At 61.9% G+C, this 40,841-nt stretch carries 39 protein-coding genes and 1 riboswitch; of the genes, 12 read left to right on the top strand and 27 right to left on the bottom strand.

The window, feature by feature from the left end; all coding sequences use genetic code 11:
- Positions 1-874 (bottom strand): efflux RND transporter permease subunit (locus BN1127_RS22665; protein ID WP_042648646.1); only part of this gene is annotated, 874 nt, incomplete at its 3' end.
- Entirely contained in the window at positions 874-1,926 is a 1,053-nt protein-coding gene (locus BN1127_RS04390; protein WP_042648645.1) for an efflux RND transporter periplasmic adaptor subunit, read from the bottom strand. The genes BN1127_RS04390 and BN1127_RS22665, both read right to left, overlap by 1 nt.
- 210 nt (positions 1,927-2,136) lie before the next feature.
- On the opposite strand from BN1127_RS04390, the gene BN1127_RS04385 reads away from it, so the two are divergent.
- A complete protein-coding gene (locus BN1127_RS04385) occupies positions 2,137-3,693 on the top strand; it encodes a sensor domain-containing diguanylate cyclase (RefSeq protein WP_042648644.1) in 1,557 nt (518 codons plus the stop codon).
- 33 nt (positions 3,694-3,726) lie between these two features.
- Positions 3,727-4,590, top strand: a complete 864-nt coding sequence (locus BN1127_RS04380) for a patatin-like phospholipase family protein (protein ID WP_005333067.1) — start codon at positions 3,727-3,729, stop codon at positions 4,588-4,590.
- A 69-nt stretch (positions 4,591-4,659) separates the two neighbouring features.
- On the opposite strand, the gene BN1127_RS04375 is transcribed toward BN1127_RS04380, so the two are convergent.
- The gene (locus BN1127_RS04375) at positions 4,660-6,021 is read right to left on the bottom strand and encodes a sodium-dependent transporter (protein WP_042648643.1); all 1,362 of its coding nucleotides are present in this window, start codon (positions 6,019-6,021) and stop codon (positions 4,660-4,662) included.
- A gap of 195 nt (positions 6,022-6,216) precedes the next feature.
- Positions 6,217-6,483: a helix-turn-helix domain-containing protein gene (locus BN1127_RS04370; RefSeq protein ID WP_005298604.1), complete on the bottom strand. Its 267-nt coding sequence runs from the start codon at positions 6,481-6,483 to the stop codon at positions 6,217-6,219.
- Positions 6,484-6,741: 258 nt separating this feature from the next.
- On the opposite strand from BN1127_RS04370, the gene BN1127_RS04365 reads away from it, so the two are divergent.
- From BN1127_RS04365 to BN1127_RS04350, 4 genes are all read left to right on the top strand, one after another.
- Positions 6,742-7,335, top strand: coding sequence for a hypothetical protein (locus tag BN1127_RS04365; RefSeq protein WP_042648642.1), 594 nt, complete (start codon positions 6,742-6,744; stop codon positions 7,333-7,335).
- 308 nt (positions 7,336-7,643) lie between these two features.
- On the top strand, positions 7,644-8,663 hold the full coding sequence (gene ompA / locus BN1127_RS04360) for a porin OmpA (protein WP_041206213.1): 1,020 nt from the start codon (positions 7,644-7,646) through the stop codon (positions 8,661-8,663).
- A 417-nt stretch (positions 8,664-9,080) separates the two neighbouring features.
- Positions 9,081-10,082: a porin OmpA gene (gene ompA / locus BN1127_RS04355; protein ID WP_042648641.1), complete on the top strand. Its 1,002-nt coding sequence runs from the start codon at positions 9,081-9,083 to the stop codon at positions 10,080-10,082.
- 229 nt (positions 10,083-10,311) lie between these two features.
- Complete coding sequence (locus BN1127_RS04350) at positions 10,312-11,388, top strand: OmpA family protein (protein ID WP_042648640.1); 1,077 nt, start codon at positions 10,312-10,314, stop codon at positions 11,386-11,388.
- A gap of 73 nt (positions 11,389-11,461) precedes the next feature.
- Here the strand turns inward: BN1127_RS04350 and BN1127_RS04345 are convergent, their stop codons facing one another.
- Both BN1127_RS04345 and BN1127_RS04340 read right to left on the bottom strand, forming a co-directional pair.
- Positions 11,462-13,156, bottom strand: coding sequence for an NAD-dependent malic enzyme (locus BN1127_RS04345; protein ID WP_042648639.1), 1,695 nt, complete (start codon positions 13,154-13,156; stop codon positions 11,462-11,464).
- 55 nt (positions 13,157-13,211) lie between these two features.
- Positions 13,212-14,069 (bottom strand): helix-turn-helix transcriptional regulator, encoded by an 858-nt coding sequence (locus BN1127_RS04340; protein ID WP_042648638.1) that lies wholly within the window; start codon positions 14,067-14,069, stop codon positions 13,212-13,214.
- 120 nt (positions 14,070-14,189) lie between these two features.
- On the opposite strand from BN1127_RS04340, the gene BN1127_RS04335 reads away from it, so the two are divergent.
- The gene (locus BN1127_RS04335) at positions 14,190-15,569 is read left to right on the top strand and encodes an MATE family efflux transporter (protein ID WP_042648637.1); all 1,380 of its coding nucleotides are present in this window, start codon (positions 14,190-14,192) and stop codon (positions 15,567-15,569) included.
- Between the two features lie 128 nt (positions 15,570-15,697).
- A complete protein-coding gene (locus BN1127_RS04330; protein ID WP_042648636.1) occupies positions 15,698-15,946 on the top strand; it encodes a DUF2498 family protein in 249 nt (82 codons plus the stop codon).
- Positions 15,947-15,976: 30 nt separating this feature from the next.
- On the opposite strand, the gene BN1127_RS04325 is transcribed toward BN1127_RS04330, so the two are convergent.
- Positions 15,977-17,116, bottom strand: coding sequence for a GGDEF domain-containing protein (locus tag BN1127_RS04325; protein ID WP_042648635.1), 1,140 nt, complete (start codon positions 17,114-17,116; stop codon positions 15,977-15,979).
- 244 nt (positions 17,117-17,360) lie between these two features.
- Here BN1127_RS04325 and BN1127_RS04320 point away from each other — a divergent pair, with 244 nt between their 5' ends.
- Both BN1127_RS04320 and BN1127_RS04315 read left to right on the top strand, forming a co-directional pair.
- Positions 17,361-18,758 (top strand): nucleobase:cation symporter-2 family protein, encoded by a 1,398-nt coding sequence (locus BN1127_RS04320; protein ID WP_042648634.1) that lies wholly within the window; start codon positions 17,361-17,363, stop codon positions 18,756-18,758.
- A 100-nt stretch (positions 18,759-18,858) separates the two neighbouring features.
- Positions 18,859-19,620 (top strand): lipoyl protein ligase domain-containing protein, encoded by a 762-nt coding sequence (locus BN1127_RS04315; protein WP_042648633.1) that lies wholly within the window; start codon positions 18,859-18,861, stop codon positions 19,618-19,620.
- 75 nt (positions 19,621-19,695) lie between these two features.
- Here BN1127_RS04315 and BN1127_RS04310 read toward each other — a convergent pair whose 3' ends face one another.
- The gene (locus BN1127_RS04310; RefSeq protein WP_042648632.1) at positions 19,696-21,084 is read right to left on the bottom strand and encodes an alanine/glycine:cation symporter family protein; all 1,389 of its coding nucleotides are present in this window, start codon (positions 21,082-21,084) and stop codon (positions 19,696-19,698) included.
- Between the two features lie 249 nt (positions 21,085-21,333).
- A riboswitch (glycine riboswitch) is annotated at positions 21,334-21,449 on the bottom strand.
- 507 nt (positions 21,450-21,956) lie between these two features.
- On the opposite strand from BN1127_RS04310, the gene BN1127_RS04305 reads away from it, so the two are divergent.
- On the top strand, positions 21,957-23,105 hold the full coding sequence (locus BN1127_RS04305; RefSeq protein WP_005328960.1) for a type III PLP-dependent enzyme: 1,149 nt from the start codon (positions 21,957-21,959) through the stop codon (positions 23,103-23,105).
- A gap of 75 nt (positions 23,106-23,180) precedes the next feature.
- Here the strand turns inward: BN1127_RS04305 and BN1127_RS04300 are convergent, their stop codons facing one another.
- The 3 genes from BN1127_RS04300 to yfcD all read right to left on the bottom strand — a co-directional run bounded on the left by BN1127_RS04300 (position 23,181) and on the right by yfcD (position 25,408).
- Entirely contained in the window at positions 23,181-24,146 is a 966-nt protein-coding gene (locus BN1127_RS04300) for a calcium/sodium antiporter (RefSeq protein ID WP_042648631.1), read from the bottom strand.
- A gap of 124 nt (positions 24,147-24,270) precedes the next feature.
- Positions 24,271-24,744 (bottom strand): peroxiredoxin, encoded by a 474-nt coding sequence (locus tag BN1127_RS04295; protein WP_042648630.1) that lies wholly within the window; start codon positions 24,742-24,744, stop codon positions 24,271-24,273.
- Positions 24,745-24,889: 145 nt separating this feature from the next.
- Positions 24,890-25,408: an NUDIX hydrolase YfcD gene (gene yfcD, locus BN1127_RS04290; RefSeq protein ID WP_042648649.1), complete on the bottom strand. Its 519-nt coding sequence runs from the start codon at positions 25,406-25,408 to the stop codon at positions 24,890-24,892.
- A gap of 177 nt (positions 25,409-25,585) precedes the next feature.
- On the opposite strand from yfcD, the gene BN1127_RS04285 reads away from it, so the two are divergent.
- Positions 25,586-25,801 (top strand): DUF1107 family protein, encoded by a 216-nt coding sequence (locus tag BN1127_RS04285; RefSeq protein ID WP_005328955.1) that lies wholly within the window; start codon positions 25,586-25,588, stop codon positions 25,799-25,801.
- A gap of 102 nt (positions 25,802-25,903) precedes the next feature.
- Here BN1127_RS04285 and BN1127_RS04280 read toward each other — a convergent pair whose 3' ends face one another.
- The 16 genes from BN1127_RS04280 to BN1127_RS04205 all read right to left on the bottom strand — a co-directional run bounded on the left by BN1127_RS04280 (position 25,904) and on the right by BN1127_RS04205 (position 40,777).
- Positions 25,904-26,647 (bottom strand): amino acid ABC transporter ATP-binding protein, encoded by a 744-nt coding sequence (locus tag BN1127_RS04280; RefSeq protein ID WP_005328952.1) that lies wholly within the window; start codon positions 26,645-26,647, stop codon positions 25,904-25,906.
- A 13-nt stretch (positions 26,648-26,660) separates the two neighbouring features.
- A complete protein-coding gene (locus BN1127_RS04275; protein ID WP_042648629.1) occupies positions 26,661-27,755 on the bottom strand; it encodes an amino acid ABC transporter permease in 1,095 nt (364 codons plus the stop codon).
- A gap of 9 nt (positions 27,756-27,764) precedes the next feature.
- A complete protein-coding gene (locus BN1127_RS04270; protein ID WP_231557440.1) occupies positions 27,765-28,952 on the bottom strand; it encodes an amino acid ABC transporter permease in 1,188 nt (395 codons plus the stop codon).
- Between the two features lie 67 nt (positions 28,953-29,019).
- Complete coding sequence (locus tag BN1127_RS04265; RefSeq protein WP_042648627.1) at positions 29,020-30,039, bottom strand: amino acid ABC transporter substrate-binding protein; 1,020 nt, start codon at positions 30,037-30,039, stop codon at positions 29,020-29,022.
- A gap of 482 nt (positions 30,040-30,521) precedes the next feature.
- Positions 30,522-30,821, bottom strand: a complete 300-nt coding sequence (locus tag BN1127_RS04260) for a DUF2845 domain-containing protein (RefSeq protein ID WP_082029959.1) — start codon at positions 30,819-30,821, stop codon at positions 30,522-30,524.
- Positions 30,818-31,831 carry an ABC transporter permease gene (locus BN1127_RS04255; RefSeq protein WP_042648625.1) on the bottom strand — a complete coding sequence of 338 codons (1,014 nt, stop codon included), beginning with the start codon at positions 31,829-31,831 and terminating at the stop codon, positions 30,818-30,820. Before BN1127_RS04255 ends, BN1127_RS04260 begins: the two co-directional genes overlap by 4 nt.
- Before the next feature lie 103 nt (positions 31,832-31,934).
- Entirely contained in the window at positions 31,935-32,816 is an 882-nt protein-coding gene (locus BN1127_RS04250; protein ID WP_042648624.1) for an ABC transporter ATP-binding protein, read from the bottom strand.
- A 147-nt stretch (positions 32,817-32,963) separates the two neighbouring features.
- The gene (locus BN1127_RS04245) at positions 32,964-33,575 is read right to left on the bottom strand and encodes a BamJ family beta-barrel-assembly machinery protein (protein WP_005324672.1); all 612 of its coding nucleotides are present in this window, start codon (positions 33,573-33,575) and stop codon (positions 32,964-32,966) included.
- A 179-nt stretch (positions 33,576-33,754) separates the two neighbouring features.
- Positions 33,755-34,480, bottom strand: coding sequence for a copper homeostasis protein CutC (locus BN1127_RS04240; RefSeq protein ID WP_042648623.1), 726 nt, complete (start codon positions 34,478-34,480; stop codon positions 33,755-33,757).
- 41 nt (positions 34,481-34,521) lie between these two features.
- Positions 34,522-35,424, bottom strand: a complete 903-nt coding sequence (locus BN1127_RS04235) for an ROK family protein (RefSeq protein WP_042648622.1) — start codon at positions 35,422-35,424, stop codon at positions 34,522-34,524.
- Between the two features lie 110 nt (positions 35,425-35,534).
- On the bottom strand, positions 35,535-36,041 hold the full coding sequence (locus BN1127_RS04230; RefSeq protein ID WP_042648621.1) for a GNAT family N-acetyltransferase: 507 nt from the start codon (positions 36,039-36,041) through the stop codon (positions 35,535-35,537).
- Positions 36,029-36,838 carry a M48 family metallopeptidase gene (locus BN1127_RS04225; protein WP_042648620.1) on the bottom strand — a complete coding sequence of 270 codons (810 nt, stop codon included), beginning with the start codon at positions 36,836-36,838 and terminating at the stop codon, positions 36,029-36,031. The genes BN1127_RS04230 and BN1127_RS04225 overlap by 13 nt, the downstream gene beginning before the upstream one ends.
- Before the next feature lie 164 nt (positions 36,839-37,002).
- A complete protein-coding gene (locus BN1127_RS04220; protein WP_025327848.1) occupies positions 37,003-37,977 on the bottom strand; it encodes a PstS family phosphate ABC transporter substrate-binding protein in 975 nt (324 codons plus the stop codon).
- Positions 37,978-38,267: 290 nt separating this feature from the next.
- Positions 38,268-39,563, bottom strand: a complete 1,296-nt coding sequence (gene phoR / locus BN1127_RS04215; protein ID WP_042648619.1) for a phosphate regulon sensor histidine kinase PhoR — start codon at positions 39,561-39,563, stop codon at positions 38,268-38,270.
- 8 nt (positions 39,564-39,571) lie between these two features.
- Complete coding sequence (phoB, locus tag BN1127_RS04210; protein WP_041206225.1) at positions 39,572-40,261, bottom strand: phosphate regulon transcriptional regulator PhoB; 690 nt, start codon at positions 40,259-40,261, stop codon at positions 39,572-39,574.
- Positions 40,262-40,363: 102 nt separating this feature from the next.
- On the bottom strand, positions 40,364-40,777 hold the full coding sequence (locus tag BN1127_RS04205) for a VOC family protein (RefSeq protein WP_042648618.1): 414 nt from the start codon (positions 40,775-40,777) through the stop codon (positions 40,364-40,366).
- Between the last annotated feature and the right edge of the window lie 64 nt (positions 40,778-40,841).

The raw sequence follows: 40,841 nt of genomic DNA, 5'->3' as shown, positions 1-40,841 counted from the left end.
TGGCGGTGGATTGCGCGACTATGCCTATCCCCAGGCTCTCGCGGCCGTTGCGCTGATAGGCGCTGTCTTCGTTCTTGGCCCCCACCTCCACGTCGGCGATGTCCGCCAGGTAGATGCTCTGGCCATTGGTGGCGGTCTTCACCGGCAGGGCACGAAAATCCTCGGCGCTGTGGTAGAGACGGGCGATCTGCACCGCCATGGTCATGCTGTTGTTGCGGATCTCCCCCCCGGGCAGCTCGATGTTCTCCCGCTCGAGGGCATCCTGCACGTCGGCGACCGTGATGGCGCGGGCCGCCATGTCGGCGGGGCGCAGCCTGACATACATCACCTGGGTCAGATCGCCGGAGAGGGACACCTCGCTCACCCCGTCCACCAGGCTTAAGGAGTCGACCAGCATGCGGTTGGCATAGTCGGTCATGGCGGTGCGGTCCATCTGGGTGCTGCTGAAGTTGAGCCAGATCGCCACGTCGCCGTTGCCGTTGTCCTTGGTGACCATGGGCTCGTCCGCCTCGTCCGGGAGCCTCGGCCGGGCGCGGGAGATGGCGTCGCGCACGTCCGAGGTGCCCTCCAACATGTTCCAGCCGAGCTTGAACTCCACCGTGATGGAGGAGCGCCCCTTGCGGGTCACCGAGTTGATGTTCTTGATGCCGCTGATGCCGGAGAGCTGATCCTCGATGGGCTTGGTGACCTGGCTCTCCATTACCTCGGGGGCGGCCCCCTCATAGGTGGTGGTGATGGAGACGGACGGCGTCTGCACGTCCGGCATCTCCCGCACCGTCAGCTTGGCGAAGGCCACCAGGCCGAACACGGTGAGCAGGGCACTGATGACGACCGCCACCAGGGGGCGGCGCACTGACATATCGGAGAGCCACATCAGCCTTTCACCTCGGTCAGATCGCGGACCAGGGCACCGTCACGCAGGTTGACCAGCCCCTCCACCGCGATGCGCTCGCCGACGTTCAGCCCCTTGATGACCCAGACGGCCTCGCCGTGGGTATCGCCCAGTTCCACCGGGATGCGCTTCACCCGGCCGTCCGCCTCGAGACGGTAGACGAAGCGAAGCTCCCCCGCATACTCCACCGACTGGGCGGGGATCAGGGTCATCTTCTGGGCAGGCAGGGAAAGATCCACGTTCATCAGCATGCCGGGCCGCAGCTGGCCGCTGGGATTGGGGATGATGACCCGCGCCTTGATGTTCTGGGTTTCGTTGGAGATGCGACTGTCGAGCGTCTCCAGCACGCCAGAGAAGGCTTGATCCGGCCAGGCCGAGCTGGTGGCCGTCACCGTCATGCCGGGTTTGAGAAGGGAGAGGTAGCGCTCGGGTACCGCCAGATCGAGCCGCAATCTGGCCAGTTCGTCCAGATGGAGCAGCACGTCACCGCTGTTGACCAGGGCCCCTTCGCTGAGATCGATCAGGCTGACGGTGCCGTCGAAGGGGGCCGCCAGGGTGCGCAGCGACAGCTCATAGCGCGCCGCATCGACCCGGGCCTGGGCCTGGGCCACGGTCGCCTCCTGCCCTTCCAGCTCGGAGGTGGTGATGGCACCGCGCGCCACCAGCCGGCGCATGTCCCGCAGCTTGCGGCTCTCGTCGCGCACGCTGGCGCTCTGCTCGGCGAGTTCCGCCTGCTGCTTACCCGCATCCAGGGCGATCAGGGTCTGTCCCTGCTTGACCTGCTGACCGGAGCGCACCGCAATCCTGACGATGCGGCCGGTCACCTCGGGACTGACCACCACGGAGCGATTGGCCGCCAGCTTGCTGACCAGCTTGATGGAGGGCTCTGCCAGGCTCTGCCTGACCGTTTCCGCCCGGATGTTGACCTGCCTTGGTGCAGGTTTGCTGGCCGGTTCGGCCTGCCGAAGCGTCCAGGCGCCGGCCCCCAGCAGCAGGAGAAGGGGGACAAGCCACAGCCATATGCGCATTTTCATCAGACAATCCATGCAAGGTAAGAGAGAAGGAGAAGAGGAAACTTCATCAATGATGGCACCATGTTACCCCCTGACTATGCCGTGACTATGTATAAATGTGACAAAACGTAACAGCCCGGCGGGAAGATCATCAAAATCACATCCAGCTGAGACTGTGGATATTTTCTGCCTTACACTGATGTGCCGATCCCGTCATTTCCCGGTACGCCCATGCCCACACTGCCCCCTGCCTTTGCCAAATATCGCTTGCAGTGGCTGCTGCTGGGTTTCAGCCTGCTGTTGCTGCTGCTCGCCCTGCAACACGCCTTTCGCCAGATCACCGAGCTGAACCGGCGCGACGTCATCAACACTGCTGCCCAGCTGAGCAACCAGCATCAGCGGATGGAGGCCTTCCTCGAGGCCATGCGCGGCCAGGCCGAGGAACGCCTGCGCAGCAACCCCCAGTCAGTGCTCTCGCGCCAGCTCTATCAGGCGCTTCAAGTCGATGGGGAGCACGGCATCAACCTGGATCGCATCCCCATCGATCTGCCGCCCGCCCTCATCGGCAACCTGACCGGGCTGAACCCGCTGCCCCATGGCGGCAGCCAGCGGGAGGCGAGAATGCATCTCGCCCTCAGCCTCTCTCCCCTGCTCGCCACCGCGAGCAAGCTGCTGGACAAGGACGTGGCCTGGATCTACTTCACCGGCACGGACGACTTCATCTATCTCTACCCCTGGGTGCCCTCCAGCCAGTTCCGTTTTGACCCCGCCATCTACCACAAGTCTTACTGGCAAGAGGTGCTGGGCCGGCATCCGCCCTCCGAGCACGCCACGTTGTCACGCCCATATCAGGATTTTGCCGGCCGGGGACAGATGATCACCCTGTCCCAGCCCATCACCCAGAGTGACCAGATCATCGGTCTGCTCAGCATCGACATTCAGACCAGAACCCTGGAGCAGACCCTGCGCCGTCTCGCCCCCCAGATTGGCACCCTGTTTCTGGTCAATCAGCACCGACAGATCCTGGCCAGCAGTCAGTCCGGCACGGCACCACCTCTGGCCAGGGAAGCCTCGCGGGAAGGGTATCACTGGCAGCAGAGTGCGTTGCAGCTGGTCTACCCCATTCCCGCTACGCCGCTCACCCTGATCCACCGCATCTCGCTGCTGCCCCTGCTGCAGATGCTGCTGTGGCAATCGGCAACGGCGCTCCTCACCTTGCTCTGCCTGGTGGTGGCGACGCTCTCGAGCCTGCGATCCCGCCGCCTCAACCGTCGGTTGAATTACCTGTCCAGCCACGATGCACTGACCGGCGCCTTCAACCGCCACCACTTCGACGCCGTCGAACGCCGCTACGCCCAGGCTGGCAGCCATCACATCGGGGTCATCATGTTCGATTGCGATCACTTCAAGCAGGTCAACGACCGCTTCGGGCACGGGATCGGCGATCAGGTGCTGATCCGGCTGGTTCAGCTCTGCCAGCCCCTGCTGACCCGGGAGTGCACCCTGATCCGCTGGGGTGGCGAGGAGTTTCTGCTGCTGGTCGCAGACAAGGGTCTGCCCCTGGCCCCGCTGGCCGAACAGCTACGGCTGCGCATTGCGGAACACGACTGGACCGAGATAGCCCCCGAGCTGAGGGTGACCATCAGTCTCGGCCATTGCCGTCAACGCCCGGAGATCAAGCTGCACGAGGCTATTCGCCGTGCCGATCTCGCCCTCTATCAGGCCAAGGCCAATGGTCGCAATCGCAGTGAAGGCTGGCAGGATGACGCACGGGGGAAGCAGGAGTAAGCTGAACCCCCAACTCACAGCAGGAGACGCACTGTGGCACGAAAACCCCGCCTGGGCCTGGCCCTTGGCAGCGGCGCCGCCCGAGGATGGGCGCACATCGGCATCATACGGGCGCTGGAGCGCCTCGGTGTCAAACCGGATCTGGTGGCCGGTTGCTCCATCGGCAGTTTCGTCGGTGCCGCCTATGCCGCCGGCGAGCTGGACAAACTGGAGTCCTGGGTACGCGGTTTCAGCCGCCTGCAGGTGATGGGGCTGCTCGATCCCGCCCTCTCCGGCGGTCTGTTCCGCGGCGACAAGGTGTTTGGCATCGCCGCCAACCATCTGGGAGATCCCGCCATCGAGAGCCTGCCGCTGCCCTTTGCCTGCGTCGCCACCGAACTCGATACCGGCCGCGAAATCTGGCTGCAAGAGGGGCCGCTGCGCCAGTGCGTGCGCGCCTCCTGCGGCATGCCCGGCATTTTGACCCCGACCCGGATCGACGATCGCTGGCTGGTGGATGGCGCTGTGGTCAACCCGGTCCCCATCTCCCTGGCACGCGCCATGGGGGCCGAGGTGGTGATCGCCGTCAACCTCAACACCGACCTGCATCAGCCCTGGACCGACGAGCCGGACGCGCCCGCACCGGGAGGCCTCTTCAGTCAGTGGCTGGGCCGGGGAGAACCCAGCACGCCCGGCATGTGGGGGGTGATGACCGGCTCCATCAACATCATGCAGGAGCGGATCACCCGCGCCCGCATGGCCGGGGATCCCCCCGAGATCCAGCTCTGTCCGCGCCTTGGCAGCCTCTCCATCATGGACTTCCACCGCGCGAGCGACGCCATCAACGAGGGTGAGGCTTGCGTCGAGCGCAACCTGGACCAGCTCAAGGAGGAACTCTCCCGACTCGGTCTGATATGAGGGCGCCACCGGGACACGCCAATGAAAAAGAGCGCCATCAGGCGCTCTTTTTCTGTCCGGACCGCAGGCTCAGAACAGCCCCAACCCCTTGAGCATCACGATCAGGATGAGCGGCGGCGACACGTAACGGATGATGAAGAACAGCGGCTTGAGGATGGGCAGCTCCAGCTCGCCGCCATTGGTCAGCGCCGTCTTCATCCGCTCGAAACCCCAGACCCAGCCCACGAACAGACAGAGGAAGATACCGCCCAGGGGCATCAGCACGTTGGAGGAGACGAAGTCGAACAGATCGAAGAAGGTCTTGCCAGCTATCTGCACGTCCGCCAGTGTGCTGTTGGAGAGCGCACAGGTCGACCCGACCGCCCCCAGCACCAGCAGGTTGATCAGCGTCGCCCTCCTTCGGCTCATGTGAAAACGCTCGGAGAGCACGGAGACCGGCACTTCCAGAATGGAGAGCATGGCCCCCGTGGCCGCGATGGCGGAGAGCACGAAGAACAGCACCATGAACAGATGACCGAACGGGATGCTGGCAAACACTGCCGGAATGGTGATGAACAGCAGGGAGGGACCGGCGGTCGGCTCGAAACCGAACGCAAACACCGCCGGGAAGATGGCGATCCCCGCCAGCATGGAGACGAACAGATCGGCGCACATCACCCTGACCGTGGTGAGCGGAATGTGCTGATCGTCCCGAAAGTAGCTGCCATAGGTCATCATGCAGCCCATGCCGATGGAGAGCTTGAAGAAGGCCAGCCCCATGGCGGTCAGCACCACGCCGGCGGTGACCTTGGAAAAATCAGGGGAGAACAGGAAATGCAGCCCCTCGCTCGCCCCGGGCAGGGTCAGACTGCGAATGCCGATCACCAGCAGCAGGATGAACAGCACCGGCATCAGCCGCTTGGTGACGGCCTCTATCCCCTTCGACACCCCCATCAGCAGTATGCCCCCCATCAGGGCCAGCACCAGCCACTGCCACAGCAGACTCTGCAAGGGATCCGTGATGAGCGAATTGAAGGCCGCGCCGGTGACGGCGGGATCGGTCGAGAGGATCTCGCCGCTGGCCGCCTTGAAGATGTAGGCGAATACCCAGGCCGCCACTTCGGAGTAAAACGACATGATGAGGAAGGCCGCCGTCACCCCCATGGCCGCGATCAGCCACCAGGGCTGCCCCTTGGGCGCCAGCTTGATGAGCCCGCTCACCGCATCGGATTTCGCCTGACGCCCCAGCATGATCTCCGAGATCATCACCGGCAGTCCCACCAGCAGGGTGGCGATGACATAGACCAGCAGAAAGCCGGCGCCGCCATTCTCCCCGGTCAGATAGGGAAACTTCCAGATGTTGCCAAGGCCGACCGCCGAGCCCAGGGTCGCGGCAAGCACGCCGAAGGTGCTGGTAAAGCCATCTCTGGCTTTGGGAAGGGTATTGCTCATGCTTGTCTCGCTCTGTGGATCAGGGACCTGAATTTAAAGGGTCGGAATTTTCCGGGGATTAATCCAGCTTGCCAAGATGATTTGGTTGAAATCGCCACATGAAGCACACAACACATTACTTATTTAAATAACTGTCTGTTTTGACAAATAAAAAATGCCGCCTCGCGGGCGGCATTTTTATCAAGGCTCAGGCAATCAAGCCTTGGCAATATCGTCCGGACCGATCTGGCCGATTTCGGCGACTTTCTTGTCGGCCAGCAGCCAGAGGGTGAACTTGTGCAGTTCCGGGTGATGAGCCAGGGCGACCAGGAAGGCGCCTCCAACTTCACGGTAACCCAGTTCATAGTTCTTCAGGGTAGTCGGGGGGACGCCCAGCAGATCGGCAAACTTGGGACGGCTCAGGCCAACCGCTTCGCGGATCTGACGGATCTTCTTGCCAACAGTTACGATATTTGAATTCATGTGTTCCATACTCCGTTCGGCGGATTCACTCCACCTTTATTTTTCGCGACGACTCGTAGTCAAGTGTATCAGTTTTGAACGGACTCGTTATGGTCGAGCCTCTATCTTTAATAAGCGTCTTTCGACGACAACCCTAACAAACCTCGGGGATGGTAATCGCAGAGTCGCCTCAGGTAAACAGTCTCGAAGAGAAACCTTTATTGTTGCCACGGCCATAACTCGTATAATTCGCCAGTTATCCCTTAAAGAGTATTCAGCATGGCATTCCCCGGCATCATCTCGCGTCTTCACCCGGATTCAGACCCGGATTCCCTCCCCCGCCAGCTCCATCAGGGTCAGCAAACCCGGGCCGAGGCATTCTTGCTACCCGCCGTCATGCAGAGCGAGGCCGCTCCCGTGCTGGCTTCCCTCTCGGACAAGTGCAGCCTCTATCTCGAACACCCCACCACGCTGTCCCTGCGCAGCCACGATGGGGTCTTTCTGGAAGATGGCTCCCTGCTGCTTGGCAATGGTAACCGCATGACACTGTCGACGGAGAAGGGGGATGGTGGACTGGTGCCCGAACAGGGCCTGAGCGAGATGGCCCAGTGGCTGGAAGCCGGTCATCAACATTTCATCTGTTCAGCCGCGATTCAGCCGGTCGCCAGGGCCATCCTCAATATCTGGCCCCTGGACCCCTATCTCGCCCGCCATTATTTACTCAGCTTCACACCCTTGCTGTGCGAAGCAACTGAGGCCGACTATCTCGCGGTTTTCGCGACCAGGGCCGCCATCGCCACCCCGCAGCACGCTTGGGCTGAGGCCTATATGAAGCTTGAGAGAAAGCTACATCGCGCCTACTTGGATCACTAATAAATCCAGATAAACAGCCAGTTATCCATACGACACAATCTGCCCCACAGATTATCTGTGAGCTTGATCATGTTTTGAAATGAGCATAAAGTGCGCCACGTCATCGGAATGACATCGGCTGTTCGTGGCGAAGTATGCGCTCTCGATAGCGCAACTCGCACACTTGTGCACCCAGATAACGTGCCTCCTGGATGGATCTAGGATCCCTGCTCGGCGCAACCCTTGTTGCCCGGCAGAGCCAGCAGCTTACATAAATTACAAAGTGCGAAGCACGTGAACAACGTGCCATCTCAACGAGGATTAATTTTATGATGAAAATGGCTCCTTCCCTGATCGCCATCGCCATGGCTGCCATGGGTGCAACTGCTGCACACGCCGCTGATGATATCTACTTCGGTGCCGGTGTCGGTGCGACTCACTTCAACGGTCTGAACAAGATCGAAGGCGTGAACACTGGTGAAGAAGACGCAGCTGCTGCCAATGCCTTCGTCGGTTACAACTTCAACGAATACTTCGGTTCCGAGCTGGGCTACCAGTACACCGGCCGTGGCAACACCGATGGCAACCGTTATGAGAGCCAGGGTGCCACCCTGTCCGGTATCGCTCGTCTGCCGCTGGGCAACGATTTCTCCCTGTTCGGTGAAGCTGGCGCCTACTGGGGCCACACCGACGGTATGGGTACCAGCGATACCAAGGTATCCCCGCTGGCCGGTGCCGGTGTGACCTACAAGGTGAACGACGCGCTGGATCTGCAAGCTCGTTACCGCTACATGTGGGACGTGGCTGACCTGCACGCCGACAACGTACGCTACAAGTCCAACCAGAGCGTTGCGACCCTGGAAGCCGTTTACCACCCGTTCCGTACTTCCTACGTAGCACCGGCTCCGGCTCCTGTTGTTGAAGAAGCTCCGGCTCCTGCTCCGCAGATCGTTGAAAAGAACTTCGCCCTGAACTCCGACGTGCTGTTTGCCTTTGGCAAAGACAGCCTGAAGGCCGAAGGCGTGGAAGCCCTGAACGCTCTGTACCAGCAGATCGTCGAGTTCCAGCCGAAAGACGGTAACGCCGTTGTCGTTGGTTACACCGACCGCATCGGTTCCGACGCTTACAACCAGAAGCTGTCCGAAGCCCGTGCCCGCACCGTTGCCAACTTCCTGGTCAGCAAGGGTATGGCTGCCAGCAAGGTTGCCATCGAAGGTCGTGGCGAAGCCAACCCGGTTACCGGCACCAAGTGCAACGGCGTAACCGCCAAGGCTCAGCTGATCTCCTGCCTGGCCCCGGACCGTCGCGTAGAAGTTCGCGTATCCGGCGTACAGGAAGTTCAGCAGTAATCTGACTCCGTTCAGATAACGCGAAAAGGGGATGCCACGGCATCCCCTTTTGCATGTCTGTCACCGCAAACGTCACCTCCTGTCTCACCCCCTTGTCTCCCCCTCCCTCTCTGGTCAGTCCGCATCCTCGTCGCACCAACCCCATCGCTGCACATCTGTGCAGAAACTTGATCAAGCCGATTCAAAAGAATACAGTAGCAACGCTTGTAAGACATTGGATGAACTATTAAAAGTGCTTATTGCCCGGTTAGTTGTCCATGGAGAAACAGCTTCATGAGAATCCAGGTTACCATCCATTTTTTATTCAAGCCGTCCGTGACCAGGTCACGGAATCGCATCATGAAATGTCATCTGCGATCGGTATAACAAAGAGTGCGCAGTACGCCCGTAGCACGGCAACTCAACGAGGATAAAATGATGAAAATGAAAATGGCTCCAACCCTGATTGCTCTGGCTATTGCAGCCATGGGAACGTCTACCGCCCAGGCGGCCGATGACTGGTACACAGGTATGGGTGCAGGTTGGGCTTATGGCCATGACCTGGACTCCTTCGGTCTGGATGCCGACAAGGACGCCACCGCGATCTCCCTGTTCGGCGGCTACAACTTCACCGAAAACTTTGCCGCCGAGCTGGGCTATCTCTATGCCGGCAAGGGTGGCGTCGACGGTGTCGACTTCAAGACCCAAGGGGGGACCCTGTCCGGTATCGCCCGCCTGCCCATGAACGACATCTTCTCCGTGTTCGCAGAAGGCGGTGCCTACTTCAACCACGTCAACGGCAACGGTGACAGCGACAACGGCACCTCGCCGCTGGCCGGTCTGGGCCTGAGCGCCAAGCTCACCGATCTGCTCGACCTGCAGGCTCGCTATCGCTACATCTGGGATCTGGGTGACGATCAGAAGACCTGGAAGACCGACATGAGCGTCACCACCCTGGAACTGGTGATGCACCCGAACCGCAAAGCCTATGTGGCACCTGTAGCCGCACCGGCTCCCGAGCCGGCCCCCGAGCCCGTCATGGTCGACAAGAGCTTCTCCCTGAGCTCTGACGTGTTGTTTGCCTTCGGCAAGTCCACCCTGAAGCCGGAAGGCACTGCCGCCCTCAACACCCTGTATCAGCAGATCGTCGACGTCCAGCCAAAAGATGGCAGCGCCGTGGTGGTGGGTTACACCGACCGTATCGGTTCTGACGCCTACAACCAGAAGCTGTCCGAAGCTCGTGCTCGCACCGTGGCCGACTTCCTGGTTGGCAAGGGTCTGCCGGCAGGCAAGGTCGCCATCGAGGGCCGTGGTGAAGCCAATCCGGTCACCGGCACCCAGTGTGACGGCGTCAAGGGCAAGAACCAGCTGATCGCCTGCCTGGCACCGGATCGCCGCGTCGAAGTGCGCGTCACCGGCGTACAGGAAGTGCAGCAGTAAGCGGTCAACCCGCAGCCAAACAAGGGGCCAGTCGGCCCCTTTTTTTATTCGTTGCACCACCCTCCACACCCTCTCACGGGGACCAAATAGTTGTCATCCTCCTCACAGATTTTCCATACAGGGTCGCCACTTAAGTGGTTAAACGTCTCATATGGCCTATACATAATGTTGGTTATACATAACAAAGGGCTGGGAGCCCTATAACACCCAACATCGACGAGGAAACGCGATGAACATAAGACTGAAACCGGTATGGATTGCATTGGCATTGGCGACGGGAGCGGCACAGGCGGCACCTGTCCATGACTGGTATATAGGGGCGGGGGCGGGCTGGGCATGGGCCCATGATCTCGATGACTTCAGCAAGGATGCCAGCAACGACGACACCGCGTACAACGCCTTCGCCGGCTACAACTTCACCGAAAACCTGGGGGCAGAACTGGGCTATCTGTCGGGCGGTGACTGGGACGTCAATGGTCACGAGTTCAGCAATCAGGGGGCAACCCTGTCGATCCTGGGTCGCCTGCCATTGAACGACATCTTCTCGGTGTTTGCCGAGGGGGGCGGTTACCTCTACAGCGTCAAGTCCATCAACGGCAGCGAGGACAACCTGGCGCCACTGGCCGGGCTAGGCATGACCGCCAGGTTGCACGACTGGATCGACATCCAGGCCCGTTATCGCTACATGGTGCGGGTGGGGGATGACTCGGACAACGACAAGGTGGGCAGCGGCACCCAACGTTGGGTCAGCGACATCAGCACCGCCACCATAGAGCTGGTACTGCACCCCAACCGCACCGTAGCCGCCTTGCCGGTGGCGGCCCCCATGGTGGTGGCCCCGCCGCCGGCCCCCGAGCCGGTGGATCAGACCTTCAACCTGAGCTCGGACGTGCTGTTTGCCTTTGGCAAAGCCGAGCTCAAGCCGGAAGGCATGGCCGCGCTGGACGACCTCTACCAGCAGATCGTCGACGTCAAGCCCAAGGACGGCAACGCCATGGTGATGGGCTATACCGACCGCATCGGCTCGGACGCCAACAACCAGGCGCTGTCCGAAGCCCGTGCACGCACCGTGGCCGACTTCCTCATCGGCAAGGGGCTGCCCGCCGACAAGGTGAGCATCCAGGGCAATGGCGAGAGCAACCCGGTGACCGGCACCCAGTGTGATGCCGTCAAGGCCCGGGCTGCCCTCATCGACTGCCTGGCCCCGGATCGCCGGGTCGAGATCCGGGTGACCGGCGTGCAGGAAGCCGCACCAGCGGCCACCGAGCCCACTGCCGAACCCGCTGCCGAACAACCGGCACAATAATTCCCCATCCGTCTCTGCCGTGCACAAAAAAGGGATGCTTGCGCATCCCTTCTGCTTTTTGCAGCACCTTCGATCAGAACGAAGTGCGACGATAACGGCGGTATTCCGGGCGCCAGAAGTTCGCTTCGATGGCCTGGTCTATCACATCATCCGGGGTCTGCACCGCCTTGCCCTGCAGCATGGCGGTCTTGGCCACCATCTTGGCAATGTAGCGGGACACCCGATGGATGTCCGCCAGATCCGGCAACAAGGAGCCCTCCTCTCCCTTCACCAGCGGCGAGCACTCCGCCAGCGCCCGGCTGGCGGACATCAGCATGGCATCGGTCACCCGGGTGGCGCCGGAGGCGATGACGCCAAGGCCTATCCCCGGGAAGATGAAGGAGTTGTTGCACTGGGCGATGACGTAGCGCTTGCCCTTGTGCTCCACCGGCGCGAACGGGCTGCCGGTGGCCACCAGCACCTGGCCGTCGGTCCAGCGAATGAGGTCGGCCGGCGTGGCCTCCACCCGGGAGGTGGGATTGGAGAGCGGGAAGATGATGGGACGAGCACAGTGCTTGTGCATGGTCTTGACCACCTCTTCGGTGAACAGGCCCGGCTGGCCGGAGACCCCGATCAGGATGTCAGGACGACCGTGCTCCATCACCTCCAGCAGAGAGATGTTGTCCCCCACCGGCCACTCCTTGATCCGCTCGAGCGGCTGGGACAGCTTGCGCTGGAAGTCGAGCTGGTTGGGGATCTTGTCGGTGATGAGGCCGAAACGGTCCACCATGAACACCCGGCCACGGGCCTCCGCATCATTCAGCCCTTCGGCCTTCATCTGCGCCACTATCTGCTCGGCGATGCCGCAGCCGGCGCTGCCCGCGCCGAGGAAGGCGACCCGTTTCTCGGAGAGCTTGGCCCCCGAGGCCTTGCAGGCGGCGATCAGGCTGCCGAGCGTCACGGCGGCCGTGCCCTGGATGTCGTCGTTGAAGCAGCACAGCTCGTCCTTGTAGCGGTTGAGCAGCGGGGTGGCATTGCCCTGGGCGAAGTCTTCGAACTGCAGCAGGATCTCGGGCCAGCGGCGCTTGACCGCCTGAATGAAGGCATCGACGAACTCGTCGTACTCCTCCCCGGAGATGCGCGGATGACGCCAGCCCATATAGAAGGGGTCATTGAGCAGTTGCTGGTTGTTGGTGCCCACGTCCAGCACCACCGGCAGGCAGTAAGCGGGGGAGATGCCGCCGCAGGCGGTGTAGAGCGACAGCTTGCCGATGGGGATGCCCATGCCGCCGATGCCCTGGTCACCGAGGCCCAGGATCCGCTCGCCGTCGGTGACCACGATCACCTTGACGTTCTGCTTGGTGGCGTTTTGCAGCATGTCATCGATCCTGTCCTTGTCCGGATAGGAGATGAAGAGGCCGCGGGCACGGCGGTAGATGTTGGAGAACTCCTCGCACGCCTTGCCCACGGTCGGGGTGTAGATGACCGGCAGCATCTCGGTCAGATGGTTGGTCAGCAGGCGATAGAACAGGGTCTCGTTGGTGTCCTGGATGTTGCGCAGATAGATGTGCTTGTCCATGTCGTTGCCAAACGCCATAAACTGACGATAGGCGCGTTCGGCCTGCTCTTCGATGGTCTCGATGTTCTGGGGCAGCAGGCCTTCCAGATTGAAGCTGCTGCGCTCCTCGCTGGTGAAGGCGCTGCCCTTGTTGAGCAGCGGGGTCTCCAGCAGGGCAGGACCGGCGTAGGGAATATAGAGGGGGCGTTTCTGATTATTATCTTCAAACATGGATCTGTACCTTGACTGTGTGGCCCGTCGATCCTATGAGCTTGGACCAACAATTTCAAAGGGTTTGCACATCCGTGGCAACAGGTTTGCGACCCAGGCGACGAAAGGCGCCGGGGGTCTGACCAGTGAGGCGGCGAAAGCGGTTCGCAAAGTTCGCGCCGTCGCTGTAACCGACCCGGCTGGCCAGCTCACCGAGGGGCCAATTGGTATAGAGCAGCAACTGACGCGCCTTGTTCATTCTGAGCTCGGTCACCTTCGCCATGGGTCCCATGCCAAACAGCTGCTGGCAGAGTCGATGCAGATGGGGCACAGAGCAGGCCATCTGGCTGGCGAGCAGGACCACGCTCCAGGGCTCATCGAGGCGCGCCTCCACCCGGCGAAACAGCGCCTGCAAGCGCAGCTCCGGAGTGCCGCGCACCTCCCCTTGCAGGGTCCTGTCCAGCAAGGCCAGCAGCAGGCTCAGCAACTGGGGTTGCAAGGGGGATCTCACCCCCTCCCCCTGCATCAGGCTGAGCAGATGATAGAGCTGATCCCCCTCCTCCCCCTGCCAGATGCGATGGCCAAGCCGGTGCAGGTGCTGCCAACGCGGTACGTCGTCCAGCAAAATCCAGCTGATCTGCCAGTGCTCGCCGGTGAGCCGCAAGCCACCGGGCACAGCCGCCGGCAGGAAGATGAGCGATCCCGCGGGGATGGGCTGCTCCCCCTGATCCGTCAGCAGGGCCCCTCCCTCATCGTGGCTCACCATCAGGATGTGGAACTCGGGCCGATTGCGGCGAATGAGGTAGTGATCCCGTAAGCGGGAGAGGCCGGTCAGGAAGATGCCCGCCTCCCCCAACAGCGGCAAGCCTTCGCGCCCCAGCATCCGCTCCTCGCAGCCGGGGGCTATCTCAAGACATTCGCTGACAAATGCCATAACACCTCAACAGGATAGTTTTGAACAAGAAAGCGGAGAGGTACTCACAGTGAAGCCACCCGCGACAGACCCTATCATACCCATGACAAACCTTGATTTTCACATACCCGGTCAACATAAATGAGTTATTGGCAAGCGATTTTAAAACAAACCACCGACCGTGAGTTCATGACCCGACTGTGGCGACTGGCCCTGCCGGTGTCGCTGCAGTCCATGATGTTCTCCCTGCTCGGTCTCATCGACATCATGATGGTGAGCCAGCTTGGCACCACGGCGGTGGCGGCGGTCGGCTTGGGTAACCGGGTCTTCTTCTTCAACCTGCTGGTGATAGCGGGGCTCTCGGGCGGGGTCTCGGTGTTGGCAGCACAGTATTACGGTCGCGGCGAGCTGGCCGGGGTACGCCGATCCCTGGCGCTGGCGCTGGTGGGCGCCCTGCTGGTGAGCCTGCCGTTTGCCCTGGTCTATGTGCTCTCGCCGGGCAGCGTGCTCGGCTTTGCCAGCCAGGATCCCGCGCTGCGCGCCCTCGCAGACGAGTTTTTGATGATCACCGGCGCCACCATCCTCTGCACCGCCATAGTCGTGCCACTGGAGGCGGCGCTGCGCTCGGTCGGTAATGCCGCCGCTCCCACCCGGATCGGCATCATCGCCATCATCGCCAACGTCATCCTCAACTACGCCCTCATCTTCGGTCACTTCGGCTTCGAGGCGATGGGCGTAGCCGGTTCGGCCTGGGGCACCACTCTCTCACGCTTGCTGCAGACCACGCTGCTGCTGATCTATGTGTGGCGCCAGGAGCCCCGCCTGGTGCCGCGCAAACAGGACTGGTGGGACGCCTTTCGGCGCAAGGAGGTGGTGCGCTTCACCCTGATCGCCCTGCCGCTGCTGCTGCACGACGGACTCTGGGCTTTCGGGATGCTGCTCTACGGCTTCCTCTACGCGCACCTCGGCACCGACTCCCTGGCCATCATGACCACGCTGGGGACGCTCGAGAGCATCCTTATCTCCCTCTTCTTCGGGCTGGCGGTGGCCTGCTCCACCCTGCTCGGGCACCGGCTCGGGGCCGAGGAGTATGAGGAGGCCTGGCAGCACTCCCAGCTGTTCCTGCTGCTCGCCCCCATTGGCGCCCTGCTGGTGGGGATAGCCGTCTGGCTGCTGCAGACCAACCTGCTGCTGTGGGTCGGCAACCTGCCGGGCGAGCTGATGGGGGAAGCGGGTCAGGTACTTGCCATCATGTGCCTCGGCATGTTGCTCAAGGTGTTCAACATGGTGGGCATCGTCGGGGTGCTGCGCTCGGGCGGGGATGTGAACTACAGCATCTTCATCGACATCGTCGGCATGTGGTGCATCGGCCTGCCGCTCGCCTGGGTGGCGGTCAGCCTGCTGGGCTGGCCCCTCTCCTGGGTGGTGGCCGTGGTACTGCTGGAGGAGCTCTCCAAGGTACTGCTGGTGCAACGCAGGATCCGTCAGCGTCACTGGCTCAAGAATCTGGTGATGGGGTGACGTTGCTTGCAGGGCAAAAAGCGGGGTCATATCAATGACAGAAAATCCCGGTTTGCAGTATGCTGGCCGCCTCTTCAATCAGCGGCGGGTACACCACGCCCTGCCAGTAGTCGTTTAAGGAGACGCACATGCAACCAGAAAAAGAGCTGATCACCGAGACTGCCCTGCTGGAGATGGCCAACGGCATCATCAAGGACCACGAAGACTTCATCCACGGCATGCGGGCCGATTCAGTGGAGCAGAAGGGGGAGATCCTGGTGTTCAAGGGGGAATTCTTCCTGGCCGAGGACGGCACCCCGACCGGCAAGACCATGGCGGTGTTCAACATGTTCAAACTGCTGGCCCAGCAGTTGTCAGGCAAGTACCGGCTGAGCTGAGATCGCAATCCCTCCGACAAGATGCCGCCTTCAGGCGGCATCCGTCTTGGTGGGCCCGGGCTTGCCCGGCGTCTTCGCCAGTTCGCCCACCACGCAGTTGCGACCCGCCATCTTGGCCATATAGAGGCACTCGTCCGCCCGGTTGAGCAGCTCCTCGACCCCCTCCCCGCGCAGAGCCAGGGTCAGGCCTATGCTCACCGTCACCTCCAGCAGTTCATCCGAGGTCGGGCTCTTCACCAGCCGCGCCTCCACCGCCACCCGCAGTCGCTCGGCGACCCGCTTCGCCTGGGCCAGCTCGGCGCAGTTAGGCAGCAGGATGGCAAACTCCTCCCCACCGTAGCGACCGAGCACCATGCCGGGCTCCAGCTGCTCCGCCAGGGTCGCCGCCACCTCTTTCAGCACGGCATCTCCCGCCAGATGGCCGAAGCTGTCGTTGATGCGCTTGAATCTGTCCAGATCCAGCAGCAGCACGGCAAAGGGAGCCTGCTTGCGGATCATGCTGACCCTGGCCTTCTCGAGCTGCTTCATCAGCAGGCGACGGTTCATCATGCCGGTCAGTTCGTCCGTGGTGGACTCCCGGTAGAGTTGCAACAGCATGTTGAGCTGGCCGCACTGCACCCAGGCACTCGCCACGGTGAACAACCCCAGCAGCCAGACCTGATTGAGGGTCTGCACGCTCAGGAGCGACTGACCCACCAGCAGCCAGTTGCCGGCCAGCATGGTGATCAGGATGCCGCCTGCCAGTTGCAGACTGAGAGAGAGCGGGATGGGGAAGATGGCAAACAGGCTGATGAGCAGATAGGGGAACGCCATGTAACCCGCCTGCAACTCCTGATCCGTCCCGAAACTGTGCAGACAGATGAGGGAGAAGAGCATCATCACCGCCATCAGATAGCCCAGCGCCAGCTTCATGCGCTCGCGCTTGAAGTGGATGAGATAGGAGAGGGGGATAAGCGGAGAGAGGGCCAGCAGGCAGAAGATCCGAACCTGAAACAGCTCGTCAAACTGAGTGGCGGGCAGGGTCAGCCAGTCCACCAGCGCCCAGGCGGGCAACCCCACCATCAGCAGGCAGGTGAGCAACCGAAGACGCACCGTCATAAAGCCCATGCGGGTCAGGGTAAAATCTTCGGAGTGGGCACGGGCACTCCAGAACTCCGACAGCTTCAGCATCCAGAGCCTCCATATTACAACTGAGGGCTCATTCTACACCGTCCCTCCCTGGATGCATCAGCATGTCCCCCATTTATAACGAGAACTGCCTCACACAAACCGGCGGATCATAATCGCCGCGCGCAAACGTTTCAACCCATCGAAAAATAAACCTTTATCGCTCCAATTAGCGCTGGTCAGCCCCATTTCAGTCACTACAATAGCGCCCAATTTTCTCCCCCTCCCCACACACTTCGAGGTATTTATGGAACAGGCTGCCGCCGCGCGCACGACTCCCGAGACCCATCCCCCCAGGCGAGCTCACAGCGAGCTCATCTACGGCATCGACGAGGTCCCGCCCCTGCCCCAGACCCTGTTCGCCGCCTTGCAGCACATGCTCGCCATGTTTGTCGCCATCATCACCCCGCCCCTCATCATCGCCAACGCCCTGGGCCTCCCCGCCGCCGACACCCGCTACATCGTCTCCATGTCCCTGGTCATGTCCGGCATCGCCTCCTTCATCCAGACCCGCCGCTTCGGTCCCATCGGCTCGGGCCTGCTCTCGGTGCAGGGCACCAGCTTCAACTTCCTCGGCCCCATCATCGCCTCCGGCCTCGCCCTCAAGCAGGCCGCCATGCCCACCGAGGATCTGCTGGGCACATTGTTTGGCACCATGCTGGCAGCCGCCCTCACCATAGTGGTGATGAGCCGCTTCCTGCACCTGGTCAAGCGCATCATCACCCCGCTCGTGACCGGCATAGTGGTGCTGCTCATCGGCCTGACCCTGATCAAGGTGGGCCTCATCAGCATGGGTGGTGGCTACGCCGCCCTCTCTGACGGCAGCTTCGCCAGCCACACCAACCTCTTTCTCTCCCTGCTGGTGCTCGGCCTCATCGTGCTGCTGCAGCGCAGTCGCAACCCCTGGCTGCGCCTCTCTGCCATCATGATCGCCATGCTGGCGGGCTACGCCGTGGCCCTGCTGCTGGGCAAGGTCAACCCCCCTACCTTCGAGGGTCCCCTGATCATGGTGCCACTCCCGCTCCACTACGGCATCGGCTTTGACTGGCAGCTGTTCGTGCCGCTCGCCATCATCTTCGTGGTGACGGCGCTGGAAGCCATCGGCGACATGACCGCCACCTCGGATATCTCGGGCGAGCCCCTGGACGGGCCCGTCTACATGGCGCGGATCAAGGGGGGCGTGCTGGCCGATGGCGCCAACTCCATGCTGGCGGCGGTCTTCTCCACCTTCCCCATGTCCACCTTCGCCCAGAACAACGGCGTCATCCAGCTGACTGGCGTCGCCAGCCGCCATGTCGGCCTCTTCATCGCCGCCATGCTGGCCCTGCTCGGCCTCTTTCCGGCGGTGGCCAGCCTAGTGCAGCAGATCCCCGAACCCGTGCTGGGTGGCGCCACCATAGTGATGTTCGGCACTATCGCCGCCGCCGGGGTGCGCATCATCTCCCGCGAGGAGCTGGACCGCCGCGCCCTGATGATACTGGCGGTGTCGCTCGCCATGGGCCTTGGGGTGGCTCAGGTGCCTGAAGTGCTGCAACACCTGCCGGAGCTGGCCAGGAGCGTGCTCTCCTACGGCGTCGCCACCGGCGGCCTCACCGCTATCCTAATGAACCTGCTGCTGCCCAAGCACCGCGCCGCGCAGGCCTGACGCTCTCCAGAGCGAACAGGTAAAGCCCCGCCGTGCGGGGCTTTACCTCCTCCTCCGTCACGGGTACTGTGCTGGGCAGCCTCTGCTCAGGATGCCCTTCATGACCTATACCCTGCTTTCCTCCCTGCCCACCAACTACACCCCGGATCAGATACTGGCCGAGGAGCGGCGTTGGCTACGAGAATGCGCCCATGATGGCCAGCCCCGCGCTCACCTCTGGCAGGCGCCCCAGTGCCTTATCATCACCCGCAAAGACACCCGACTCCCCTGTTACGCAGCCGCCTGTGAACAACTCGCCACCGAAGGCTGGCCCGTATTTGTGCGTGACAGCGGCGGCACCGCCGTGCCCCACGGGGCGGGCATCCTCAACCTCTCCCTGCTGCTGCCCCGCACCACCACTGATCTTGGCCACTATTACCATCTGCTGGGGGCGCCGCTGCTGGCCCTGTTGGGCGAATACGGCCTGACGGGAAACTACGACTTCGTGCCCGGATCGTTTTGCGACGGCCAGTACAATCTGGTGATCGGGGGTCGCAAGGTAACCGGCACCGCCCAGCGCTGGCTGGCACCAGGGCAGGATCACCAAGGCGCCGTGCTGGCCCAGGCCATGTTGCTGGTGGCGGGAGACGTGGACGAAGGCACCCGGATGGCGAGCCGCTTCTACGAGCTGGCGGGCGGCGAACTGCGCTTTATGACAGGAACCTCCACCACGCTGGCAAGCTGCATTGACTGGCGCGGTGGCAACGAGGCGTTGGTGGACAAGGTGCGAGCATGTCTGGATAGACTGCTGAGCGAGGGACTATCCCCCTCACCCTGTTCCCTCTCCCGGGGGGAGAGGGAACAGGCCCGTCCATGGAAATAGCGCAGCGCACAAAAAAGCCACGACTCGAGTCGTGGCTTGTTCTTTTCAAGGCGAACGTGAAACGAGCGGAGGAGTTCAGGCCGTCTGCGGCTCTGGTTCCGACTCCGTATCGCGGTCGCGGTCGCGGTCGCGGCCAAAGTAGGCGCGGGTCTCGGCGATCACCACATGACGCAGGCCAATCAGGCCGATGAGGTTGGGTACCGCCATCAGGCCGTTGACGATATCGGCCAAGAGCCAAATCATATCCAGATGAAGGAAGGCGCCGCTCGCCACCAGCACCAGATAGACGATGCGGTAGGGCTTGATCGCCTTGACCCCGAACAGGTACTCGGTGCAGCGCTCGCCGTAGTAGTTCCAACCGAGGATGGTGGTAAAGGCGAAGAACAAGAGCCCTATGCTCACCAGATACTGGCCTATGTGGGCATCCAGCCCTTGCGCAAAGGCCTGGCTGGTCATGGCGGCGCCGCTCAATTCACCGCTCCACACTCCGGTCACCACCAGGGTCAGGCCGGTCATGGTGCAGATGATGATGGTGTCGATAAAGGTGCCGGTCATGGAGACCAGCCCCTGCTCCACGCAGGAGTCCGTCTTGGCCGCAGCTGCGGCGATGGGCGCAGAGCCCAGACCCGATTCGTTGGAGAAGACCCCGCGTGCCACCCCGGACTGGATCGCCAGCATGATGCCGGCACCGACGAAGCCGCCGGTGGCCGCATGGCCGGTAAAGGCGCTCTCGATCACCAGCATGACAGCATCGGACAAGGCGCCGGCATTGTTCACCAGTACCCCGGCACAGGCGAGGATATAGAAGATGGCCATGAAGGGCACCACCTTGCTCGACACGCTGGAGATGGACTGGATACCGCCCAGGGTCACCAGCGCCACGATCAGAGTCAGCACCACGGCGGTCACTTCACGGGGCACCGAGAAGGAGAGGCTCATGGCGTCGGAGATGGCGTTGACCTGGGGGAAGGTACCGATGCCGAAGAAGGCGACGCCGATGCCGAATAGGGCGAACAGCTTGGCGAGCGGCCTGGAGCCAAGCCCCTTCTCCAGATAGTACATGGGGCCGCCAGCCATCTGACCGTTGGCATCCTGCTCGCGGTATTTGACCGCCAGCAGGCACTCGGCGTACTTGGTGGCCATGCCAAACAGCGCCGCCATCCACATCCAGAACAGGGCGCCGGGGCCACCGAGCTTGATGGCGGTGGCGACCCCGACGATGTTGCCAGTGCCGATAGTGGCTGAAAGCGCAGTACAGAGGGCGGCGAAGCTGGAGACGTCCCCCTGCTTGCCCTGACCCTGATCGCGGCCAAAGACCAGTTTGAGGGCGAGCGGCAAGCGCACGACCTGAAGCAGACCCAATCGCAGGGTAAGATAGATACCGGTCCCGACCAGCAGGATCAGCAGGGGTGGACCCCAGACAAAGCTATCGATGGCGGCGAGCGCCGATTGAATTGATGACATGCATCCTCCTTAAAAAACAATGATTAAGGAGGAGAAGGATGATCTTCCCATAGGTGTCGCGATCCCCAAAGGCGATCGGATGCAGGCCAAAAACGTGTTCACACTCTTACTGCGAGGCCGTGATCAAGGCTCATGCGCTGCTCGGAAGCCTCATGTATTCACATACACTCCGGTTCCTGCGCTGCTCTTTACCTTGCTGACGACCTCTCGTGACAGATCGTGAACAGTTCCAAGCTCAGGTACAACCATCCCATCCCCTCTGTCCTTTTGCCTGAGAGTTTCCGGCACCAGCCTGCCCTTGCGGGTCGTTATGGTGCCTTGCTCCTTCGGCGCCCGATCTAACGGGTCTCTCCAGAGTATCGTCCAGTAGCAGTCCACACCGGTTGCCCGGTACCTGAAAGATTCACTTCTTCGGTGGATGGTCCCCCATCGCTCTCCTGCTACCTTCATCCGAACTAGTTTGGATTAGGAAGCGGGCATGTTAATCCAAAAAATGTGAGCTGTCTCCCACTCGGCCGGACTCCACGCCATTTTTTTCTGTCCCGACCATCAGCGAAACGTATGTTAAATGTTCGTTAACTATCAATAAGTTATGAAGTTTTGTCTGATGATGACGCACACCAAAAGACGCAGACTGCCCCATATCAAGATGATGTTTCGTCTCGACCAGAAATACTTGCCAACATATCCAATCAAAATGCTTGCACACAAACTCAATAAGTCGATAATCCCGCGCATAACTAAGCACTTTGCAAGGGAGTTATGCATTGTGCCTGGTCGGTCCCTCCGGACCACTCGCCTGAGCCGGCCGTCGCCGGTTCAATCGCATATGGCTTGGGCATATCACGCCCCCTAAGGATGATCAAAAGAGAATGAACGAGACCCTGGTCGCACAAGATTACCGTCAGCTGGTTGAACAATTTGGCTCCCCCCTGCTGCTGCTCGACAAGGCAGCCGTCCGCAAACAGTATCGGGCCCTGGCCGCCGCCCTGCCCGATGTGCGCTTGCATTATGCACTCAAGCCCCTGCCCCATGAGGCTGTGGTCTCTGTCTTGAAGGAAGAGGGGGCCTGTTTCGATCTGGCCACCAATGGCGAAGTGGATCTGGTGCGCAGCCAAGGGGTTCGTCCGGGACGCTGCATTCACACCCATCCCATCAAACGCGACAGTGACATCCGTTATGCGCTGGAATTCGGCTGCACCGTGTTTGTCTATGACAACCCGCTGGAGCTGGAGAAATTCCTGCCCTACAAGGACGAGGTCAAACTGCTGCTGCGCGTCAGCTTCCCGAATCCCGAGACCAAGGTCGATCTCTCCAAGAAGTTCGGCTGCACCCCGGAGCAGGCACTGCCGCTGCTGCAACTGGCCCAGGCCAAGGGGATCAAGGTGATGGGGCTGTCGTTCCACGTCGGGTCCCAGGTGCCCCACGCCCGTCGCCATGTGCAGGCCATCGATGCCTGCCGCGAGATCATGGAGCAGGCCTGGGATCTCGGCCTCAAGCCCTGGGTGCTGGACATCGGCGGCGGTTTCCCGGTGGATTATGAGGGCGGCGAGTTCGACATCGACGGCTTCTGCGCCCCGATCCGCGAGGCACTCGCCAAGCTGCCCGCCACCGTGCAGAAAATTGCCGAGCCGGGCCGTTTCATCAGCGCACCGGCCATGACCTCGGTGTCCAGCGTGATGGGCAAGGCCCACCGCGGTGACAAGATCTGGTACTACCTGGATGACGGCCTCTACGGCAGCTACAACGGTCAGCTCTATGACCACGTCACCTACCCGGTGAGCACCCCCTATGCCCATGGCGAGCTGCACAATGCCGTGCTCTCCGGCCCCACCTGCGACAGCGTGGACGTCATTCGCGACGGCATCATGCTGCCGGATCTGGCCATCGGCGAGCTGGTGGTGGGCCGGGTGATGGGGGCCTACACCTGGGCGTCGGCCTCCACCTTCAACTTCTTCCCCAAGGCGAGCATCCTCATTCTGGACAGCGCCCAGAAGCAGAAACTGGTGGCGGTGGCCTGAACGGTTCGACCACGAGTGTTGCATAGAGAAGGGGAGCCATTGGCTCCCCTTCTTGTTTGTCTTGTCATGCCCTCATCAGAACTGGCTGGTCAACAGCCAACCGGTATAGGCGACGAAGATGCAGAGCAAGATACCTCCTTCCACCCTGTTGATGCGGCCCTGTCCCTTGCGGCCCAGGCACATCACCAGCAGCAGCAGGGTCAGTCCCATCATCAGGCTCCAGTCGCGGGAGAGCACCGCCGGGTCCACGTCAAGGGGCGCTATGCCGGCGGCGATGCCGACCACGGCCAGGGTGTTGAACAGGTTGGAGCCGAGCACGTTGCCAAGCGCCAGGTCATGTTCCTTCTTCTTGATGGCCATCAGGGAAGAGGCCAGCTCCGGCAGCGAGGTACCCACCGCCACTATGGTCAGGCCGATGACCAGATCGCTGATGCCAAATGCCTGGGCTATGGTCACCGCACCCCACACCAGCAGGCGGGAAGCACCTACCAGGAGTACCAGGCCCACGATCAACCAGAAGATGGCCTTCTTGAGCGGCATGGCTTCGCTGTCGATCTCCACATTCACGTCTTCGTCCAGGGCGTCTCCCTTCCCCTTGATCCCGGTCCAGATGGACCAGCCCAGCAGCCCGATGAAGACGCCACCCAAAATGAGGGCGTCGCTACGCCCCAGGTGACCATCGATGAGCAGGGCACCGGTCAGCAGGGTGATGCCGAGCAGGATGGGGATCTCCTTGCGCACCACCTGAGAGGAGACGGCAATGGGGCTGATGAGGGCTGTCAGTCCCAGAATGAGGGCGATGTTGGTGATGTTGGAGCCATAGGCATTGCCCAGGGCCAGGCCCGGGTTACCCTGCATGGATGCCAGGGCCGAGACCACCATCTCGGGGGCCGAGGTACCAAAACCGATGATCACCATACCGATCAGCAGCGGCGGCATGCCGGCATAACGAGCGGTGGCGGCTGCACCGTCCACAAATTTATCCGCACTCCAGACCAGCAACGCCAGTCCGGCAATCAGGGCAACAAAAGCCAGGGTCATATTCTTCTATCTCATCGACTGCAAACACGAGAGCCAGGCGGCTAGCCTGGCTCCATCCAAACGCGGCCTCAGTGTATCGAGCCGCCTTGCTATTTCAAGATGAAATCAAACAATGATTAACATCTCACAGCGCGGCCAGCAGACTCTGCGCATCAGACACTTCGAACTTGCCGGGGGCCTCCACGAACAGCTGCTCGACCACGCCATCATTGGCGATGAGGGCAAAGCGCTGGGCACGCAGGCCGCCGAAGGCGCCTGTCTCCTTGGCAAGGCCAAGCGCCTGGGTCCAGCTGCCGTCCCCATCCGCCAGCATGGTGATGGCGTCGGCATTCTGGGCCGCCTGCCACGCCTTCATCACGAAGGCATCGTTGACCGAGAGACAATAGAGGGCATCGACCCCCTTGGCCTTGAACTCGTCCGCCAACACCACATAACCGGGCAGATGCGCGTTGGAGCAGGTGGGGGTAAAGGCGCCCGGCACCGCGAACAGCACCACTCGCTTGCCGGTAAACAGGGCCTGGGTATCCTTCACCTGCTTGTCCTCGGCGGTGATGAAGGTAAATTCCCCTGCGGGCAGGGATTGGCCGACCGTGATCATGATGTCTCGTCCTTAAGTGATTGAAAGAGGCCCAGTCTACTCCAACCAGAAAAGAGACGACACCGGCTCGCCCGTGTCGTCGCACCTGCCTGATGGCAATGTCAGCAGAAAATTCAACGTGAATTCGGCAGCCAGAACCTCTGCCTTATGCCGGGCGCCGCGCCTGCCAGGTGGCGATGGCGAGCAATGAATCCGGGGTGAATTCATCGGCCCGCTCGGTTATCTCGGCCAGACTCATCCAGTGCACCTCGCTCACCTCTTCCGCCTGGAGTTGCAGCGGCCCCCGATAATGGCAACTGAACAGACCGCCCCAGACCCGATAGCCTCCCCCGCTCGCCTCCCCCTCGGCGTAGAAGGTGCCGAAGTCGTGCAGGGGCACGTCACGGATCCCCAGCTCCTCGGCCAGCTCGCGCCGGGCGGAGGGCTCCATCGCCTCCCCCGTGGTCACCACACCACCGGCGCAGGCATCCAGCATGCCGGGACAGAAATCCTTGCTCAGGGTACGCCGCTGCACCAGCACGCGCCCGGCCTCATCGAGCACCAGAATATAGCTGGCGCGATGGCGCAAGTTCTCCTGACGCACCCGGGTGCGCTCGGCCACCCCGATCACCCTGTCCTGCTCGTCTACTACGTCCACCCACTCCACGTGCGGCACCTTGTCCATCCTGCGATGGTCGCAGTATATCGGTGCCGGGGCCGGGGGCTGCACTACTTTTTCAACGCCGGGAGCAGGACGCCAGCCCGCCATAACAAGGATTCATACAAACCTTCATCAAGTGTCACATCCGTGTCATGGTGAGACGGCATAGTGTGCCCTGTCCAAACAACAGGGTCTCTTGCCATGAAGGTGTTCAAGCAGTTGTCTCCTCGTCGAATTGCCCGCTATATCAAAAGCTTCCATCACGGCAGCTTCATGGTAGAGGCTCTGGGGCGGTTTGAATTTCAGGGGGGAATCATCGATGTGAGAACGCTGAGCTGCCGCCAGGCGCTGAGCCTGGCCCGGCAGATCAATCTGGCCGTGCGCGATCTGCGCACCACCGCCCTGTTGCCGGGCTGACATACTCCTTTCCGTTTGTAGTCTGCTTCCATGCACGTCTTTGCCCGCCGCTCACCGAGCGTGCGGGCTATTTTCAATGGGGTTGTCCCCGTCTGACCCGCATCAGTGTTGCAGGATCTGGGAGAGGAACAGCTTGGTTCGCTCCGACTGGGGGTGGTCGAAGAACTGGTCAGGCACGTTCTCCTCGATGATCTGGCCGCGGTCCATGAAGATCACCCGGTCCGCCACCTGCTTGGCAAAGCCCATCTCGTGGGTGACGCAGAGCATGGTCATGCCCTCATGGGCCAGCTCCACCATGACATCCAGCACTTCGCGCACCATCTCGGGGTCCAGCGCCGAGGTCGGCTCGTCAAACAGCATGACCTGGGGGTTCATGCAGAGACTGCGGGCGATGGCGACCCGTTGCTGCTGACCGCCGGAGAGCTGGCCCGGGTACTTGAGGGCCTGCTCCGGGATCCTGACCCGGCGCAGGAAGGTCATGGCGATCTCCTCCGCCTCCTTGCGTGGCAACTGCTTGACCCAGATGGGCGCCAGGCAGCAATTCTCCAGCACCGTCAGATGGGGGAAGAGGTTGAAGTGCTGGAACACCATGCCCACCTCGCGGCGTACCGTCTCTATGTTCTTGAGATCCGACGTCAGGGCCGTCCCCTTGACCAGGATGTCACCGCTCTGATGCTCCTCCAGCCGGTTGATGCAGCGGATCATGGTGGACTTGCCCGAGCCAGACGGCCCGCAGATGACGATCTTCTCCCCCCTGCCCACCTGCAGATTGATGTTGCGCAGCACATGAAACTCACCGTACCACTTGTTGACATCCTTGAGTTCTACCACAGCGTCCGTTTTCATCTCGAAACTACTCCTAATGCTTGTGACCGGTGTTGAGTTTGCGCTCCAGATAGATGGAGTAGCGGGACATGCCAAAACAGAACATCCAGAAGATCATGGCGATGAACACATAGGCCTCGGTGGAGAATCCCAGCCAGGCCGGATCCGCCAGCGCCACCTTGGAGATGGCCAGCAGATCGAACAGCCCTATGATCAGCACCAGGCTGGTGTCCTTGAACAGGGAGATAAAGGTGTTTACCAGGGAGGGAATGGTGATCTTGAGGGCCTGGGGCATGATGACCAGCCCCATCACCTTCCAGTAGGAGAGCCCCAGCGCTTCACCCGCCTCGTACTGCCCCTTGGGGATCGCCTGCAGCCCCCCCCTCACCACCTCGGCCACATAGGCCGCCTGGAACAGAATGATGCCGATGAGCGCCCTCAGCAGCTTGTCGAGCTCCACCTCGCTGGTCATGAACAGCGGCAGCATGACGGAGGCCATGAACAGCACCGTGATGAGCGGCACCGCCCGCCAGAACTCGATATAGACGGTGGAGAGGCTGGAGATGACCGGCATGTGGGAGCGGCGTCCCAATGCCAGCAGGATCCCGAATGGCAGGGCGACCACTATGCCCACCACCGCCAGCACCAGGGTCAGCATCAGGCCGCCCCAGCGGTTGGTTTCCACCACCTCGAGACCGGCACCGCCGTGGATCAGCACAAAGGCGATGACCGGGAATACCAGCAGGGTAAAGAGCGCCAGCCAGCCCTTGCGCGGGGTGCGCGGCCAGATCAGCAGCGCCAGCAGCACGGCCAGACCGGCGAAGGCCAGATTGATGCGCCAATACTGATCGATCGGATAAAAGCCGTAGAGATATTGTCCCAGACGACTCTCGATAAAGACCCAGCAAGCCCCGCCCTGGGCGCAGTCGGCACGGCTGCTCCCCTGCCAGTTGGCGGAGAAGATAGCCCAGTCCAGCGCCGACCAGAGCAGTGGCAGCAGCAGGTAGGCCAGCACCAGGGTCAGCAGGCCGTTCCACCAGTTGGGGAAGAGGTTCTGCCTGACCCAGGCGACCGGCCCCCGGCGATGATCGGGAGGCGGCAGCGCCTCCTGCAACTCGTTCACAAACATGACAGCTCCCTAGCGCTCGACCAGCGTCATCCTGCGGTTGTAGATGTTCATCAGGACTGAAGTGGTGATACTGATGATGAGATAGACCCCCATGGTCATGGCGATCACCTCGATGGCCTGCCCGGTCTGGTTGAGGGTGGTGCCCATGAACACCGAGACCAGATCCGGATAACCGATGGCGGTGGCCAGCGAGGAGTTCTTGGTGAGGTTCAGATACTGGCTGGTCAGCGGGGGAATGATGACCCGCATCGCCTGAGGAATGACCACCAGCCGCAGCGTCTTGGTGGGCGAGAGCCCGAGCGCGGAAGCGGCCTCGGTCTGCCCCTTGCTGATGGCCAGGATACCGGATCGCACTATCTCGGCGATGAAGGCTGCCGTATAGATGGTCAACGCCAGCAGCAGCGCCGCGAGCTCGGGCAGTACCGTCAGCCCACCCCGGAAGTTGAAGCCCTGCAAGGCTGGCACACTCCAGGAGAGCGGGCTGCCTGCCAGCAGGAAGGCAATGGCGGGGAGCAGGATCACCAGAGCGGCCACACAGCGCCAGAACGGGAAGATCCTGCCGGTCAGCGCCTGACGGCGCCGTGCCCAGCGACTCAGCCCCCAGCTCAGGACGACAGCGAGCAGCAGGGCCCAAAGCACATAGCCAAATCCCTCTTCAAACAAGGGTTTGGGCAGATAGAAGCCCCGCACGTTCAAAAAGGCGAGCCCTCCCAGCTCCACGCTCTCACGGGGAGACGGCAGGGTGCGCAGCACCGAGAAGTACCAAAAGAAGATCTGCAGCAGCAGCGGAATGTTGCGAAACGTCTCTATGTAGACGGTGGCTATCTTGGCTACCAACCAGTTGCGGGAGAGACGCGCTATCCCGAGCACGAAGCCGAGCAGAGTGGCAAACAGGATGCCGAGCACCGAGACCAGCAGGGTATTGAGCAGGCCGACCACGAAGGTGCGACCGAAGGTGTAGGTCTCGTCGTAGGGGATCAGGCTCTGCAAGATGCCGAACCCGGCGGTGTTGCCCAGAAAATCGAAACCTGTGGTGATGCCACGGGTCGCCAGATTGGTCAGGGCATTGTTGATGATGTAGAACAGAAACGCGAGAACGGCCGCAATGGCCAGGCACTGGAATATCTGCGCCCGCACCTTGGCGTCATACCACCAGCGGCCCTGTTCTTTCCTATGGTTTGATGCTTGTATCGCCATGAGGATGACTCCGACAAAGCCAGGGCAAGGGGGAAATGGGGGGCCAGGCCCCCCGACAGCTGTCTATTTAGCGGATGGGCGGGGCATACATCAGGCCGCCCTTGTTCCAGAGTGCGTTGATGCCGCGGTCGATCTTGAGGGGAGAGCCGGCGCCGACGTTGCGCTCGAACGACTCGCCGTAGTTGCCGACCTGTTTGACAATGTTGTAGGCCCACTTGTCATCCAGCCCCAGCACGCTGCCCTTGGGCTCTTCCAGCCCCAGCAGGCGACGAATGTCCGGGTTGGTGGATTTGAGCATCTCGTCCACGTTGGCACTGGTCACACCGGCCTCTTCGGCGTTGAGCATGGCGTAAAGACTCCAGCGCACCACCTTGAACCACTGCTCGTCACCCTGACGCACGGCCGGGCCCAGCGGCTCCTTGGAGATGACCTCGGGCAGTACCAGGGCATCCCCCGGCTTGGTCAGCTTGATCTTGAGGGAATAGAGCTGGGATTGATCCGAGGTCAGCACGTCGCAACGTCCCGCTTCGAATCCCTTGACGGTCTGATCCGAGGTGTCGAACACCACAGGGGTATATTTCATGCCGCCATTGGCACGGAAGTAATCCGCCAGGTTGAGCTCTGTGGTGGTGCCGGACTGGATGCAGACAGCGGCCCCGTCCAGCTCCTTGGCGCTCTTGACCCCGAGGGACTTGTTGACCAGGAAGCCCTGGCCATCGTAGTAGTTCACCCCGGCGAAGGTCAGGCCGAGCGACCCGTCCCGGGTCAGGGTCCAGGTGGTGTTGCGCGACAACAGATCCACTTCACCGGATTGCAGGGCGGTGAAACGCTCCTTGGCGGTGAGGGACACATACTTGACCTTGCCAGCATCCCCGAGCACGGCTGCGGCGACCGCGCGACACACGTCCACGTCCAGCCCGGTCCAGGTGCCCTTGGCGTCCGGATTGGAGAAACCGGGCAGGCCATCACCGACCCCGCACTGCACGAACCCCTTCTTCTTCACGGCATCCAGGGTGCCCTCTGCCCAGACATTGGCTGCCGCCAGCGACAGCACTATCACCATACCTGCCTTGTGTATCTGCTTCATGTCACTCTTCCCTGTGGTTTGATTCGCATTGGCACCAAAACCTAGCAAGATGCCATCGTTTCCCTGCTTTTTCGCAGCTTATCCAGCGGTTCAAAAACTTGTCAATCGGTGCAACCCGGCCCAACCGTGGTGCAACAGCACAAAATGTTCAAACGAGGTGATATGCACTCTTAGAATCAAAAGTAGACCCTTATTCGCCAAATAGCCTGCTGTTAAAGGCCATTCCCGCTGTGAGGATTATTTTCGCAAAAAAATGGGATGCACCGGGATGGGGCAGCAAGATCTGCTTCCAACTGACTCATCAGGCTCGCTTTTCCACCAGCAGACCCAACCTTGGGAGCGGCAAACAAAGAGAAGGCTTTGCCGATATTTCGCGATGTAGGGTGGCAAACTGATATCAACAGGGGATCTTCTGGTGGGGTGGGGATGGGGCCCGGGCCTGAGCTCTAGATCAGCGTGCCGGCCCGGGAGCAATACGCGACTCAACCACCGCGGGGACCGTCTTCAATCTCGGTGATGATGCCGTTTTCGACGGTGACGAACTGCATGAATTCGCTCCTGCCGAAGTTGTAGGTCCAGCGCTCGGCATACTTGACCGTCATCCGCGCCCCGAAGCCGTTTTCCTCGTAACGGGTCAGATCCTCCTTGAGCATCGGCTGACCGCAGCGGATCAGCAGCTCGGCCGTGGTGTCCCCCTCGGTGAGCAGGGCACTCTTGCAGCGCAGGGTGCCGGCATCCACCGGCAGCGTCGCCACCAGCAGCAACCACAGTATTGGCTTCATTTTGCGCTCCATTTGAACAACACTGCCCCTAGCGTGATGCACACCAGGGCAAACAGCATGACCTGGGCCAGCATCCCCGCCACCGCCTGCCAGCCCGCCCCTTCCAGCATGACGGCGCGGGCCGCATCTATGATCTGGCTAAGGGGCAAGCGGGCTGCCATGGCCTGCAACCAGGGGGGAGACCCTTCCAGCGAGAACCAGACGCCGGATAAGAACATCATGGGCAAGCTGATGAGATTGAGCAAACCGCTCGCCAGCTCCTCGTTCTGAATGCGGGCGGCGATGAGCAGCCCGAGGGAGGCCATGGCGGTCCCGCCAACGAGGGCGATGAAGAGCAGCAGCCAGCCGGAGCCGAGCAGGGGCACATCCAGCAGCCAGTAAGCCACCAGGAAGACCAGCATGCTCACCACCAGAGTGATCAGCACCCGTGACAGCAACTGGGCGCAGAGAAATTCGGCGGCCGAGAGTGGGGTGGCTCGCAAGCGCTTGAGCACCCCGTTCTTGCGATAGCGCACTATGACGAACCCCACCCCGAACAGGCCGGAGAACATCAGGTTCATGCCGATCACCCCGGGCAGCAACCAGTCACCATAGCGGATGGCCCGTCCGCTCAGGGCCTCTCTTTGCAAGGGCTCGTGCACCGCCTGGCGCAGCAGGTATTCGGCCATGGCCCCCTGGGGGGCGTCCGGGTTGACCCAGTAGTGGCCACGCGCCGGTGACAGCAGCAAGTCCAGCTGATGGTGGCGCACCTTGAGGACGCCTCTCGCCTCGTCGTCATAGGGGATGAGCTTGAGCAGCGGGATATGGGTCAGGGGCTGATAGGCCGTCGTCAGCTCCCCCACCACCCCTATCTGCACCAGCGGCTTGGGAGGGCCGGAGAAGATGAGGGAGAAGCCGATCACCAGCAAGAGCGGAAAAAGCAGGTTCCAGACCAGGGCCGCCCTGTCGCGCACGAATTCCAGGGTGCGGGCGTAAAAGAGGGCACCTATGCGCTTGAATGCTCCCTTCATGTTCCCCTCCTCGGGCTCGAACCCAGTCGAGATGACAAACCCAGTGGCCATGACAAGGCTCGCGGGTAACAGAGCGCAACGACACTGCGCTTGATGGGATTTTTCATGCGCCGCTCCGGAGGCTGTGGCCGGTCAGGTGCAGGAAGAGATCCTCCAGGTTGGGGGAGCGCACCTGCATGCCGGTCAGCGGTACCCCCAGACTCAGCAGCCGTGGCAGCAAGGTCGCCACGTCAGGGCAGCTCAGCTCCACCTGATCCCCGTGGGGCAGCAGCGGATAACCCAGGCTGGCGAGGGCCGGGTGATCCGAGAGGCGCACCAGCACGCCGTCGAAGTGCCGCGCCAGCAGGGCCGCCGGCGTGTCCAGGCTGAGCAGATGACCGTGATCCACGATGGCGATGCGATCGCACAGTTGCTGCGCCTCGTCCATGTAGTGGGTGGTGAGCACCACCGTCTTGCCCTGGGCCTTGATCGCCTCGATCCGCTGCCAGAAGTGGTGACGAGCCTGGGGATCCAGCCCTGTGGTGGGCTCGTCCAGAAACAGCAGTTCGGGGTCGCCGAGCAGGGCCAGGGCCAGCAGCAGGCGCTGACGCTGGCCGCCGGAGAGCTTGCGGCTGTCCCTGTCGATGAACTCGCCAAGGGCGCACAACTCGATGAGCAGCTCCCGTGGCAGGGGGTTGGGATAGAGGCTGGCGAACAGGCGCAGGGTGTCACGCACCGTCAGAAAATCCTGCAGCGCCGTGTGCTGGAACTGGATGCCGATGCGGGAGCGATAGTCGGGGCCGCGGGGGGCGCCATGAAACAGGATCTGGCCGCTGTCCGGGGTGAGGATCCCCTCGAGCAGCTCTATGGTGGTGGTCTTGCCCGCCCCGTTCGGGCCGAGCAGGCCGAAACAGCTACCGGCGGGAATGGCAAAGCTGAGGCCGTCCACGGCCCTGACACCGGGAAAGTGCTTGATGAGATCGACGACTTCGATGATGGCAGCCATGGCCTGTCTCCCTGGGTGGCCGAGAGTGCGACGTCCTGACTATATCCAAATCTCCCGAGAAGACCATGGCTCATCCACCAGGGCGTGTGGCGGCGCGCAAAAACAAACGGCGACCCAGGGGTCGCCGTTTGCATCACACCAGCCGGATCACAGGATGTCCAGCAGCTCCACTTCGAATACCAGTGCGGAGTAGGGCGGGATGGAGCCGGCGCCACGGGCACCGTAGGCCAGATCCTGCGGAATGTAGAGCTTCCACTTGGAGCCAACCGGCATCATCTGCAGTGCTTCTACCCAGCCGGCGATGACGCCGGTGACCGGGAACTCGGCAGGCTGGCCGCGGGCGACCGAGCTGTCGAACACGCCACCGTGGGTGAAGGTACCGTGGTAGTGCACGCGCACGGACTGACCGGCCACCGGCACGGCGCCGTTGCCTTCTACCATGACTTCGTATTGCAGACCGGAGTCGGTCACTTTCACGTCGGCACGCTTGGCGTTGTCGGCCAGGAAGGCTTCGCCATCGGCGGCGGCGGCCTTGGCAACGGCTTCCTGCTCTTCCTGCATGCGGGCGGTGATGACCTGGAAGGCATCATTGATATCGTCACGGCTGACCGCGAACTCCAGGCCATTCAGGGCATCTGCCAGACCTTGTTGCAGGGCAGGGATATCCAGACCGGCGAAGGCTTGCTGCGCCAGCTGATCACCCATGTTGCGGCCGATGCCATAGCTGGCCTTCTGTTCGATAGAGTCGTATTGGGACATTGAGATGTTGCTCCGGGTCCTGAGAGTAAAAGAGTCGAGATAATATCAGACTTTTTGGCGAGGTGCTGCCGGCTGCCGTCCTGATTTCCCCGCCCGTGGGAGAGACTTCACATCCCCCTCATCCCCGGCCCTTCTCCCGCGAGGGGAGAAGGGAGAGGAGACGACAACCACAGGCTGACTCAGGCGCGATCCAGCAGGGCCCGCACCGCTGCCACCTTGGCGCCGTCGGTAATATTGACCCGGCCGTCGTCCGAAGTGCCCATGTTCACTCCGTGGGGCACCATGCCGCCGCGCCAGCCCATGCCGGACATGTGTACCTCGCTCACCCCGGTGAACTCGAGTATGGTGCGCACGTTGTCGGCATTGACCCCGGCGCCGGGCATCAGGCTGGCGCGGCCCGCCAGGGTCTGTTGCATCGCCTGCAGTGTCTCCAGACCCGCCAGGGCGGTCGGGGCATGGCCAGAGCTCAGGATACGCTCACAGCCGGCCGCCACTATGGTCTCCAGATCGGCGCACCAGTTTGAGCTGAGATCGATGGCGCGATGGAAGGTGACCCCCAGGGGGCCGGCCGCCTCGACCAGTTGTTGCAACTGAGCGGCAGGCACCCTGCCCCCCTCGTCCAGCAGACCCACCACCACACCTTGCAAGCCTGCTGCCCGGGCGGCGGCGATGTCCAGCAACATGAGTTCGAACTCGGCGGCGCTGAAGCAGAAATCCCCGGCACGGGGGCGGATCATGGCATAGACGGGAATGGTGGCGTGGCGCGCCACCTGCTGCATGAAACCATAGGAGGGGGTGAGACCGCCCAGCCCCAGCGCAGAGCAGAGCTCGATGCGATCCGCCCCGGCTTGCTGGGCGGTGAACAGGGATTCCAGGTTGTCGATGCAGATTTCAAGACGGGTCATGATGACTCCTTATCCGGGGAGATCAGACCCAGTGCCTGATCTCATAAATTCAGCAGGGCGGCGCCACGCACGCCACCGGCGCCGCCGAAGCGGGCCTGGCGGATCGCCGGCAGGGCGACGCCGGGCAGCAGGTGGCCGGGCAGACGCTTGGGCAGCTCTTCATACAGGGCGGGCAGAGCGCTGAGGCCGCCCCCCAGCACCACCACCTCGGGGTCTATCACCGAGATGGCGGTGGCGAGCCCGGCGGCCAGGATCTCCAGCCAGCAGTCGATGGCCGAGAGCGCCGCGGGTTCCCGGGCCTCGGCACGGGCGACTATCTGGTGACCACTGGCGCGCTCGCCGTTGAAGTGGTGATAGAGCCGCTCCAGGCCGGTGCCCGAGGCATAGGTTTCGAAACAGACCAGGCGGCCACAGCCGCAGCGGGGACGGGGCAGATCGGGATACTTCATCAATATGGTGGCCGGCAGCGGGTAATGGCCTATCTCCCCCGCCAGCCAGTTGCGACCCTGGATGAGCTTGCCCGCCAGATAGACGGCGCCACCTATGCCGGTGCCAATGGTCACTCCCAGCGCACTCTCGGCCGCGGCGGCGGCCCCCTGGTGCACTTCGGACCAGAGGAAGCAGTTGGCGTCGTTGTCGACGCTGACGGTGCGTGCCAGTCGTGCGGCCAGATCCGCGCCCAGATGACGACCGTGAATGGCGGGCAGGTTTGCCGCCACTATGCTCCCATCCAGGCGATTGATGATGCCGGGAAACCCGATGCCGACGGCGCCTTTCGCGCCGAAGCGGGCGTCCGCCGCCTCGACCCGCGTCAGGATCAGCTGCAACAGCCCCTCGTAATCATTGCCGGGAGTGCTCATGCGCTCTTCGTGACAGAGGTTCAGGCCACCGTCATACACCGCGAAGGCAACCTTGGTGCCACCAATATCAAATCCGTAATACATGCCACACTCCCTTGCCAGTGAACCGGGTCACCTCAGTCTGTCCAGATGGGGCACATTGTATTAATTCGCAAAAAAAATAAAGTGACCATGGGCGAAAAACGGGAGCCAGCTCAAAGCAAACGGAACATTTGCCGCTGCAAACAGGGTTGTCCCAGGCTTGTCAGGGTGCGCTCCTGGCCGTCAAACACGAAGCCGCGGCGCAGGTAGAACCCCTCGCCGATGTGATTGCCATCGAGCAGCCATAGCCTGACGCACTCGCAACCGGCCCGGCGCATCTGCACCGCCACCGCCTGCCACAGCCGCTTGCCATGGCCCCGACGCCAGTGATCCGGGTGCAGATAGAGCGCCCGGATGCGCGCCGTCATCAGCCCCTCCTCATGGGCCGGGTGCCAATAGAGCAGGCCGATGACGACCTCGTCCTGGCAGAGCAGCATGGGGATGGGGGCTGGCTCGGCGAGCCGGCGGCGCCAGATCTGCAGATGCTCGGTGACCGCCAGCTGGGCCAGCAGATCCTCACCGAGCACACCGCCATAGGCCGCCAGCCAGCTGGCCCGCTGCATCACCGTCATGGCGGCGGCATCGGCGGGACGGGCCAGACGCAGTGTTATGCCTTGCACTGGGGAGTCAACCCAGCGGCACGGGCCTGCCGATACAGGGGCTCTGCCTGAGCCTGTTGGGCCTGCAACTCGGTAATGCGGTTCTCATCGCTCGGGTGAGTAGAGAGCAACTGGGGCGGCGCCTTGCCCCCGGCGGCGGCACTCATGTTCTGCCACAGGGGAATCGCCTCGGCCGGATTGAAGCCGGCGCGAGCCATCAGATCCAGCCCCAACCGGTCGGCCTCGCTCTCCTGAGCCCGGCCATAGGGCAGGGCGATCCCCACCTGAACCCCGAGCCCGAGCGCAGCCATGGTGGCACCGCCCCCCTGGCTGCTGCCGATGGCGGCATCGGCCACCGCCAGCCCTATGCCGGTCAGCTGATCCCGGGAGAGGCGTTCGTTGGAATGCTGTGCCAGCACGTGGGTCAGCTCGTGGCCGATGACGGTGGCGAGCTGATCCTGATTCTTGGCGACTTTGAGCAGGCCGCTGTAGACGCCGATCTTGCCCCCGGGCAGGGCGAAGGCGTTGACCTCCTTGGAGTCAAACACCACCACCTCCCAGCTGGTGATGCCATAGCTGGCAGGCACCTGGGCGGTGACCGCCTTGGCCACGCAGGAGACATAGGCATTCACCTTGGCATCCTTGCTTACCTTCTCCTGCTTCTTCATCTGCTCGAAGGAGTCGGCCCCCAGCTGGTTCATCTGCTGGGGGGAGAAGAGCAGCATCTGGCTGCGGCCGGTCGGCGACTGGGCACAACTGGCCAGCAGGGCGCTGCACAAGGCCGCCAGGCCGAATTTGGACAGGGAAGATGCACGCATGAGAGGGTCCTTTACCGTGAAGTTGCCCTATTCTCGGGAATGCCGCCGTCCGGTGCAAGCCAGGCGCCACCCCATGCGACCAAAAAGATCCCGTGGCGCCAAAATAAAAACGAGCCCGCTTGGGCTCGTTTGGAGGCTAGTTTGTCTGCTGAGCGAAAGCGGGATTACATGATACCCAGCTTCTTCAGGTCGGCCTGGACAATCTTGGCGGGAACCGGCACATAGCCATCCTTCGCCACTATGGTCTGACCCGCCTTGGAGAGCATCATCTTCACAAACTCTTGCTCCATCGGGGAGAGCGGCTTGTTCGGAGCCTTGTTCACGTAAACGTACAGGAAGCGCGACAGTGGGTACTTGCCGGTCAAGGCGTTCTCTGCGGTCGCTTCAACGAAGGTCTTGCCATCCTTGGAGAGCGGTACGGCGCGCACGCCTGAGGTGACGTAGCCGATGCCGGAGTAACCTATGCCGTTCAGGGAAGCGGAGACGGATTGCACCACTGAGGCGGAGCCCGGCTGCTCGTTCACGCCGCTCTTGAAGTCACCGTTGCACAGGGCGTGCTCCTTGAAGTAGCCATAGGTACCGGAGACAGAGTTGCGACCGAACAGTTGCAGGTCCTTGCTGGACCAGTTGCCATCCAGACCCAGATCGGACCATTTGGTGGCAGCCTTGGCTTCGCCGCACTTGAGGGTGCTGGAGAAGACGGAGTCAACCTGCTCCATGGTCAGCCCCTTGATGGGGTTGTCCTTGTTCACGAACACCGCCAGGGCATCGACCGCGACGCGGATGGCGGTCGGCTTGTAGCCGTAGCGCTTCTCGAATGCTTCCTCTTCACCGGCCTTCATGGCACGGCTCATGGGGCCAAACTGGGCGACGCCCTCGGTCAGTGCGGTCGGGGCAGTGGAAGAACCGGCGGCCTGGATCTGTACGTTGACGTTGGGGTAGACGCGCTTAAATTCTTCGGCCCACAGGGTCATCATGTTGGCCAGGGTGTCCGAGCCGACAGAGGACAGGTTGCCCGAGATGCCACTGGTCGGGGTGTAATCCGGCAGATCTTTATCCACACCGGCAGCCAGGGCGCTGACAGAAAACAGGGTTGCTGCGGTGAATCCGATTACACCAGCCAGTTTGTTGAGTTTCATCCAATCTCTCCAAAGTTACAGAAGGCAATTGCCAATACATGGCGCCGATTAACACTGTCTTGCGGTGATCAAGCTGACTGCGTCAGTCAGCTTGTTGAGTTGTATTCCGTCCCCTCTTTCCCAAGGTGACGCTGGGTCTGTTCTTAAGACGGCGCCAGTATCTGACCTGGCAGTGACAAATTTATGGAATTTATATGACACTTTGATGACATGGGCCCAGCGCGGAACAAATGCCAAGGGGGCCGCTCTCGCCGCCCCCTTTTTTATTGCTAACCAGTTGTCAATAAAGACTATTTTACCACCACCATGCGGCCGGGAATGAGGAAGCTGAAACGGCTGCCCTGGCCGACCCGGCTCTCTATCTCGAGCTGGGCATCGTGATGGCTCAGGGCATGCTTGACGATGGCGAGGCCAAGGCCTGAGCCGCCGGTGTGGCGGGATCTCGCCTTGTCGACCCGATAGAAGCGCTCGGTGAGCCGCGCCAGGTGCTCCGGGGCTATCCCCTCCCCCTCGTCTTGCACCACAAAGAGTGCCATGGCCCCCTGCTTGCGCCACTCCACCGTGATCTTGCGACCGGCCGGGGTGTAGTGAATGGCGTTGTAGACCAGGTTGGAGACGGCGCTGCGCAGCTGGTCCCTGTCCCCCTTCACGAACAGATTGGACTGCACCTGAAACTCGATCTGATGGGCACTCTCTCCCGACAGGGCCCGCGCCTCCTGCTCCAGCAGCCCCAGCATGGCGGGCATGTCCACCAGATGGGAGAGATCCACGGTCGGGGCCGCCTCGATGCGCGACAGGGTGAGCAGCTGATTGACCAGGTTGTCCATGCGGATGGTCTGCTCCATCATCACCTTGTGCGCCTTGGCCCACATGGCGGGGGGCGGCGGCTCCTCGGTCATCTCCAGATAGCCCTTGAGCACTGTGAGCGGGGTGCGCAGCTCGTGGGAGACGTTGGAAACAAAGTGCTTGCGGGTCTTCTCGAGGCTGCGCAGCCTAGTCACGTCACGCACCACCAGCATGGCCTGATCCTCGGCATAGGGCATGATGCGAAACTCGAGAAACTTCTCCTCGTTGATGGGGGAGCTCATCTCGAACGGCTCGTCATACTGCCCCTTGCCGAGGTAGGCGACGAAACCGGGGTGACGGATGAGGTTGCCTATGTGCTGGCCGGCATCCTCGGGCCAGCGAAAACCGAGCAACTGCTCCGCCAGCCGGTTGCACCATAGGATGCTGCCGTCGGTGCGAAACACCACGGCGGCATCGGGCAGGGCCTCGGCCCCCTCCCGGAACCGACGGATGAGCCCCGCCAGCTCGCGGCGCCGGGCACGGTGGCGCTGCTGCAACTTGTAAATGCCATTGAAGATGTATTCCCAACTGCCGCTGCCATGGGGCGGCACCAGGCTGCGATCGTGCCACAGCCAGTCCGACAGCCGCTTCTGGAAGCGGTAGTGCCAGCCCAGGTGCAGCACGGTCGCCACCAGCAGGCAGAGGGAGAGGTGTTCTATCAACCAACCTACCAAGACGAAGGGGGCGTAGAAGAACGCCATTCGCCACAACTGTCGCCGCCAGGCGTAAGGTTGCAACATGTTATCCCCTAGAGACGGGTTGAGAAGCGGTATCCGGCTCCACGCACCGTCTGGATCAATCTGTCGTGCCCGGTCTCTTCGATCGCCTTGCGCAGACGACGGATGTGCACGTCCACCGTCCTGTCTTCCACATACACATTAGTGCCCCAGACGTTGTTGAGCAGTTGCTCGCGGCTGTAGACCCGCTCGGGATGGGTCATGAAGAAGTGCAGCAGCTTGAACTCTGTCGGCCCCATGTCCAGCGCCTTCTCCTCGGCGCTGACCCTGTGGGAGACAGGATCCAGCTTGAGCCCCTGCACTTCGATCACCTCGTCCACCGAGGTGGGGGAGACCCGGCGCATCACGGCGTGCAGACGGGCGGTCAGCTCCTTGGGAGAGAACGGCTTGGTGATGTAGTCGTCGGCGCCCGCCTCGAGGCCGCGCACCTTGTCCTCTTCCTCACCACGGGCGGTCAGCATCACCACGGGGATCTGGCGGGTCACCTCGTCCTGCTTGAGCTGCTTGATGAACTGGATGCCACTGCCGCCTGGCATCATCCAGTCCAGTACGATGAGCTCGGGGTAAGGTTCACGCACCTTCGCCAGTCCATCGGCATAATCTTCTGCCTCAACCGTCTCATATCCTTTTTGCTCGAGCACGAAGCAGAGCATCTCGCGGATTGGTGCCTCGTCCTCGACCACCAGAATTCGCTTAGCCATATCCCTTCTCTCTCCTCTGTGAAGATGGGTGCGCCAATTATTAGAACTTTCTGTGACACTTTTATGACTTTATGACAGGCGGGATGATAAACGTTTTCAGATTCAGTTGGCAGCAATGCGTTGCAGCAGGTCCCAGCGGTTGCCACTGATGTCCTCGAACACCACCACAGTGCCATAGGGCTCGTGGCGGGGCTGTTCACAAAAATGCACGCCGTACTGCTGCATGCGCTGGTAGTCGCCCCAGAAATCGTCGGTCTCGAGAAACAGAAAGACCCGGCCGCCCCCCTGCTGGCCGATGGCGGCCTGCTGCTGCGCATTGGCAGCCTGGGCCAGCAGCAGGGCCGACCCTGGGGCACCTTTAGGGGCGACCCGCACCCAGCGCTTGCCCGGTTTGCCCGGCTCGTCGAGGGGCGTGTCTTCCAGCAGCTCAAATCCGAGCCCCTCGGTAAAAAAGCGAATGGCCTGATCGTAGTCGGCCACCAGCAGGGTCAGGGCACCTAGGGAAGGTGCGAACAAGTCCCTGATATGAGATCATGTTTGTCATCTGGAGCCATGAAAAAGGGTTCATCATGAGTCATCA

The sequence above is a fragment of the Aeromonas media genome (assembly GCF_000819985.1).
Lineage (GTDB): Bacteria > Pseudomonadota > Gammaproteobacteria > Enterobacterales > Aeromonadaceae > Aeromonas > Aeromonas media.
Note: the sequence above shows the minus strand (reverse complement) of the source record. Positions and strands in the feature narration are given on the sequence as shown.

What these genes read in the sequence shown, in the direction of transcription:
- BN1127_RS04390 (WP_042648645.1), bottom strand. Translation starts at nt 1,926, where the DNA reads ATGAAAATGCGCATATGGCTGTGGCTTGTCCCCCTTCTCCTGCTGCTG.
- BN1127_RS04385 (WP_042648644.1), top strand. Translation starts at nt 2,137, where the DNA reads ATGCCCACACTGCCCCCTGCCTTTGCCAAATATCGCTTGCAGTGGCTG.
- BN1127_RS04375 (WP_042648643.1), bottom strand. Translation starts at nt 6,021, where the DNA reads ATGAGCAATACCCTTCCCAAAGCCAGAGATGGCTTTACCAGCACCTTC.
- BN1127_RS04370 (WP_005298604.1), bottom strand. Translation starts at nt 6,483, where the DNA reads ATGAATTCAAATATCGTAACTGTTGGCAAGAAGATCCGTCAGATCCGC.
- BN1127_RS04365 (WP_042648642.1), top strand. Translation starts at nt 6,742, where the DNA reads ATGGCATTCCCCGGCATCATCTCGCGTCTTCACCCGGATTCAGACCCG.
- ompA (WP_041206213.1), top strand. Translation starts at nt 7,644, where the DNA reads ATGATGAAAATGGCTCCTTCCCTGATCGCCATCGCCATGGCTGCCATG.
- ompA (WP_042648641.1), top strand. Translation starts at nt 9,081, where the DNA reads ATGAAAATGAAAATGGCTCCAACCCTGATTGCTCTGGCTATTGCAGCC.
- BN1127_RS04350 (WP_042648640.1), top strand. Translation starts at nt 10,312, where the DNA reads ATGAACATAAGACTGAAACCGGTATGGATTGCATTGGCATTGGCGACG.
- BN1127_RS04345 (WP_042648639.1), bottom strand. Translation starts at nt 13,156, where the DNA reads ATGTTTGAAGATAATAATCAGAAACGCCCCCTCTATATTCCCTACGCC.
- BN1127_RS04340 (WP_042648638.1), bottom strand. Translation starts at nt 14,069, where the DNA reads ATGGCATTTGTCAGCGAATGTCTTGAGATAGCCCCCGGCTGCGAGGAG.
- BN1127_RS04335 (WP_042648637.1), top strand. Translation starts at nt 14,190, where the DNA reads ATGAGTTATTGGCAAGCGATTTTAAAACAAACCACCGACCGTGAGTTC.
- BN1127_RS04330 (WP_042648636.1), top strand. Translation starts at nt 15,698, where the DNA reads ATGCAACCAGAAAAAGAGCTGATCACCGAGACTGCCCTGCTGGAGATG.
- BN1127_RS04325 (WP_042648635.1), bottom strand. Translation starts at nt 17,116, where the DNA reads ATGCTGAAGCTGTCGGAGTTCTGGAGTGCCCGTGCCCACTCCGAAGAT.
- BN1127_RS04320 (WP_042648634.1), top strand. Translation starts at nt 17,361, where the DNA reads ATGGAACAGGCTGCCGCCGCGCGCACGACTCCCGAGACCCATCCCCCC.
- BN1127_RS04315 (WP_042648633.1), top strand. Translation starts at nt 18,859, where the DNA reads ATGACCTATACCCTGCTTTCCTCCCTGCCCACCAACTACACCCCGGAT.
- BN1127_RS04310 (WP_042648632.1), bottom strand. Translation starts at nt 21,084, where the DNA reads ATGTCATCAATTCAATCGGCGCTCGCCGCCATCGATAGCTTTGTCTGG.
- BN1127_RS04305 (WP_005328960.1), top strand. Translation starts at nt 21,957, where the DNA reads ATGAACGAGACCCTGGTCGCACAAGATTACCGTCAGCTGGTTGAACAA.
- BN1127_RS04300 (WP_042648631.1), bottom strand. Translation starts at nt 24,146, where the DNA reads ATGACCCTGGCTTTTGTTGCCCTGATTGCCGGACTGGCGTTGCTGGTC.
- BN1127_RS04295 (WP_042648630.1), bottom strand. Translation starts at nt 24,744, where the DNA reads ATGATCACGGTCGGCCAATCCCTGCCCGCAGGGGAATTTACCTTCATC.
- yfcD (WP_042648649.1), bottom strand. Translation starts at nt 25,408, where the DNA reads ATGGACAAGGTGCCGCACGTGGAGTGGGTGGACGTAGTAGACGAGCAG.
- BN1127_RS04285 (WP_005328955.1), top strand. Translation starts at nt 25,586, where the DNA reads ATGAAGGTGTTCAAGCAGTTGTCTCCTCGTCGAATTGCCCGCTATATC.
- BN1127_RS04280 (WP_005328952.1), bottom strand. Translation starts at nt 26,647, where the DNA reads ATGAAAACGGACGCTGTGGTAGAACTCAAGGATGTCAACAAGTGGTAC.
- BN1127_RS04275 (WP_042648629.1), bottom strand. Translation starts at nt 27,755, where the DNA reads ATGTTTGTGAACGAGTTGCAGGAGGCGCTGCCGCCTCCCGATCATCGC.
- BN1127_RS04270 (WP_231557440.1), bottom strand. Translation starts at nt 28,952, where the DNA reads ATGGCGATACAAGCATCAAACCATAGGAAAGAACAGGGCCGCTGGTGG.
- BN1127_RS04265 (WP_042648627.1), bottom strand. Translation starts at nt 30,039, where the DNA reads ATGAAGCAGATACACAAGGCAGGTATGGTGATAGTGCTGTCGCTGGCG.
- BN1127_RS04260 (WP_082029959.1), bottom strand. Translation starts at nt 30,821, where the DNA reads ATGAAGCCAATACTGTGGTTGCTGCTGGTGGCGACGCTGCCGGTGGAT.
- BN1127_RS04255 (WP_042648625.1), bottom strand. Translation starts at nt 31,831, where the DNA reads ATGAAGGGAGCATTCAAGCGCATAGGTGCCCTCTTTTACGCCCGCACC.
- BN1127_RS04250 (WP_042648624.1), bottom strand. Translation starts at nt 32,816, where the DNA reads ATGGCTGCCATCATCGAAGTCGTCGATCTCATCAAGCACTTTCCCGGT.
- BN1127_RS04245 (WP_005324672.1), bottom strand. Translation starts at nt 33,575, where the DNA reads ATGTCCCAATACGACTCTATCGAACAGAAGGCCAGCTATGGCATCGGC.
- BN1127_RS04240 (WP_042648623.1), bottom strand. Translation starts at nt 34,480, where the DNA reads ATGACCCGTCTTGAAATCTGCATCGACAACCTGGAATCCCTGTTCACC.
- BN1127_RS04235 (WP_042648622.1), bottom strand. Translation starts at nt 35,424, where the DNA reads ATGTATTACGGATTTGATATTGGTGGCACCAAGGTTGCCTTCGCGGTG.
- BN1127_RS04225 (WP_042648620.1), bottom strand. Translation starts at nt 36,838, where the DNA reads ATGCGTGCATCTTCCCTGTCCAAATTCGGCCTGGCGGCCTTGTGCAGC.
- BN1127_RS04220 (WP_025327848.1), bottom strand. Translation starts at nt 37,977, where the DNA reads ATGAAACTCAACAAACTGGCTGGTGTAATCGGATTCACCGCAGCAACC.
- phoR (WP_042648619.1), bottom strand. Translation starts at nt 39,563, where the DNA reads ATGTTGCAACCTTACGCCTGGCGGCGACAGTTGTGGCGAATGGCGTTC.
- phoB (WP_041206225.1), bottom strand. Translation starts at nt 40,261, where the DNA reads ATGGCTAAGCGAATTCTGGTGGTCGAGGACGAGGCACCAATCCGCGAG.